The 56,008-nt window shown below is 54.3% G+C and carries 59 protein-coding genes and 3 tRNA genes (2 of these 62 only partly in view); 27 read left to right on the forward strand and 35 right to left on the reverse strand.

The features are described 5' to 3' along the window. Positions 1 to 102, reverse strand: partial view of a spore coat U domain-containing protein gene (locus V1572_RS16765; RefSeq protein WP_045908190.1) — the start only. 447 nt of this gene lie to the left of the window's left edge; 102 of the gene's 549 nt are visible here — the first part of the coding sequence; it begins with the start codon at positions 100 to 102; its stop codon lies beyond the left edge, outside the window. A 12-nt stretch (positions 103 to 114) separates the two neighbouring features. Further along, entirely contained in the window at positions 115 to 687 is a 573-nt protein-coding gene (locus tag V1572_RS16770) for a spore coat U domain-containing protein (RefSeq protein ID WP_008500422.1), read from the reverse strand. A 430-nt stretch (positions 688 to 1,117) separates the two neighbouring features. On the opposite strand from V1572_RS16770, the gene V1572_RS16775 reads away from it, so the two are divergent. Then, positions 1,118 to 2,383: a dicarboxylate/amino acid:cation symporter gene (locus V1572_RS16775; protein WP_039266615.1), complete on the forward strand. Its 1,266-nt coding sequence runs from the start codon at positions 1,118 to 1,120 to the stop codon at positions 2,381 to 2,383. Positions 2,384 to 2,853: 470 nt separating this feature from the next. Here the strand turns inward: V1572_RS16775 and cheW are convergent, their stop codons facing one another. The 6 genes from cheW to flhD all read right to left on the reverse strand — a co-directional run bounded on the left by cheW (position 2,854) and on the right by flhD (position 8,286). After that, positions 2,854 to 3,357 carry a chemotaxis protein CheW gene (gene cheW, locus V1572_RS16780; protein WP_008500420.1) on the reverse strand — a complete coding sequence of 168 codons (504 nt, stop codon included), beginning with the start codon at positions 3,355 to 3,357 and terminating at the stop codon, positions 2,854 to 2,856. A 19-nt stretch (positions 3,358 to 3,376) separates the two neighbouring features. Then, positions 3,377 to 5,413, reverse strand: coding sequence for a chemotaxis protein CheA (gene cheA / locus V1572_RS16785; protein ID WP_395299395.1), 2,037 nt, complete (start codon positions 5,411 to 5,413; stop codon positions 3,377 to 3,379). Between the two features lie 4 nt (positions 5,414 to 5,417). Next, positions 5,418 to 6,347 (reverse strand): flagellar motor protein MotB, encoded by a 930-nt coding sequence (motB, locus tag V1572_RS16790; RefSeq protein WP_032658606.1) that lies wholly within the window; start codon positions 6,345 to 6,347, stop codon positions 5,418 to 5,420. Next, a complete protein-coding gene (motA, locus tag V1572_RS16795) occupies positions 6,344 to 7,231 on the reverse strand; it encodes a flagellar motor stator protein MotA (protein ID WP_008500417.1) in 888 nt (295 codons plus the stop codon). The genes motB and motA overlap by 4 nt, the downstream gene beginning before the upstream one ends. A gap of 123 nt (positions 7,232 to 7,354) precedes the next feature. Then, positions 7,355 to 7,933, reverse strand: a complete 579-nt coding sequence (gene flhC / locus V1572_RS16800) for a flagellar transcriptional regulator FlhC (protein WP_008500416.1) — start codon at positions 7,931 to 7,933, stop codon at positions 7,355 to 7,357. Positions 7,934 to 7,935: 2 nt separating this feature from the next. Beyond that, positions 7,936 to 8,286, reverse strand: coding sequence for a flagellar transcriptional regulator FlhD (gene flhD / locus V1572_RS16805; RefSeq protein WP_008500415.1), 351 nt, complete (start codon positions 8,284 to 8,286; stop codon positions 7,936 to 7,938). Positions 8,287 to 9,081: 795 nt separating this feature from the next. On the opposite strand from flhD, the gene uspC reads away from it, so the two are divergent. After that, on the forward strand, positions 9,082 to 9,510 hold the full coding sequence (uspC, locus tag V1572_RS16810; protein ID WP_045908186.1) for a universal stress protein UspC: 429 nt from the start codon (positions 9,082 to 9,084) through the stop codon (positions 9,508 to 9,510). A 15-nt stretch (positions 9,511 to 9,525) separates the two neighbouring features. Here the strand turns inward: uspC and otsA are convergent, their stop codons facing one another. From otsA to araF, 5 genes are all read right to left on the reverse strand, one after another. Then, entirely contained in the window at positions 9,526 to 10,950 is a 1,425-nt protein-coding gene (gene otsA, locus V1572_RS16815; protein WP_045908185.1) for an alpha,alpha-trehalose-phosphate synthase, read from the reverse strand. Beyond that, entirely contained in the window at positions 10,925 to 11,728 is an 804-nt protein-coding gene (otsB, locus tag V1572_RS16820; protein ID WP_126533662.1) for a trehalose-phosphatase, read from the reverse strand. Before otsB ends, otsA begins: the two co-directional genes overlap by 26 nt. Positions 11,729 to 11,904: 176 nt before the next feature. After that, positions 11,905 to 12,894 carry an L-arabinose ABC transporter permease AraH gene (gene araH / locus V1572_RS16825; RefSeq protein WP_175430159.1) on the reverse strand — a complete coding sequence of 330 codons (990 nt, stop codon included), beginning with the start codon at positions 12,892 to 12,894 and terminating at the stop codon, positions 11,905 to 11,907. A gap of 11 nt (positions 12,895 to 12,905) precedes the next feature. Beyond that, positions 12,906 to 14,420, reverse strand: coding sequence for an L-arabinose ABC transporter ATP-binding protein AraG (gene araG, locus V1572_RS16830; protein ID WP_045908182.1), 1,515 nt, complete (start codon positions 14,418 to 14,420; stop codon positions 12,906 to 12,908). Positions 14,421 to 14,491: 71 nt separating this feature from the next. Then, positions 14,492 to 15,481: an arabinose ABC transporter substrate-binding protein AraF gene (gene araF, locus V1572_RS16835; RefSeq protein WP_008500409.1), complete on the reverse strand. Its 990-nt coding sequence runs from the start codon at positions 15,479 to 15,481 to the stop codon at positions 14,492 to 14,494. Positions 15,482 to 16,269: 788 nt separating this feature from the next. Between araF and V1572_RS16840 the strand changes: the two genes are divergently transcribed. Next, positions 16,270 to 16,773, forward strand: coding sequence for a non-heme ferritin-like protein (locus tag V1572_RS16840; RefSeq protein WP_045908180.1), 504 nt, complete (start codon positions 16,270 to 16,272; stop codon positions 16,771 to 16,773). 156 nt (positions 16,774 to 16,929) lie between these two features. Next, complete coding sequence (locus tag V1572_RS16845; RefSeq protein ID WP_262805081.1) at positions 16,930 to 18,273, forward strand: anaerobic C4-dicarboxylate transporter; 1,344 nt, start codon at positions 16,930 to 16,932, stop codon at positions 18,271 to 18,273. Positions 18,274 to 18,315: 42 nt separating this feature from the next. On the opposite strand, the gene V1572_RS16850 is transcribed toward V1572_RS16845, so the two are convergent. Continuing rightward, a complete protein-coding gene (locus tag V1572_RS16850) occupies positions 18,316 to 18,567 on the reverse strand; it encodes a DUF2766 family protein (RefSeq protein WP_008500405.1) in 252 nt (83 codons plus the stop codon). A gap of 109 nt (positions 18,568 to 18,676) precedes the next feature. Continuing rightward, the gene (azuC, locus tag V1572_RS16855) at positions 18,677 to 18,760 is read right to left on the reverse strand and encodes a stress response protein AzuC (protein WP_014884364.1); all 84 of its coding nucleotides are present in this window, start codon (positions 18,758 to 18,760) and stop codon (positions 18,677 to 18,679) included. 234 nt (positions 18,761 to 18,994) lie between these two features. Here azuC and yecR point away from each other — a divergent pair, with 234 nt between their 5' ends. Then, entirely contained in the window at positions 18,995 to 19,333 is a 339-nt protein-coding gene (yecR, locus tag V1572_RS16860; protein WP_045908178.1) for a YecR family lipoprotein, read from the forward strand. A 202-nt stretch (positions 19,334 to 19,535) separates the two neighbouring features. Then, a complete protein-coding gene (ftnA, locus tag V1572_RS16865) occupies positions 19,536 to 20,033 on the forward strand; it encodes a non-heme ferritin (RefSeq protein WP_395299396.1) in 498 nt (165 codons plus the stop codon). Between the two features lie 36 nt (positions 20,034 to 20,069). Here ftnA and V1572_RS16870 read toward each other — a convergent pair whose 3' ends face one another. Next, positions 20,070 to 20,411 (reverse strand): hypothetical protein, encoded by a 342-nt coding sequence (locus V1572_RS16870; protein WP_395299397.1) that lies wholly within the window; start codon positions 20,409 to 20,411, stop codon positions 20,070 to 20,072. Between the two features lie 228 nt (positions 20,412 to 20,639). Between V1572_RS16870 and tyrP the strand changes: the two genes are divergently transcribed. Continuing rightward, positions 20,640 to 21,851, forward strand: coding sequence for a tyrosine transporter TyrP (gene tyrP, locus V1572_RS16875; protein WP_024909783.1), 1,212 nt, complete (start codon positions 20,640 to 20,642; stop codon positions 21,849 to 21,851). A gap of 156 nt (positions 21,852 to 22,007) precedes the next feature. Here the strand turns inward: tyrP and V1572_RS16880 are convergent, their stop codons facing one another. Further along, entirely contained in the window at positions 22,008 to 22,676 is a 669-nt protein-coding gene (locus tag V1572_RS16880) for a YecA family protein (RefSeq protein WP_395299398.1), read from the reverse strand. 423 nt (positions 22,677 to 23,099) lie between these two features. Here V1572_RS16880 and V1572_RS16885 point away from each other — a divergent pair, with 423 nt between their 5' ends. The 5 genes from V1572_RS16885 to V1572_RS16905 all read left to right on the forward strand — a co-directional run bounded on the left by V1572_RS16885 (position 23,100) and on the right by V1572_RS16905 (position 28,106). After that, positions 23,100 to 24,221: a branched-chain amino acid ABC transporter substrate-binding protein gene (locus V1572_RS16885; RefSeq protein ID WP_023312277.1), complete on the forward strand. Its 1,122-nt coding sequence runs from the start codon at positions 23,100 to 23,102 to the stop codon at positions 24,219 to 24,221. A 99-nt stretch (positions 24,222 to 24,320) separates the two neighbouring features. Next, complete coding sequence (locus tag V1572_RS16890) at positions 24,321 to 25,235, forward strand: ABC transporter permease subunit (RefSeq protein WP_395299399.1); 915 nt, start codon at positions 24,321 to 24,323, stop codon at positions 25,233 to 25,235. A gap of 11 nt (positions 25,236 to 25,246) precedes the next feature. Beyond that, positions 25,247 to 26,521, forward strand: coding sequence for a high-affinity branched-chain amino acid ABC transporter permease LivM (gene livM, locus V1572_RS16895; RefSeq protein WP_063622006.1), 1,275 nt, complete (start codon positions 25,247 to 25,249; stop codon positions 26,519 to 26,521). Continuing rightward, entirely contained in the window at positions 26,518 to 27,393 is an 876-nt protein-coding gene (locus V1572_RS16900) for an ATP-binding cassette domain-containing protein (RefSeq protein WP_063622007.1), read from the forward strand. The genes livM and V1572_RS16900 overlap by 4 nt, the downstream gene beginning before the upstream one ends. After that, entirely contained in the window at positions 27,390 to 28,106 is a 717-nt protein-coding gene (locus tag V1572_RS16905) for an ABC transporter ATP-binding protein (RefSeq protein ID WP_048223773.1), read from the forward strand. The genes V1572_RS16900 and V1572_RS16905 overlap by 4 nt, the downstream gene beginning before the upstream one ends. 279 nt (positions 28,107 to 28,385) lie before the next feature. Here V1572_RS16905 and V1572_RS16910 read toward each other — a convergent pair whose 3' ends face one another. Further along, entirely contained in the window at positions 28,386 to 29,063 is a 678-nt protein-coding gene (locus V1572_RS16910) for a DUF2076 domain-containing protein (protein ID WP_395299400.1), read from the reverse strand. 180 nt (positions 29,064 to 29,243) lie between these two features. Here V1572_RS16910 and V1572_RS16915 point away from each other — a divergent pair, with 180 nt between their 5' ends. Further along, positions 29,244 to 29,615, forward strand: coding sequence for a hypothetical protein (locus V1572_RS16915; RefSeq protein ID WP_111966384.1), 372 nt, complete (start codon positions 29,244 to 29,246; stop codon positions 29,613 to 29,615). A gap of 497 nt (positions 29,616 to 30,112) precedes the next feature. Here V1572_RS16915 and V1572_RS16920 read toward each other — a convergent pair. The 6 genes from V1572_RS16920 to uvrY form a co-directional block, all read right to left on the reverse strand. Further along, positions 30,113 to 30,199: transfer RNA gene (locus V1572_RS16920), tRNA-Leu, on the reverse strand. 11 nt (positions 30,200 to 30,210) lie between these two features. Then, positions 30,211 to 30,284: transfer RNA gene (locus tag V1572_RS16925), tRNA-Cys, on the reverse strand. A gap of 46 nt (positions 30,285 to 30,330) precedes the next feature. Then, a tRNA-Gly gene (locus V1572_RS16930) sits at positions 30,331 to 30,406 on the reverse strand. 152 nt (positions 30,407 to 30,558) lie between these two features. Further along, on the reverse strand, positions 30,559 to 31,107 hold the full coding sequence (gene pgsA, locus V1572_RS16935; RefSeq protein ID WP_008500348.1) for a CDP-diacylglycerol--glycerol-3-phosphate 3-phosphatidyltransferase: 549 nt from the start codon (positions 31,105 to 31,107) through the stop codon (positions 30,559 to 30,561). A gap of 56 nt (positions 31,108 to 31,163) precedes the next feature. Beyond that, a complete protein-coding gene (uvrC, locus tag V1572_RS16940; protein ID WP_126533632.1) occupies positions 31,164 to 32,996 on the reverse strand; it encodes an excinuclease ABC subunit UvrC in 1,833 nt (610 codons plus the stop codon). Next, a complete protein-coding gene (uvrY, locus tag V1572_RS16945; protein ID WP_008500346.1) occupies positions 32,993 to 33,649 on the reverse strand; it encodes a UvrY/SirA/GacA family response regulator transcription factor in 657 nt (218 codons plus the stop codon). Before uvrY ends, uvrC begins: the two co-directional genes overlap by 4 nt. A gap of 466 nt (positions 33,650 to 34,115) precedes the next feature. Here uvrY and V1572_RS16950 point away from each other — a divergent pair, with 466 nt between their 5' ends. Continuing rightward, a complete protein-coding gene (locus tag V1572_RS16950; RefSeq protein WP_008500345.1) occupies positions 34,116 to 34,340 on the forward strand; it encodes a DUF2594 family protein in 225 nt (74 codons plus the stop codon). 66 nt (positions 34,341 to 34,406) lie between these two features. On the opposite strand, the gene sdiA is transcribed toward V1572_RS16950, so the two are convergent. From sdiA to V1572_RS16995, 9 genes are all read right to left on the reverse strand, one after another. Next, positions 34,407 to 35,129 (reverse strand): transcriptional regulator SdiA, encoded by a 723-nt coding sequence (gene sdiA, locus V1572_RS16955; RefSeq protein ID WP_045908171.1) that lies wholly within the window; start codon positions 35,127 to 35,129, stop codon positions 34,407 to 34,409. A gap of 221 nt (positions 35,130 to 35,350) precedes the next feature. After that, positions 35,351 to 36,103: an L-cystine ABC transporter ATP-binding protein TcyN gene (gene tcyN, locus V1572_RS16960; RefSeq protein WP_008500343.1), complete on the reverse strand. Its 753-nt coding sequence runs from the start codon at positions 36,101 to 36,103 to the stop codon at positions 35,351 to 35,353. Further along, a complete protein-coding gene (gene tcyL / locus V1572_RS16965; RefSeq protein WP_014884380.1) occupies positions 36,100 to 36,768 on the reverse strand; it encodes a cystine ABC transporter permease in 669 nt (222 codons plus the stop codon). The genes tcyN and tcyL overlap by 4 nt, the downstream gene beginning before the upstream one ends. A 21-nt stretch (positions 36,769 to 36,789) precedes the next feature. Next, positions 36,790 to 37,776 carry a D-cysteine desulfhydrase gene (gene dcyD, locus V1572_RS16970; RefSeq protein WP_395299401.1) on the reverse strand — a complete coding sequence of 329 codons (987 nt, stop codon included), beginning with the start codon at positions 37,774 to 37,776 and terminating at the stop codon, positions 36,790 to 36,792. Positions 37,777 to 37,882: 106 nt separating this feature from the next. Continuing rightward, positions 37,883 to 38,683 (reverse strand): cystine ABC transporter substrate-binding protein, encoded by an 801-nt coding sequence (gene tcyJ / locus V1572_RS16975; protein WP_045908169.1) that lies wholly within the window; start codon positions 38,681 to 38,683, stop codon positions 37,883 to 37,885. Between the two features lie 86 nt (positions 38,684 to 38,769). Then, entirely contained in the window at positions 38,770 to 39,321 is a 552-nt protein-coding gene (gene fliZ, locus V1572_RS16980; RefSeq protein WP_008500339.1) for a flagella biosynthesis regulatory protein FliZ, read from the reverse strand. Between the two features lie 54 nt (positions 39,322 to 39,375). Further along, positions 39,376 to 40,095, reverse strand: coding sequence for an RNA polymerase sigma factor FliA (locus tag V1572_RS16985; protein WP_008500338.1), 720 nt, complete (start codon positions 40,093 to 40,095; stop codon positions 39,376 to 39,378). Between the two features lie 129 nt (positions 40,096 to 40,224). Next, entirely contained in the window at positions 40,225 to 41,430 is a 1,206-nt protein-coding gene (gene fliB / locus V1572_RS16990; RefSeq protein WP_262796424.1) for a flagellin lysine-N-methylase, read from the reverse strand. 62 nt (positions 41,431 to 41,492) lie between these two features. Next, positions 41,493 to 42,317 (reverse strand): flagellin, encoded by an 825-nt coding sequence (locus V1572_RS16995; RefSeq protein WP_045908167.1) that lies wholly within the window; start codon positions 42,315 to 42,317, stop codon positions 41,493 to 41,495. 401 nt (positions 42,318 to 42,718) lie between these two features. Here V1572_RS16995 and fliD point away from each other — a divergent pair, with 401 nt between their 5' ends. Genes fliD through amyA form a run of 4 tightly spaced genes read left to right on the forward strand, consistent with a single transcriptional unit; the run spans position 42,719 to position 46,488 of the window. Beyond that, complete coding sequence (fliD, locus tag V1572_RS17000; RefSeq protein ID WP_045908166.1) at positions 42,719 to 44,143, forward strand: flagellar filament capping protein FliD; 1,425 nt, start codon at positions 42,719 to 42,721, stop codon at positions 44,141 to 44,143. A gap of 21 nt (positions 44,144 to 44,164) precedes the next feature. Continuing rightward, a complete protein-coding gene (fliS, locus tag V1572_RS17005) occupies positions 44,165 to 44,569 on the forward strand; it encodes a flagellar export chaperone FliS (protein ID WP_196351795.1) in 405 nt (134 codons plus the stop codon). Positions 44,570 to 44,574: 5 nt separating this feature from the next. Continuing rightward, positions 44,575 to 44,949, forward strand: coding sequence for a flagella biosynthesis regulatory protein FliT (gene fliT, locus V1572_RS17010; RefSeq protein WP_045908165.1), 375 nt, complete (start codon positions 44,575 to 44,577; stop codon positions 44,947 to 44,949). 51 nt (positions 44,950 to 45,000) lie between these two features. After that, entirely contained in the window at positions 45,001 to 46,488 is a 1,488-nt protein-coding gene (gene amyA, locus V1572_RS17015) for an alpha-amylase (protein WP_395299997.1), read from the forward strand. Between the two features lie 94 nt (positions 46,489 to 46,582). Here amyA and yedD read toward each other — a convergent pair whose 3' ends face one another. Both yedD and fliE read right to left on the reverse strand, forming a co-directional pair. Then, positions 46,583 to 46,996: a lipoprotein YedD gene (yedD, locus tag V1572_RS17020; protein ID WP_032652553.1), complete on the reverse strand. Its 414-nt coding sequence runs from the start codon at positions 46,994 to 46,996 to the stop codon at positions 46,583 to 46,585. Between the two features lie 74 nt (positions 46,997 to 47,070). After that, positions 47,071 to 47,385, reverse strand: coding sequence for a flagellar hook-basal body complex protein FliE (gene fliE, locus V1572_RS17025; protein ID WP_008500329.1), 315 nt, complete (start codon positions 47,383 to 47,385; stop codon positions 47,071 to 47,073). A 228-nt stretch (positions 47,386 to 47,613) separates the two neighbouring features. Between fliE and fliF the strand changes: the two genes are divergently transcribed. The 9 genes from fliF to fliN form a co-directional block, all read left to right on the forward strand. Further along, a complete protein-coding gene (fliF, locus tag V1572_RS17030; RefSeq protein WP_048029395.1) occupies positions 47,614 to 49,293 on the forward strand; it encodes a flagellar basal-body MS-ring/collar protein FliF in 1,680 nt (559 codons plus the stop codon). After that, complete coding sequence (gene fliG / locus V1572_RS17035; RefSeq protein ID WP_008500327.1) at positions 49,286 to 50,284, forward strand: flagellar motor switch protein FliG; 999 nt, start codon at positions 49,286 to 49,288, stop codon at positions 50,282 to 50,284. Before fliF ends, fliG begins: the two co-directional genes overlap by 8 nt. Beyond that, positions 50,277 to 50,984 carry a flagellar assembly protein FliH gene (gene fliH / locus V1572_RS17040; RefSeq protein WP_045908162.1) on the forward strand — a complete coding sequence of 236 codons (708 nt, stop codon included), beginning with the start codon at positions 50,277 to 50,279 and terminating at the stop codon, positions 50,982 to 50,984. The genes fliG and fliH overlap by 8 nt, the downstream gene beginning before the upstream one ends. Further along, positions 50,984 to 52,354 carry a flagellar protein export ATPase FliI gene (gene fliI, locus V1572_RS17045; RefSeq protein ID WP_045908161.1) on the forward strand — a complete coding sequence of 457 codons (1,371 nt, stop codon included), beginning with the start codon at positions 50,984 to 50,986 and terminating at the stop codon, positions 52,352 to 52,354. The genes fliH and fliI overlap by 1 nt, the downstream gene beginning before the upstream one ends. 21 nt (positions 52,355 to 52,375) lie before the next feature. After that, positions 52,376 to 52,819, forward strand: a complete 444-nt coding sequence (gene fliJ / locus V1572_RS17050; protein WP_021241386.1) for a flagellar export protein FliJ — start codon at positions 52,376 to 52,378, stop codon at positions 52,817 to 52,819. Further along, the gene (fliK, locus tag V1572_RS17055) at positions 52,816 to 54,048 is read left to right on the forward strand and encodes a flagellar hook length control protein FliK (RefSeq protein WP_395299402.1); all 1,233 of its coding nucleotides are present in this window, start codon (positions 52,816 to 52,818) and stop codon (positions 54,046 to 54,048) included. Before fliJ ends, fliK begins: the two co-directional genes overlap by 4 nt. A gap of 106 nt (positions 54,049 to 54,154) precedes the next feature. Then, on the forward strand, positions 54,155 to 54,625 hold the full coding sequence (gene fliL, locus V1572_RS17060; RefSeq protein ID WP_021241388.1) for a flagellar basal body-associated protein FliL: 471 nt from the start codon (positions 54,155 to 54,157) through the stop codon (positions 54,623 to 54,625). 4 nt (positions 54,626 to 54,629) lie between these two features. Then, complete coding sequence (gene fliM / locus V1572_RS17065; RefSeq protein WP_008500320.1) at positions 54,630 to 55,634, forward strand: flagellar motor switch protein FliM; 1,005 nt, start codon at positions 54,630 to 54,632, stop codon at positions 55,632 to 55,634. Continuing rightward, positions 55,631 to 56,008, forward strand: partial view of a flagellar motor switch protein FliN gene (gene fliN, locus V1572_RS17070; protein WP_008500318.1) — the 5' portion only. 36 nt of this gene lie beyond the right edge of the window; only the first 378 of its 414 coding nucleotides appear in the window; the start codon lies at positions 55,631 to 55,633; its stop codon lies off the right edge, out of view. Before fliM ends, fliN begins: the two co-directional genes overlap by 4 nt.

A 56,008-nucleotide genomic window follows, 5' to 3' on the forward strand; every position in this document is an offset into this window, starting at 1 on the left:
CGCATTCGCCGCGGGCGTCATCAGCAATCCGACGATCAGCGCGAAAAAAGGCTGCACGTGTCCCTCTGCGCATATGCGCAGACCTGTGAGAGTTGCCTTCATGGCGGTGCAGGACTAATAGGTGACGCTGACGTTAATCGTGTCTGTGTAGGTTCCGGGTACGACCGTCACGCTGTTACCGCCGCCGGTAATACGTCCGTAGAGGGTGTAACTGTCCACCCCTCCTGCCGTAGAGGCGATCGGCAACGCGGTGTTATTGGCAATCACGCTGTTAAACCCGCTATCACTGTACAGGCTGTACGCCACGCCCTGTGCCGCGTTGGCGGTGTTAACCAGATAGCGGGCAGGTGTTCCTGGGGTGCCAACAACGGTACCGGGAGCGGTGGAGTTGGTGTTGCCGGTGATCGCCACCGTATAGCTGGCGGTCGTACATTGAATGGTGAAGGTGTTTCCGCCGCTGGCGCCGGTGAGCTGGGTGGTCAGAGTGGAAAACGTTGCGGGATGGGTGCCGAAATCCAGTGTCCCGAAGTTAATGCCGTTTTGCGTGGGCGATCCATTTATCAGACAGCCGTTCGTGAGTGTCAGCGTCGCGCCGATGGTGCCGCTACTGGTCACGGCCAGCGCCTGATGGACCGTTGTCGCAGTCAGTAAGGTGCCTGCGCAGATCAAAAGGAGTTTTCTTTTCATTTACCACCCTCCAGAAGACGTCTCCGTTCCCTTGCCACATTTTATTTATTTCGTTCAAGATGTTAGCCCCGCTTAATCTTCCTCTGAGGGGGGTTATTGAGAATTTAGTTTACGGATATCGCTTCGACCACCTGCCCCTTAACGCATAAGCACTTTGTCTTATTGACTTCTTATTTCCTTAAATAACATGCAGTTAAAATCATTTTTTCCGCTTTTTTAATTTATTTTCTGAGAATATATCCATTAAAATGTGATGCAGATCACAATATATCGTCATGGCAATAACAACAAAATTAATAAAACTTAAAAAGGAGTTGTATCCCCCTACGCTTTGCGTCAATTTATGTGCCGAATAATTTCCCGCGTCGCAATAAAAAATTTATATGTATCGCCGCGGGCTACATCTGAAGCGCATAGAGGGTCTTTTTTCGTGGCAAGTGCAAACAAACTCACACTCTTCATCGTGATATTCATGCTGGCGGGTATTCTTTCAGGGGCAGCAATTCATGAATATGCATCTGCGGATGCCATCAAAGCCTGGTCGGATAATATTACCCTTCTGACCGATATTTTCCTCCGACTGATCAAAATGGTCATTGCCCCCCTGGTGTTCAGTACGCTCACCGTCGGCATTATGAAGCTGGGCGAAACCTCTACCATTGGCCGCGTGGGCGGCAAAGCGATGGTATGGTTTATCAGCTCATCCGTGCTCTCTATTCTGGTCGGCCTGTTTATCGTCACGCTGGAGCACCCGGGAAGCGGGCTGAACCTGACCGTCCCGACCGAGGCGGTGGATACCGGTCTGGCCGTTGGGGGCATGACGCTGAAAGCGTTCCTGTCACACACCATTCCAACCAGCATCGCGGGGGCGATGTCGAACAATGAGATCCTGCAGATTGTGGTGTTCTCCATGTTCTTCGGCATTGGCGGCGCGTCGCTGGGGCAGAAATTCAATGCCCCACTGGTGGCTGCGCTGGACGTGGTTTCCCATATCATGCTGAAGGTCACGGGTTATGTGATGTACGTTGCGCCGCTGGCCATTTTCGCGGCAATCTCCTCCGTTATCGCCACGCAGGGTCTGGGCATTCTGTTGAACTATGCCTCCTTTATTGGCGGCTACTATGTTGCCATTCTTCTCACCTGCATGGTGCTGCTGGCCGTGGGTTACATGGTGCTGAAAAAAGAGGTGTTCCGCCTGGTCAGCATGCTGAAAGATCCAGTTCTGGTGGCGTTTACCACCAGCAGTTCTGAAGCGGCCTACCCTAAAACGCTGGAGCAGCTGGAGCGTTTTGGCTGCTCGCGCAACATCGCCTCTTTCGTGCTGCCTATTGGCTACTCCTTCAACCTGGTGGGGTCGATGGTGTACTGCTCTTTCGCCTCAATGTTTATCGCTCAGGCTTACAACATTCACCTGAGCTTCTCTGAAGTGACGGTGCTGATGCTGACCCTGATGCTGGCCTCAAAAGGGATTGCGGGCGTACCGCGCTCCTCGCTGGTGGTGCTGGCCGCGACGATCCCAAGCTTCAACATTCCGGTCGCCGGTATTTTGCTGCTGATGGGGATCGACCACTTCCTGGACATGGGCCGTTCCGCGATTAACGTGTTGGGGAATGGTATTGCGACCGCGATGCTGTCGCAGAATGAAGGTGCGCGGGAAGCGGACGCTGAAGCTGAGCTGGTAAAGCAGGAAGCGTAATGGCATGAAAAAGCCGGGTGACGGCTTCGCCTTACCCGGCCTACAAATGGCTCGAACGCGTAGGCCGGGTAAGCGTCAGCGCCACCCGGCTTTGTTTTAGGCTACGTGACTCGCGGCGATATCCAGTGGCGAAGACGGCCCCGAGCATTAACGTATGGGTGGCCACGAAAGCTGAGCTGATGGAGCAGGATGTAAAAAAGCCGGGTGGCGGCTTCGCCTTACCCGGCCTACAAATGGCTCGAACACATAGGCCGGGTAAGCGTCAGCGCCACCCGGCTTTGTTTTAGGCTACATGGTTCGCCGCGATATCCAGCGGCGAAGACGGCCCCGAGCATTAACGTATGGGTGGCCACGAAAGCTGAGCTGGTGGAGCAGGATGTAAAAAAGCCGGGTGGCGGCTTCGCCTTACCCGGCCTACAAATGGCTCGAACACGTAGGCCGGGTAAGCGTCAGCGCCACCCGGCTTTGTTTTAGGCTACGTGACTCGCAGCGATATCCAGCAGCGCCATCTCATCGCTGTTCAGCAGCTTCTCAATGTTCACCAGAATCAGCATACGCTCGCCGAGCGCGCCCAGACCGGTCAGGTATTCGGTCGACAGCGTGACCGCAAACTCCGGCGCAGGACGAATCTGGTCAGAGGTCAGGGAAAGCACGTCAGACACGCCATCCACCACGATACCCACCACGCGCTGCCCCAGGTTCAGGACGATCACCACGGTGTTGTCGTTGTAATCAACGTCGCCCTGGCTGAACTTCACGCGCAGGTCCACGATGGGCACAATGACGCCACGCAGGTTGGTGACACCTTTAATAAACGCAGGCGTGTTAGCGATGCGGGTAACCTGGTCGTAACCACGGATTTCCTGCACTTTCAGGATATCGATGCCGTACTCTTCATCGCCTAAAGTGAATACCAGAAATTCCTGTCCTGATGGCTCGCCCGCCAGTTTCGTTACATTACTCATACCGGTCATGTTATTACCTTCTACTTAATCAGGCGGCTGTGTACGCCACACGTTGTTCACGATTTAATCCCTGAAGCGCCGACACATCGACGATCAGCGCCACGCTACCATCACCCAGAATGGTGGCGGCAGAAATACCCGGCACTTTGCGGTAGTTGCTTTCGAGGTTCTTCACCACCACCTGGTGCTGGCCAATCAGCTGATCGACCAGCAGCGCATAGCGGCGGCCCGCGCTTTGCAGGATCACCACGATACCCTGCGTGGCCTCGGTCTTCGCCCCGTCCACTTCGAACACTTTCCACAGTTCCACCAGCGGCAGGTACTCACCGCGAACCTCGAGCACGCGCTCGCCGCCCGCCAGCGGATGCAGATCTTCCTCACGCGGCTGCAGGGATTCCATCACCGCGTTCAGCGGCAGGATAAAGACTTCGTCCGCCACTTTGACGGACATGCCGTCGAGGATCGCCAGCGTCAGCGGAAGCAGGATGCGAATGGTGGTGCCGGAACCCTGTTTAGACTGGATTTCAACGTGGCCGCCCATCTCCTGGATGTTACGTTTCACCACGTCCATGCCCACGCCGCGCCCGGAGACGTCGGTCACCTGCTCTGCGGTAGAGAAGCCCGGCGCGAAGATCAGCATGCCCACTTCTTCGTCGGTCATGTTTTCATTGACCGCCATCCCCTGCGAAATCGCTTTTGCCAGGATGCGCTCGCGGTTCAGACCGGCGCCGTCATCGGTCACTTCGATACAAATGTTCCCGCCCTGGTGTTCCGCAGAGAGAATCAGGTTGCCGACCGGCGATTTCCCGGCGGCAATGCGGTTTTCCGGCAGTTCGATACCGTGGTCGAGGCTGTTACGCACCAGGTGCGTTAACGGGTCAATGATGCGCTCGATCAGGCTCTTATCCAGTTCGGTTGAGCTGCCCATCAGGGTCAGTTCAATCTGCTTGTTCAGCTTGCTGGCGAGATCGCGGACCAGACGCGGGAAGCGGCTGAAGACATATTCCATCGGCATCATACGGATGGACATGACCGATTCCTGCAGGTCGCGGGCGTTACGCTGCAGCTGGCCCATGCTGGTAATCAAATCCCCGTGGGTGACCGGGTCGAGTTCGTTTGAACGTTGCGCCAGCATCGACTGGGTGATCACCAGTTCGCCCACCAGGTTAATCAGCTGGTCAACCTTCTCAACGGCAACACGGATGCTGGTCGACTCGCTGGAGCGCGCGGCAGGTTTTTCACCACGGCCCGGTGCAGCAGCTTCTTTTGGCACCGCCTTCAGCGCCGGGGCCGCTGGGGCCACAGCCGGTGCGGCGGCCTGGGCGACAACAGCCACCTCTTCCGCAGCCACAGGGGCGTCAACTGCGACAGTTTCGGTTTCGAAGGCGATTTGATCGGCTTCAATCACAAAGCACAGCACCGCCACGATATCGTCCTGGCCAATACCGTCATCAAGCGTCGCGGCCAGGCTGTCTTTGCCTTTTACCACGTTGCTTAATTTCGCCAGGTTACCCAGCTCTTCTTCCAGCAGGTTAACTTCATTCTCTTTCAGGCGAGACAGCACAACGCGCAGTTTGCCTGCCGGTGCGTCGGCAGGGGCAGACTCCTGCGCGGCAACCGTATCCACAACGCTCAGTTTTGCGGCAGGAACCACGGCTGCGGCAACCTCACCTTTTGCTTCCAGCGCGAGCTGGCGCAGCGCATTGCAGATGTATTCAAAGCTGGCGGCATCAGGCTCTGCCGAACTTTTATAGGCGTCGAGCTGTTCCTGCATAATATCTTTGGTTTCCAAAAACAGGTTGATAATGTCGGTATTGAGCTGCATCTCACCGCGTCGTGCTTCATCAAGCAGGTTTTCCATTAAATGGGTCGTTTCCTGCAGGATGGTAAATCCAAACGTTCCGGCTCCGCCTTTAATGGAATGCGCCGCACGGAAGATGGCATTGAGCTGCTCGGAATCCGGTGCTTCGGGCACCAAATCGAGCAAGTGTTGCTCCATATCGGCCAACAATTCGTCGGCTTCATCAAAGAATGTCTGGTAAAAATCGCTAATATCCATGCTCACGCTATCACCTCGGATTGGCTGGTGGCGATGTTGGAACGGCAGCCGAAGGAACGGCCCCAGGCTGTTTTAAATCGTCCAGTGACTCATTCTGACTTTCGGCGTTTTCATGCAGGATGGCCTGCTCCGCCTGCTGGTTCAGCACTAAAAGACTGATACGACGGTTGATGGCATCATCCGGCCCGCGGTCGGAAACGCGCATGGTTGCGGCCATGCCGACTACGCGCAGTACCTTGCCATCATCAAGCCCACCTACCACCAGCTCGCGACGCGAGGCGTTGGCACGATCGGCAGAAAGTTCCCAGTTGCTGTATCCCTTCTCCCCACTGGCGTACGGGAAATCGTCCGTGTGTCCTGACAGGCTGATTCGGTTAGGAATGCCGTTCAGCACCGGTGCAATGGCGCGGAGAATATCGCGCATGTACGGTTCAACTTCCGCACTCCCGGTTTTAAACATCGGGCGGTTCTGGCTGTCGATGATCTGGATACGCAGCCCTTCCTGCACCAGATCAATCTTCAGATGCGGTCGCAGCGCGCGCAGCTTCGGATCCGCTTCAATCAGCTGGTCGAGATCGCCACGCAGTTTCTTCAGGCGTGCCTGTTCCATCTTTCTCTTCAGCTCGTCGATGTTCGGCTCTTTTTTCACCTCACCCTTCTGCTGGGTGTAATCATCGCCGCCGCCCGGGATCGGGCTTTCGCTGTTAGAGATACGCGGTCCGCCAGCCACCGCCGTTGCCAGCGGCGTGCGGAAATACTCGGCAATCTGGATCAGTTCTTTTGGGCTGGAGATGGAGATCAGCCACATCACCAGAAAGAACGCCATCATTGCGGTCATAAAATCGGCGTACGCGATTTTCCACGAGCCGTGCGCGCCATGCCCACCGCCCTTGTGCTTGCGTTTTTTTACGATGACGATCGGATGGGACTGGTTTTTCATGCGTCCTCAGTTGTCGTCTGTTGGTTTGGGTTTTTCACCGCACGCACGTGTTCTTCAAGCTCGATAAACGACGGACGCTCGCTGGAGTAAAGCGTTTTACGGCCAAACTCAACCGCGATCGGTGGCGCATAACCGTTGAGGTTAGAGAGCAGCGTGATCTTCACGCACTGCATCATTTTGGTGGTTTCCGCGCTCTTCTGGCGCAGTACGCTGGCCAGCGGAGAGATAAAACCATACGCCAGCAAAATACCGAGGAAGGTACCCACCATCGCATGGGCAATCAGCGCACCGAGCTCCGCTGCCGGACGGTCTGCTGAGGCCAGCGCGTGAACCACCCCCATGACCGCGGCAACGATACCGAATGCCGGAAGCGAGTCGCCGACCAGCGCCAGGCTGTTGGCCGGTACTTCAGATTCGCTTTCATGGGTTTCAATTTCTTCATCCATCAGCGCTTCGATTTCGAAGGTATTCATGTTGCCGCTGATGATCAGTCGCAGATAGTCGACGATGAAATCCAGCATCATGGCATCAGCAAGAATGCGCGGATAGCTGGCAAAAATTTCGCTCTCTTTCGGGTTTTCAATATCCCGCTCGAGCGAGAACATGCCCTGCTGACGCGACTTCGCCATCAGGCGATAGAGCAGTGCCAGCAGATCCATATACATGCTTTTGGTGTATTTCGAGCGACGGAACAGCAATGGAATTGCTTTCAGCGTGCCCTTGATCGATTTACCGTTGTTACCAACGATAAAAGCCCCTACCCCTGCGCCGCCGATGATAATAAGTTCAGCCGGTTGATAGAGTGCTCCAAGGTGCCCGCCGGTCATCATGTAACCGCCGAAAACTGTACCGAGAACTACCAGGTAACCTAATAAGATAAGCACGACATCATCCTTCCGCTAGTGACTATGGCAAGGACGTCCAGCTCGCAGCGTTGACCGTTTACGGGGTAAAAAAAAGCAGCGGTAATCGCTTACCGCTGCTGGAATCTTTCCCACACGTTCGGGTTAAACAGCTTGTTCGATCTGTTCATCCAGCAGTTGTGGAATAATATCGGCAGCATCCCGGGAAAGTTTACGTCTTTTTACTGCGCGGGATGGAGGCTGACATAAACTACAGGCGAAGCTGCCTGCAGGCTGATGAGCATGGGTAATAAAATTGCCGTTGCAGCAGTTGCAGCGCGACAGCTCAAGCATTCCGCTCTCAACAAAACGCACCAGCGTCCATGCGCGGGTCAGCGCCAGCAGAGGGCCTTCTTCCTGCTGTGGGCATTGTTCAAGGTAAAGTTTGTAGGCTTTGATCACGGCATCAACGCCGCTACACAAACCGGTTTTGAGAAGATACTGCCAGGCATTACAGAACATGGAAGCGTGAATATTCTGCTCCCACGTCATAAACCAGTCGGTAGAAAACGGCAGCATGCCTTTCGGCGGGGGACTACCACGTAACTCTTTGTACAGTTTGATCAGACGGCCACGGCTCAACTGCGTCTCGCTTTCCAGCATTTGTAAACGAGCACCCAGTGTAATCAGCTCCATGGCTAACTGTATGTCACGCGCTTCCTGAACAATGCTTTTCTCGCTCATTGCTAGGCCCTTTTCTTACGGGCTACGTCATCAGGCTGGCTGATTTCGTTAAGCAAGCGAGTGGAAAGAAGAATACCGGTATGGATCTGTTGAAGATCGTCTACACGGGACTCCTGCGTCAGACGCGTTATTGTCTGTGAATCATCGAAACGGAACTGGCAAACCAGTTGATTCGTTTCAGCCAGTTTAACCATCTGCGGGAGGGTTAAGCCGCCCAGCATGGTTGCCATTTCTTCGTTAATACCCAGACGAAACATCGCGGACGCCTTGTCCTGACTAATCAAACGCTGCGCGAGCAGTAAATACGACAAATTGATGTCATAGATATGTTTTAGCAACTCGGATGTATGCATTGTTCCCATCCCGAATAACCAACTATTATTTTTATGCGGAAAGACCGCACCCCGTGATGTCGCCGGGAAATCACCCGGTATAAAAAAGAAAAGGCTAAATGCATAGTTGAATTTAGGTTTGTATTCATCGAAACGCGTAAGAGAGGAAACGCGAATGCGTCTCTTACATGTTTTATCATTTCTTACAAATAACTAAGATTTTTCCTAATTCGACGCAAACTCTACTCGTCAGTTTTGACACATACAATCCAGCCATCCTCAAATTTAAAAAAAATGTGATCCACGTCACACAATTTAAGTGAATATGACCCATAAATCCATCAGTATGACTTGTAATTTGTTCACTTATTGACCAATCAGCACTGTTTTGTATTCTTAATTGACGAATACTCATGCAGAAGGGGGATCAGAACTGGCATGCAATGTGCTTTTCCATCGGGGAGCGTGGCGCGGAAACATTTACATCAAACACCCCTTCGGGAAACATTTTTCTTACCGTGAAAAAACATAGAGTTATGCAGGGAGCCTAAAAAAGATGTTTCAGTCCGTGATCATTCGAAATGATTTTGTAACGCGTAAGAACGATTCAACAGTCAAGGCATAAATTTGTGTGATTTACGTTAAGTTGTTAATTTTTTTCATTTAGGCCCATTTTTCAGTTATTCTTCTTATAAGAATAATTAATGAATAATTATGATAAGCTTCACACTAATGTCGTAATCAGCCCTTGCAGAACCCGGAAATTCGCGGTAAAGGTGATCAAACGCTGTCAGTCAGACACCCAAGGAGTGCGCCATGAGTTACTCCCATCTACTTGTTTCTGTTGCTGTTTCCCCAGAAAGCCATCAACTCGTCGCCCGGGCGGTGTCCATTGCCAGACCCCACAATGCCCGCATCAGCCTCATCACGCTTGCGGCCGAACCGGAGATGTATAACCAGCTGGCTGCCCCTATGCTGGAGGATATTCGTGAGGTACTTCAGGAGGAAACGCAGCAATTCCTGCGCGAGCTGGTAGAAAAGGCAGATTATCCCGTCTTTGAGACCGTTATTGCGACAGGAGAACTTAATGCCCATATTCTCGATATGTGTCGTAAACAGAATATTGATTTAGTGATATGCGGGAATCATAACCACAGCTTTTTATCGCGCGCAGCCTGCGCGGCGAAATCTATTGTCGCGTCAAGCCAGGTTGATGTGCTGTTAGTACCGCTTGGGGGGCGTTAACCCCCCAGGGAAATATCAGGCAAGTTTAGGGAAGGTTGCGATCTTTTTTTGTAAATCGCCTTCATGGCTTTGTGGGGCGATATCGCGGAGATCCTGAATAAAACGCGCCTGCCAGTGGTTAATATCGTTTTTCCGGATCGTCTCCATCATTTCAGCATGGCGGGAAATACGCTCCGTGAGCGGCATGGTCAGCGCGCGGTTCAGGGCGTTAGCCACGTCATCGCGATCGTAAGGGTTCACGATCAGCGCCGACGTGAGCTCATTTGCGGCCCCGGCAAACTGGGAGAGCACCAGCACACCCGGATCGGCGGGGTCCTGCGCCGCCACGTATTCTTTCGCAACCAGGTTCATCCCATCGCGCAGCGGCGTCACCAGGCCGACGTCCGCGTAGCGGAAGACCTTCATCAGGATCTTACGGTCAAAGTGCTGGTTCAGATAAAACAGCGGCGTCCAGCCCAGCTGCCCGTAGCGGCCATTAATCCGCCCTGCTTCTGTCTCCAGCTGATGGCGAATGTCCTGATAGGCCTGAACCTCACCGCGCGACGTCGGCGCAATCTGGGTATAACGGATTTTACCATGATGCTCCGGATATTTATCCAGCAGCGTTTCATATGCCAGGAAGCGCTCCGGCAGCCCTTTGGAATAATCAAGACGCTCGACTGAGAAGATATTTTTCACGTGCTTGAGTTCATTCTTAAGCTGCGCCAGCTTTGGCGGCAGCGGGCCAGCGGCCTGCTCCGCGATTTCGTCAGGTTCAATCCCTATTGGATACACTTCGGTGTGGAACGTTTTTCCCCACGCCGTATGGGTTTTCCCGCCTTTGGTCACCAGACGCGCTTTCCCTGACACGGAGTCAAGGAATGCCAGTCGGTCATTTTCCGTCTGGAAGCCCAGCAAATCGTAGTCACACAGCGCCTCCAGCAGCTCTTCATGCGGCGGCAGCGCGGTAAAAATTTCCGGCGTCGGGAACGGGATGTGCAGGAAGAAGCCAATCCGGTTATTCACTCCCCTCTTTCGCAGCTCTCTGGCGAACGGCAGCAGGTGATAATCGTGGATCCATAAAATATCGTCTTCTTCTATTAAAGGCAGCAGTTTATCCGCCAGCAGCGCATTCACGCGCGCGTAGCCTTCGAAGGATTCACGCTGGAATTTGACCAGGTCAAGACGATAGTGAAACGCCGGCCACAGGACGGCATTCGAGAACTGCGAGTAATACTCGTCGTAGTCTTTCTCTTTCAGTGCAAACGACGCCCACGTGATGTTCCCACGCGTCACTTTTTTGAGCGGTTTCTCTTCTTCACTGATTTCTCCGCTCCAGCCAAACCACAGCCCGCCAGCGGCTTTCAAGGCACCTAACACCCCTACCGCCAGGCCACCCGCACTGGCTTTTTTATCATCAGGCGGTGCGATTCGGTTAGAGACGACGACTAAGCGACCCATAATGGTTTCCCCCTTTGTTTTGCGCTATTTGTTGTTGTTGCTGGTTAGCGATATCAGATACCCACTGCCAGACGCTGGCGACATCCGCCAGCCGCCATTCGGCGACAGTGTCACCAGGCCCTACCTTAACGGCGATCCCTCCGGCCTGATTAACCACACGGAACCCGGCCTCGTCGGTCAGGTCATCCCCAAAGAAAACAGGCGTCCGGCCCTTAAAAGGTGCCTCCGCCATAAATGCGGCGATGGCTGCGCCTTTATTAATCCCCTTAGGCTTTACCTCCACCACGCATTTGCCCGGCTGCAGCGCCAGCTGTGGATGTTCATCCGCAACCGTCTGAGCAAGCGCAAGCACGGCAGCTTCATGCTGCGGCGCCTGGCGATAATGCAGGGCAAAGGCCATGCCTTTGGCTTCCAGCTCGGTGCCAGGCAGGTCTGCCAGCGCAGCAGAGAGCTGCTTCTGGAGCGTTTGCGTGAGTGCGTCGGGGAGTGAAACGATATGCGTTTGATCATGGATGTCGCGGCGCTCCGCTCCGTGTACACCGGCCAGCGGAAAGTGGTATGGACTGGCGAGCAGATCCAGCTCGGCCATTGAGCGCCCTGATATCAATGCCAGTGCTCCCTCATTCATGAGCGAGAGCTGATGCAAATCCTGTAACACCGCCTCCGGAATAGACACCTGATCGGGGTGCGGTTTTATCCCGGCGAGCGTGCCGTCGAGATCAAAAAAGAAAGCATAGTGTCCGGGCAGTACAGGCGGTGCGGTTAACAAGTCAGCCACCCTTTTCCTCCTTACGGTTGACCAGAGGCAAACGCCTTTACCTCTTTCATAGCCATGTAAGTATAGACAGTGTGACGTCGCTCGCCATTTGACAACCGCCCCGCCAGTAAAACTGGCGGGGCGGTTAAGGGGTCAACTATGGTTATAAGTTGAGCAATAAAAGAGGTGCAAAACGGTTACACGGTACGCTTCGCTTTTTGCTTGTAACGGTCGAAAATCACCGCTGCCAGCAGGATCAGACCACGCACCACGTACTGCGAGAACGGCGAAATATTCAGCAGGTTCATGGCGTTCTCTACCGTCCCTAAAATCAGGATACCGGCCACCACATATGAGATTTTTCCGATGCCGCCCTTGAGGGAAACGCCCCCTAACACGCAGGCTGAAATAACGATCAGCTCATAACCGATAGAGGTCATTGGCTGGCCGCTGGTCATACGCGACGCCAGAATAATCCCCGCCGCGGCAGAAACCAGTCCTGAAAGCACAAAGATAATAATCTTGGTGCGCACCACCGGCACCCCGGCCAGACGGGCGGCCTCTTCATTACCGCCAATCGCCAGCGTATTACGACCAAAGGTGGTCCGGTTAAGCAGGAAGCCGAACAGGATCAGGCAGGCCACCGTCAGCCAGATAGGCGCAGGCAGACCCAGCCAGTTAGCGTACCCCAGCGTGAAGAAACGTTCGTCTTCAATCCCCACCGCTTTACCGTCAGAGATGATATAGGCCAGCCCGCGGACAATTTGCATTGTCGCAAGCGTCGTGATCAGGGCGTTAATCTTCAGGCGCGCGATGACAAAACCGTTCACCAGACCGCTGATGACGCCGAGTAACAGACCGGCAAGGACGCCAATCCACAGGCTCTCCGTCATGTTGATCACCACGGCCGTCGTGACGCCTGCGCAGGCAATCACCGACGCCACCGACAGGTCAAAATCGCCGGAGGCCAGGCAGAACAGCATCCCGCAGGCCACCATCCCGGACATGGAGATGGCGAGACCCAGCCCCTTCATATTAATGAAGGTGGCAAAATTGGGAACAAAGATCGCGCAGGCGACGAACAGTGCGGCAAAGACCACCAGCATGCCGTACTGATCCCAGATACGCCCAACGCTCAACGCCGACTTCGACTTCGGCACTCCGGATGTAGTAACAGAGGACATCATTAACTCCTTACTCAGGCGACGGCCTGGCTAACTTTAGGCATGGCGAGGTTCAACGCCTGTTGTTCATTCGCCTGTTCATGAAGTAATTCGCCGGCAATTTCGCCTTCACGCATCACCACAATGCGGTCGGCCACGCCAAGCACCTCAGGCAGATCGCTGGAGGCGAAAAGCACCGCCACGCCGCGTTTTGCCAGCTCATAAATCACGTTATAAATCTCGTGTTTTGCCCCCACGTCGATACCGCGCGTCGGCTCATCCAGTAAGATGACCTTCATATCCTCTGACAGCCAGCGGCCCAGAATAGCCTTCTGCTGGTTTCCGCCTGACAGATTCATGATCAGCTGCTCCGGACCCGGCGTTTTGATATTCAGTGAACGAATATGGTGGTCGGCGTTACTCGACTCCCAGCTATCGTTTATCAGGCAACCGGCGCGAATAAACTTACGCCGGGCGGAAATATTGATGTTGTCGCGCACCGAGTGCACCGGAATAATGCCCTCCGCTTTCCGGTCTTCCGGACAGAGCATCATCCCCGCCCTGATCGCGTGGGCCGGTTTCTGAATATCTATCCGCTCGCCGTCAATGGAGACCTGCCCATCGGTAATACGGGTACCGCCGAACAGACCTTTCATCAACTCGCTACGCCCCGCGCCCACCAGACCAAACAGGCCGACGATTTCACCGCTGCGTACGGATAACGAAATCGGCGTTCTGACGCCCGGCGCTTTTACGCTATCCAGGCGCAGGCGTTCCGGGCCGTACTGGCGCGGCTGCCAGTGATAGATATCACCCAGATCGCGTCCGACCATCGCCTGGACCAGTTGGTCATGGTTCACCTGCGCCATGTCGGTAAAAGTGCGCACATAGCGTCCATCTTTAAACACGGTGATGGCATCGCTCAGGGCAAATATTTCTTCCATGCGGTGCGAAACGTACAGAATCGTCCGGCCTTCCTGACGCAATTCGCGGATCACGCGGAACAGATTTTCGATTTCCCGCTTTGAGAGCGAACTGGTGGGTTCATCGAAGGCAATAATTCTGGCGTTACGCGCCAGCGCCTTGGCAATTTCAACCATCTGCCACTGGCCGATGGAGAGATATTTCAGCGGCGTCTGGGGATCGACGTCCAGACCCAGGTGTTTAAGCTGCAGCCCCGCTTCATAATTAAGTAGCGAACGATTCACCACGCCGCCTTTGTGCGGGAGCTGTCCTAAATAGATATTTTCCGCCACGGTCATCTCAGGGATGAGGTGCAGCTCCTGATAGATAATGGCTACCCCGGCATTGAGCGCCGCCGTGGTATCGGCAAAAGCGACCTCTTCGCCGCGGATCGCCAGCGTGCCGGTCGTGGGCGAGTAGTTGCCGCTGAGGATTTTCAACAGCGTCGATTTTCCCGCACCGTTTTCCCCCATCAGGGCGTGAACCTGGCCGGCATAGCAGTCGAAGCTGATATCGGTCAGCGCGTTAACACCGGGGAAGGTTTTCCCGATGCCGCGAAAAGAGAGATACGGATCAGACTGTCGCATAACGTCTCCGTGATTCCTGTAGTGTGTACGTCAGGCCCCTCACGAAGGATGAGGGGCACAATCACCGCGTATTACTTCCCGCCCAGTCCTTTTTTCGCCAGCTCCTCTTTGAAGTTGTCGCGGGTGATCAGCACCACGTCGGTCACTTCGGTAAATTTCGGCGGTTCAGCCCCTTTGGTGACCCAGTTGTAGAGCATCTCGCTGGATTTGTAGCCGTGAACGTCCGGGCTTGGCAGCAGTGAACCGTAGAAGCCGGTTGCCTGCGCTTTGGACAGCTCGCTGACGGCGTCAACGCCGTTGATGCCAATCCCGATCACGTCAGGCGCTTTGAAGCCCTGACCTTCCGTCGCGCGCACCCCGCCCAGCACGGTGTTGTCGTTCATGCCGACCACCAGCCAGTGTTTGACTTCTGGATGCTGCACCAGCATGGAGTTCGCGGCGTCGAATGCGCCCGGGATATCGTTGGATTTGGTTGGGACTTTATAGATCTGTTTTTCCGGGAAGCCGGCTGCTTTCAGCGCGTCCATTGACCCGGTCGTACGACGACGTGCCGTGTCCAGCTCATCCGCAGTAATGGCCATCACCGCGGTCTCTTTGACATCCCAGCCGCGTTTTTGCATCTCTTTATAAAGTTCCTGGCCCTGACGCTCACCGATTTTGGTCGCCGCCATCATCACCAGCGGGACGCTGTCCATCGGTTTGCCTTTGGCGTTAACGAACTGATCGTCAACGGCGATAACCTTCATGTCATAGCCCCGGGCCTTGGCCGCGATGGCCGAGCCCAGCTTGGGATCCGGCGTGCAGATCACAAAACCTTTCGCGCCGCTGGCCGCCAGGCTGTCGATGGCGTTCAGGGTTTTCTCACCGTCAGGCACGGCGATTTTAATCACTTCAAAACCTAAGTCTTTCCCGGCCTTATCGGCGAATTTCCACTCCGTCTGGAACCAGGGCTCTTCAGGCTGTTTTACCAAAAAACCGAGTTTTAAATTCTCAGCAATAGCGGATTGTGACATAACGGCAGCCAGACCGATGGCCGCCAGCGCTTTAGTAAATTTGTGCATGGTAAACTCCAGCTTTAGCTTTCTTTTCTGTAGGGAATATTTGCGTGCTTCTTATTTAATCGGACTTAAAACAAGGCATTAGCGCTTACCTCGTCATAAGCGTTATTGCTGGTGATAGTTTTAGCGGGAAATTAATCCTCCATAAGAGAGCCCCATCACACCGCAGAATTACAGTAATTGCGTACATAAATTCAGCGAAAAATGACATAAAAAAGGCAGGATTTATCAGACAAATGAAACGAGGGTGAGCAGGATTATCCATAAGATTAGCTAAGATATCCCTGATGCCTTTTAACAGGCGTGAGGACCCAAGACGTCAGAACGCTGCAGCATGTTTTTCATCAAAAACGCAGCACGTCCGGAGCGTTATTTATTTCGTAGAATTTGATTTAGCGCAATTTTATTAATGCATCATATATTCGAAATAATTAATCCGTAATTCATTCTTTTACGGAGCATTATTCCGGCTTAATATCCCCAAAAGAGTAACAGTATATCTCTTCGGTAAAAGCCATTAATTATCAATGGATTAATGAGATAGAAATTGATGGCGAGCTAATTGTATTTCTGTACTATATTAAAGTTTGTAATGTATGGTAAACACAGCCTATTTAAGAGTTTTCTTAGACCACAGACAAGGGTATGCTTATTTATATCGAACACAGGAAGTGAATTTCGGTCGACTTCGTTTACTGCAGAAAACGTATTTCTGCTCTTTTTCTTCGTATTTGCCTGACGCTCAGGTTAAGCAACGGACATCACGTCCCACCGTCAATAAGGATATGAGTATGGCTACCCAAACGATGATGCAAAAACTTAACGCGCAGATGAACCTTGAGTTCTATGCCTCCAATCTGCACCTGCACTTAAGTGCGTGGTGCGCTGAGAACAGTCTCACGGGGTCTGCCACCTTCTTTCGCTCTCAGGCGCAAAGTAACGTCACCCATATGATGCGGGTCTTTAACTTCCTGAAGGCCTCAGGGGCGAATCCTGTCGTTAAAGCCCTTGATGGGATCAACGAGAGCTATTCTTGCCTGGAAGAACTGTTTCAGAAGACGCTTGAAGAGTATGAACAACGCTGCAGCACCCTCAACAAACTGGCTGATGAAGCCAAAGCGCAGCAGGATATTACGACGCTCAGATTCTTACGCGATATGGACAAAGAGCAGCAGCAGGATGGCCTGCTGCTGAAGACGCTGGCGGATGAGATCCATAATGCGCAGCAGGCAGGTTTATGTCCTGAGCAAACCGACCGTCACCTGCTCGACATTGTAGCGGTGCAGCATCACTGAGTTTTTGGCCTGCTTCCGTCCCGGGGAGCAGGTCCCCTTCCCCTCTCCAACCTTCTGCTTTTGCTGAAATTTAACAAATCAGATCTGGCTCCCAATGATTAACCACACAACGTGTGATGATTTATTTAATTACATAATCATTGACGAGGGAGCATCATGATCACCATTGAGTTTGTTGTCATTCTCCTCTGCCTGCTGACGGGTACGCGTTTCGGCGGGATGGGGCTTGGGTTAATCAGCGGTATTGGTCTTTTTATTTTATGTTTCGTCTTTGGTCTGCAGCCGGGTAAACCCCCGGTTGACGTCATGCTGACCATTCTCGCGGTGATTGGTTGTGCCGCTACCCTGCAAACGGCGGGGGGCCTCAACGTCATGATGCAGTTTGCGGAACGCCTGCTGCGCAAACACCCGCAGCACATCACCCTGCTCGCTCCGTTTACCACCTGGATGCTGACCTTTCTGTGCGGCACCGGCCATGTGGTCTACACCATGTTCCCCATCATTGCGGATATTGCGTTGAAAAAAGGGATCCGCCCGGAGCGCCCCATGGCCGTGGCATCGGTGGCATCGCAGATGGCGATTACGGCCTCCCCCGTTTCGGTTGCCGTCGTGTCGCTGGTCTCCATCCTGGCGGCCCAGCATGGGATCGGCCACGCGTGGGGAATTCTGGAAATTCTCGCCGTGTCGGTTCCCGCGTCACTTTTCGGGGTGGCCATTGCTGCGCTGTGGAGTTTACGCCGCGGGAAAGATTTGGCGGACGACATAGAGTTCCAGGAAAAGCTGAACGATCCTAAACAACGTGAATTTATCTATGGCGGAACGGAGACGTTAATGAATCAGCGTTTCCCAAAACAGGCCTACTGGTCCACGTGGATTTTCTTTGCCGGTATTGCCGTGGTCGTTCTGCTGGGGGCCTTCCCTGAGCTGCGCCCGGCCTTTGAACTGAAAGGCAAAATGACGGCCCTGTCGATGAACCTTGTCATTCAGATGATGATGTTAATTGCGGGTGCCGTGATGCTGATGGCCTGTAAGGTCAATGCCTCCGCGATTTCCAACGGCGCGGTCTTCAAGGCCGGTATGGTCGCGATCTTCTCGGTCTTTGGCGTGGCGTGGATGAGCGATACTTTTTTCCAGGCGCATCTCGACGAGTTAAAGCTGGCCCTGGAGGGCGTGGTGAAAAGCCACCCGTGGACATATGCGATTGTGCTGTTTCTGGTGTCAAAACTGGTCAACAGCCAGGCGGCGGCGCTGACGGCGGTTGCGCCGATGGGGCTGATGCTGGGCATCGATCCGAAAATGCTGATCGCCTTTTTCCCGGCGTCATACGGTTATTTTGTCCTGCCGACCTATCCCAGCGATTTGGCCTGCATCGGCTTTGACCGGTCAGGCACGACCCGCATCGGGAAATTTATCATCAACCACAGCTTCATTTTGCCGGGGCTGATTGGGGTGAGCTGCGCCTGTGCGGCGAGCTACCTGCTGGTTCAGACGTTCTTCTGATAGCATCAAAGGGCGACACATGCCGTCGCCCATTTCCCTGCTTTAGTGAGACTCACCCTGCGGCGTGAATCGCAGCTCGATCAGCGCGATGGCTTTCTGGATCGCACGCAGTGTAACCGGGTCAGCGGCAGCAGGATGGCTGGCGAAATCGATGTTTTTCAGCTGCGTAGACATCTTCTCGCGCACTTCAACCGGCGCAATCACGTCCAGAACATCAAGGATTTGTTTGATAACCAGCTGGCAGGCGACAACGTCAGAGACCAGTTCCTGATCGGCGCTCAGGTTTTGTGACATGGGGGCTTTCTCCTTATTTAAAGGCCGCCATAGTACCAAAACACGCCCCCTGACATCTTCCCTTCATCGGCTGCAGGTACAAAAAAACCCGCCGAAGCAGGTTTTTTTATCAGAACATGGCGCCCGGCGGCACGTCTTTGAAGGTGCGGCAGTAATTGGCCCACATACTTTTCAGGATTTTGCGCAGTTTCACGATGATGCTCCATTAACTTGTTATACAACTTTATCGTCAACCTGCTTATAATATGACCGCCATCACAAAAATCAATACTTTTGTGACAAACATCACAATTTAATCAGCCAGTGGCCTGATGGCGTTCACCTCTGACCCGTTGCGAAGAGTGAGGGCAGATTGTCCGGCTATTCCAGCCATTGCGGCGGGCATCTGCGGGTACGATAACGTATTTCCATCCACTCAGAGCGAACCATGAAAAGAGTCATTGTAGCCGGCACACTCCTGCTGCTCGCGGGGTGCAGTATTAACCGCCAGGCTGAAGTCAGCAGCCTCGACGCGCCAAACGGCATCGTCCGCCTCGATTACGGCCAGGCAGCCCTGCAAAATGCGTATTCCGATGAGTATGTGAACAACGGCACGGCGGTAAAAGCCTGTCAAAACATGGGGTATGCCACAGCCTCGGCCTATGGTCAGCCCATCAAAACCTGCACCCTCATTAGCGGTTCGTTGTGTCTGAACGAGAGCGTGACTATCCAGTATAAATGCCTGGGTTACGCCGTTAACCCTAAGTCAAATAATCCTTGGTATTAATCCAGACTGCCAGCCTGTGCTGGCAGTTTATTTCATTACGAACAAAAACAATTCTCATTAATAAATAATAAATCGGCAATGCGTTTTATTCCCATTCGTATTTTTAATAAATAAAATAAAGATTTTACGTTTTGCAAATAATTAAATAACAAATTATAGTGTCGCTCATTGTGAACCAGAAATAATAACCCGGAGCGTCACCATGCTGAAAACTGAAATGATCGACAAGCTCAACGCACAAATGAACCTTGAGCTGTTTTCGTCCCTGCTCTACCAGCAGATGAGCGCCTGGTGCAGCTACCACAGTTTCGAAGGCGCGGCCGCGTTTCTGCGTCGTCACGCTCAGGAAGAGATGACCCATATGCAGCGTCTGTTTGATTATCTGACGGATACCGGCAGCCTGCCGCGCATTGAAACCGTGGCTTCCCCTTTTGCTGAATATAAATCTCTCGATGAACTGTTCCGCGCCACCTACGAGCACGAGCAGCTGATCACGCAGAAAATTAACGAACTGGTTCATGCCGCGATGACCAGCCAGGATTATCCAACCTTTAATTTCCTGCAGTGGTATGTAGCCGAACAGCATGAAGAAGAGAAGCTGTTTAAATCCGTGCTGGATAAATTATCGCTGGTGGGTAAATCCGGTGAAGGTCTTTACTTTATTGATAAAGAACTTTCCACGCTTGATACGCAGAATTAATTTCAGCGCGGTGCCGGTTTCCGGTACCGCGTTAATTTACATACACCCGGCACAGCTGGTGCAGCGCCAGTCGTGGGGATTCACGGCCTGGTAAAAATGGCGGTAGCTGGACGTCTCCAGCGGAATCCCCCTCTCGTAGAACAAATCCGTCAACCAGTCGACATTCTCGATAATCCACTCATCTTCCTGTAAGCCTTGTGCAAAGGTCTCATCTTCAGGATCAATAACCGAATAGATCCCCCAGGTGCCCATATCCTTTTCGCGACGGGACTCGGGAAGATTCAGGGGCTGGTTCTGCCAGCTGATTATCCAGTGGCCATGGCACAACAGGTTGCCTCCCCGGCTCCATGCCGCGGTAAAAGGATTCTCCCCCGCCATAACACCCTCACTTTATTTGATAATTTATATTTATTGTTTACGTTACGCCGGAATGTCGTGCAGCAGTATTGCCCTTATGAGGTAGGCGCAGGCCTAAAAGGATCGGAGGGTCATTAATACGTAAACCATTTTTTACACCACTTGTAACGGTGATTTGACGAGTTACGGCTTTTCCCTTACTCTGCGCCGCAGATTTTGTCGCGGTTAAGAAGCGTTGTAGAGGAAAGCGTGAAAAACAGAACTCTGGGAAGTATTTTTATCGTCGCCGGAACGACAATTGGCGCAGGAATGCTGGCAATGCCTCTGGCGGCCGCGGGCGTGGGATTTGGCATGACCCTGCTGCTGCTGGGCACGCTCTGGGCGCTGATGTGTTACACCGCCCTGCTGCTGCTTGAGGTATACCAGCACGTACCCGCCGATACCGGTCTGGGTTCGCTTGCGGCGCGCTATCTGGGACGCTATGGCCAATGGATAACCGGCTTTAGCATGATGTTCCTGATGTACGCCCTGACCGCCGCCTATATCAGCGGCGCCGGGGAATTGATCGCCTCCAGCGTCAACGACTGGTTTGGCTCTGACATTACCCCTGCGACGGGTGCCATCTTCTTTGCGCTCATCGGCGGCGGCGTGGTCTGCGTCGGGACGTCGCTGGTCGATCTGTTTAACCGTTTTCTGTTCAGCGCCAAAATTCTTTTCCTGATTGTCATGCTGGTCCTGCTGGCGCCGCACGTGCATAAGGTCAACCTGCTGACGTTGCCGCTGGAAAAAGGGCTGGCGCTTTCCGCGATCCCGGTCATTTTCACCTCGTTTGGCTTCCACGGCAGCGTGCCGAGTATCGTCAGCTATATGAACGGCGATATTCGCAAGCTGCGCCGTGTCTTTGTGATTGGCAGCGCGATCCCGCTGATCGCCTATATTTTCTGGCAGCTGGTGACCCTGGGCAGCATCGACTCTTCAACCTTTATTGGGCTGATGGCGCAACACGCTGGACTGAACGGTTTTCTTCTGGCACTGCGTGAGGTTGTGACCTCGCCGCACGTGGAGCTGGCGGTACACCTGTTTGCCGACCTGGCGCTGGCAACCTCGTTCCTGGGCGTGGCGCTTGGCCTGTTTGATTATCTGGCCGACCTGTTCCAGCGTCGCAATACTGCCGCAGGACGGTTACAGACGGGGGCGATCACCTTCCTGCCGCCGCTGGCGTTCGCGCTGTTTTATCCGCGTGGGTTTGTGATGGCGCTGGGCTACGCGGGAGTGGCGCTCTCGATCCTTGCTCTGCTCCTCCCCTCCCTGCTGGCCTGGAAGAGCCGCCAGCAGCATCCGCAGCAGGGTTACCGCGTGGCGGGGGGAAAACCGCTGCTGTGCGTTGTGTTTGGCTGCGGGGTAGTGATTATTCTGGTGCAGGTGTTGATTGCAGCCGGGATGCTGCCGGAAGTGGGTTAAATAAAAAAGGGGCTGTCATCAGCCCCTTGAGATTGATGACAAACCCCATCATTTATATTGATACCGTCTTTCTTGCCGGGTGGCGCTGCGCTTACCCGGCCTACCTGCTGACTGGAGGTGAACGAAATAAATCCACCTAAGTTAATAAAAAATTGATCAGTGCAAACAACAGCTCTTAAACTTCTTCCCACTGCCGCAAGGACACGGATCGTTACGCCCGACCTTCGTGCCGTTCACAATCGGCTTCTTCGCTTCCGGCTGTTGCGGGTTGTTCGCCCAGTAGTTATACAGGCGCAGCGCCGCAGGCTGGATGCTCTCGATGCTGGCGATGTACTCCTCTTCGGACAGTTCATCCAGCTTTTCGCTGTTCTCTTCCGTCCCGTGCAGGGCAATCACCTCAAGATCGGCCTTCAGGGCTTCCGGCAAGGCTGACCAGTCCTTCAGCGCCACGCCGCGCATATAGCCGTAGCACCACTCTTCCACCACGGTATAACTCTCACCGTCCACGTCGTTATAGCCAAACATCGGTTCGAACTGATCCGGGTATTCGCTCAGGCGCTCGGCAATATCGTTCATGTGCTTAAAGCAGAGATCGATAAAACGGTTCATCTCACGATCGTTTTTCCAGCGCGGGATATATTTCTCGCCGCCCCACACCGCCACCAGCCAGGCATCTGGCTCAACGACAACAGGGCCGGAAAGCACTGCGGTAAGCATGCCGTCCAGTTCGGACACGTCAATCACGGACGCGTCATCATGACCGTAAGACATTAACGTCTCTTCAAGCCACGCCATCTCGCTTTCATTCAATGGGCCTTCAGTCATCGCTGACACTCCTGCAAAAAGGAAACGATCCTAACACATATCTCACGCCTCTCCGGGCTGAAGTTTAGGTCTTTATTGCTGCAAAAACGTGCAAACCGTGACCTTTGCACAACTTATGGGCTTTATTGTTAACGATATGTGATCTCCGCTGTAATTTCTTCTCCTCCCGCAAGGCGGCATAACGCGGCGCTCTATACTCAAACATGTCACAAGCCCGTCAATGGGTTAACCATTCTGGCAACGTTTTTGCTTAATGTTCTTCGCGCGACGCTGCGCAGGGATACCTCGCCGTATATGCAGGATGCCGTCTGTATCTTGTTCGTTTAGTGCATTTTGTTCTTGTTCGTGTTTCGGATTGGCTGCGCCGTCGGGCGTTCGGGTTTACGCCGTGGTGCAAAAACCTCTTTGCTAAGGAACATAATAATGTCGCTGAAATTTATCAGAACTCCTCTTTCTCTTGTGCTGGCCGGTTGTCTGGTGACGGCGTTTTCCGCCCGGGCAGATATTGTGATTGGCGTGGCCGGGCCGTTTACGGGTCCCAATGCGACCTATGGCGATCAATACTGGCACGGCGCAACGCAGGCTGCTGAAGACATTAATGCCGCCGGCGGCATTAATGGTGAGAAGATCAAACTGGTTCAGGGAGATGACGCCTGCGAGCCGAAGCAGGCCGTCGCCGTTGCCAACCGTTTAGTTGACCAGGATAAAGTCAACGCCGTGGTCGGCCATTTCTGCTCCTCTTCCACCATGCCCGCCTCCGAGGTGTATAGCGATGCGGGGATCATCGCCATTACCCCCGGTTCAACCAACCCGCTGATTACCGAACGCGGCATGAGCGATATGTTCCGCATGTGCGGCCGTGACGACCAGCAGGGTCAGGTTGCCAGCGACTTCATCATCGACAAGCTGAAAGCCAAACGCGTGGTGATCATTCACGACAAAGACACCTATGGTCAGGGTCTGGCTGACGCCACCAAAGCGGCGCTGGCGAAACGCGGGGTTCAGGATGTGATGTACGAGGGGTTATCCCGCGGTGAAAAAGACTTTAACGCGCTGGTCACCAAGATCGGTGCGCAAAAACCGGACGTCGTGTTCTTCGGTGGCTGTCACCCGGAAGCCGGTCCGCTGGTTCGCCAGATGCGTGAGCAGGGCGTACAGGCAAAATTCTTCTCCGGGGACTGCATCGTCAACGAGGAGATGGTGACCGCCGCGGGTGGCCCGCAATATACCAATGGCATTTACATGACCTTCGGTAAAGACCCGCGCCTGATCCCGGACGGCAAAGCGGTTATCGAGAAATTCCGCGCCGGTAAATTCGAGCCGGAAGGTTACACGCTTTACTCCTATGCCTCCGTACAGGCGATTGCCGCGGCCTTCAAGGCCACCGGCGGCAAGGATTCTGCCAAAGCCAGCGAGTGGCTGAAGGCCAATTCCGTCGACACGGTGATGGGCAAAAAAGCCTGGGACAGCAAAGGCGATCTGAAGGTCTCTGACTACGTGGTTTACCAGTGGGACGACAAAGGAAAGTATAAGGAAGTGCAGTAACGGGACGGAGTCACGCTCAACGCCGACGGGCTCTCCCGTCGGCGCGTAATAAACATCAGGCTGCGCGGCTCGCGCAGCCTATAAAACGAGCGCGCTAAGATGAATACATTCTTCCTGCAACAGTTAATCAATGGTTTAACGCTGGGTTCTGTCTACGGCCTGATCGCCATCGGCTACACCATGGTGTACGGCATTATCGGCATGATTAATTTCGCCCACGGCGAAGTGTATATGATTTCCGCTTATCTCTGCGCTATTGGCCTGGCGCTGCTCTCGTTCTTCGGCCTGCAGTCGTTCCCGCTGCTGATCCTCGGCACGCTGGTGTTCACCATTGTGGTTACCGGGGTGTACGGCTGGACTATCGAGCGTATCGCCTACAAACCGCTACGCAACTCCACGCGCCTGGCGCCGCTGATCTCCGCCATCGGGATGTCGCTTATCCTGCAAAACTACGCGCAGCTGAGCCAGGGCCCGCGCCAGCAAGGGGTACCGACCATGCTGGACGGCGTCATTCGCCTGCATCTGGGCGAAGGGTTCGTGCAGATAACCTACACCAAAGTGTTTATCCTGGTTGCCTCGTTTGCCGGCATGCTGGTGCTCACCTGGATAATCAACCGTACCCGGCTGGGGCGGATGTGCCGCGCGGTCCAGCAGGATCGCAAAATGGCCTCCATTCTGGGCATTAACACCGACCGAATTATTTCGCTGGTCTTTGTCATCGGCGCGGCGATGGCGGGCCTGGCGGGGGTGCTGATCACCATGAACTACGGCACCTTTGATTTCTACGTCGGGTTTGTGATCGGTATTAAAGCCTTCACGGCGGCGGTACTTGGCGGCATCGGCTCCCTTCCCGGCGCCATGCTCGGTGGCCTTATCCTGGGCGTGGCGGAAGCGCAGTTCTCGGGCATGGTGAACTCGGACTATAAAGATGTCTTCTCGTTCGGCCTGCTGGTCATGATCCTTATTTTCCGTCCCCAGGGACTGCTCGGGCGCCCAATAGTGGCCAAAGTGTGAGGGAGAGAATGATGACATCACACGGTTTTTCACTTAAACGCTGCATTCTGGACGCGATTTTTTCCGGGCTGATTGCGCTGATTATCTTCGGCCCCATCGCGGGCGTGGTGCTGGACGGGTATAGCTTTACCTTCGCCGGGCAGCGCCTGGCCTGGATGGTGGGCATCGTCATGTTCGGGCGTTTTCTGTTGAGCGCTTTTTTAGGTACCGCTGCCGGGGCCCGTTTTCAGGCGCGCTTCGAGGCCGACAGCGCGGGCGTTTATGTCCGACCTCCGGATTACAAAAGCCGCATGCGCTGGATCATTCCCCTGGTGATTGCTCTTGCAGTTTGCTTCCCGTTTGTCGCCACCAAGTATGTGCTGACCGTCGCCATCCTCGGGCTGATCTACGTGCTTCTTGGCCTGGGACTGAACATCGTCGTGGGCCTGGCCGGTCTGCTGGATCTGGGGTATGTCGCGTTCTATGCGATTGGTGCGTACGGCCTGGCGCTGGGATACCAGTATCTCGGCTTAGGGTTCTGGAGCATGCTGCCGCTCGCGGCAATCATGGCCGCCGCCGCAGGCGCCCTGCTCGGCTTCCCGGTGCTGCGCATGCACGGTGACTATCTGGCCATCGTCACCCTCGGATTCGGGGAGATCATTCGCCTGATACTGAACAACTGGCTGACCTTCACCGGCGGACCCAACGGCGTGTCTGCCCCTCCCCCGACCTTTTTCGGTCTGGAATTTGGACGACGCGCGAAAGAAGGCGGCGTGCCCTTCCACGAGTTTTTCCACCTGACCTACAACCCGAACATGAAGTTTATCTTTATCTATGCGGTGCTCTTTCTGGTGGTGATGCTGGTGCTCTACATCAAGCACCGCCTGACGCGCATGCCGATTGGCCGGGCGTGGGAAGCTCTGCGTGAAGACGAAATTGCCTGCCGCTCAATGGGGTTGAACCATGTTCTGGTGAAGCTTTCCGCCTTTACGCTGGGTGCGTCGACCGCGGGCATTGCCGGGGTGTTCTTCGCCACCTATCAGGGGTTCGTGAATCCAACCTCCTTTACCTTCTTTGAATCGGCACTGATCCTCGCCATTGTGGTGCTGGGCGGTATGGGCTCGACGCTGGGCGTGGTGCTGGCCGCCTTCGTGCTCACGGTCACGCCGGAACTGCTGCGCAGTTTTGCCGAGTACCGCGTCCTGCTGTTTGGCATGTTGATGGTGGTCATGATGATCTGGCGTCCACGCGGTTTGATCCGCATTAACCGCAGCGGGTTTGCCGTGCGTAAGGGCGTCGCGCCATGAACGAAACAATATTACGCGTTGAGCATCTGATGATGCATTTTGGCGGGATTAAGGCCCTGAATGACGTCAACCTGGACGTGCAGCGCGGCTCCATTACCGCCCTGATTGGGCCAAACGGGGCGGGAAAAACCACCGTCTTTAACTGCCTGACAGGCTTCTACAGAGCCTCCGGCGGCAACATTTTATTTAATACCCGCCATAAAACGACCAACGTCATTCAGGTACTCGGGCAAAAATTCCAGCCCGGCGACTGGATTAACCCCGCGCAGCTCGGGCAGCGTCTGTTCTACAAAATGTTCGGCGGAACACACTTGGTCAACCGAGCCGGGCTGGCGCGCACGTTTCAAAATATCCGTCTTTTTCGCGAGATGTCGGTCGTGGAAAATCTGCTGGTGGCGCAGCATATGCGGGTGAACCGCAATCTGCTCGCCGGGATCCTGAATACGCCGTCCTACCGGCGGGCGGAAAGCGACGCCCTGGACAGAGCCTTTTACTGGCTTGAAGTGGTGGATCTGGTGGAGTGCGCCAATCGACTGGCGGGAGAAATGTCCTACGGCCAGCAGCGGCGACTGGAAATCGCCCGGGCAATGTGTACCGGGCCGGAAATGATCTGTCTGGATGAACCCGCCGCGGGGCTGAACCCGGTTGAAACGCACAAGCTGAGCGGGATTATTCGCTTTCTGCGGGATCATCATGACATCACGGTATTGCTGATTGAGCATGATATGGGGATGGTGATGGAAATTTCGGACGACATTATCGTGCTCGACCACGGCGATGTGATTGCCAGGGGGAAACCCGAGCAGATCCAGCATGATGAAAAGGTCATTGCCGCCTACCTGGGCACGGATGAAAGCGAGGTCTCCCTATGAGCGAACCGCTGCTGGCTTTTCGCGAAGTGGATGTGTTTTACGGCGTCATTCAGGCGCTGAAGCAGGTCTCTCTTGAGGTGAATAAGGGGGAAACCGTGGCGCTGATTGGCGCAAACGGCGCGGGTAAATCGACATTGCTGATGTCCATCTTTGGTCAACCCCGTATCCGCAGCGGGCAGATCCTGTTCTGTGGTGAAGACATCAGCCATCAATCCACCCACTACGTCGCGTCCGGCGGCATTGCGCAGGCACCGGAAGGCAGACGAATCTTCCCGGATATGACCGTTGAAGAGAATCTGCTGATGGGGACCATTCCCATCGGCAATCAGTTTGCAGCTGAAGATATGCAAACCATGTTTGACCTTTTCCCTCGCCTTAAAGAGCGACGTAAACAGCGCGCGATGACCATGTCCGGCGGAGAACAGCAGATGCTGGCGATCGCCAGGGCGCTGATGAGCCGTCCGAAGTTGCTGCTGCTGGATGAGCCCAGCCTGGGCTTAGCCCCGATTGTGGTGAAGCAGATCTTCCAGACGCTACGAGAGCTGGCCCGCAGCGGTATGACCATTTTTCTGGTGGAGCAGAATGCGCACCATGCGTTGAAGCTGTCTGACCGCGGGTATGTGATGGTGAACGGACAGATCCGGCTGAGCGGCAGCGGTGAGGAATTGCTGGGCAATCAGGACGTGAGGAAGGCGTATTTGGGCGGGGTGTGATTTGATATCTGACGAATGGGCTTATGCCGTGATGGATCATTTCGGCACATACGGGATAGCAGAACTGGAGGATACGTTAGTCGATATCGCCTCTATATTTGGATTGCTTCCGGCAATACTTACAGGTTTGTTAGTAAGAAAAGCAGTAAAAAGAAGGTGATTTATGAGCCTTCTGGTTTAGCCTCAAAGGCTTTTTTGACCCGGAAAAGCAAAGCCCCTAATCGCTGGATACCCAACTTTCGGGGTTATCTTCATTTCGGTGGTTACACGATAACGTCGTTAAATAAAACTGTCGTCGTCATTGCTGTAGTCGTCATCTACATCGTCGTTCAGCCAGGCGTCGTTATTACTGCCGAACGGATCGTTCTGGTTGAGGAAACGGGTGTCAGAGACGTTATTAACGTCGCCGTATTGATTACCGACAAACGGTTCACCACCGACGGGCATTGTCGGTTCTTCGATGATGTTCACGATCTCTTCCGGCCGCGACTGATGGAACATGCTGGTAAGCATCTCGGCAAGCGCGATGCCACCGGCCACGCCAGCGGCTGTCTGGAGCGCGCCAGCCATAAAACCACCGCCGCGAGTAGCCGGCGCTGGCGCCCGAGAGTAATCCTGCGCCGGCGGCTGTTGCGGCTGGGCATTCCAGCTGTTGTCAGGCTGCGGGTTACTTTTTCCGCCACCAAACAGGCCGCCGAGGAAACTGCCGCCCGTCGAAGGTTTGCTTTTTTGCGCGGCTAATTCGCTTTCAAGCTCCTGAACTCGGGCCTGCAGACGTTTCAGCGCCGCTTCCTGAATCAAAATCGACTGCGCCATATAGTAGGGGGCTGCAGGCTGCTGTCTGACAAATTCAGCGATCTGACGCTCCGCATCTGCATCCCGTTGGCTGTTTTGTTGTCCGGCCTGTTTAAGACGCTCGAAAAGGCCGTTGATAAGCTGCTGTTCTTCATATTGCATGACAATAACCTTCCGCTCTCCAGGGGGGATACCAACCAGTTTATCAGCGGCGGCAACCTGTGTCTGGCGAGTGAAATGTTTGTTTAAGATTGGTTGCAGGTTAGCTGAAAATCGCCCTGCTTTCCGGGCTTGATATTAGAGAGTTAGGCTTAACATTCTGGTATGGCAGCGAATATTAACATGGACAGTATTCAGGGTATTGCACAAAATTTTACCGGCGTAATGGCTGGTAAATTCATATTCGCTGAACTAACCGGAATAAAACTGGGTGCAGCCGTGTCGTCACGCATTATGACCTCGTTCGCCGCTGGCGTGGTCATCGGAAGCGCCCTCACGATTGGCGCAGAAACATCGAGAGCTATCTATACGGCCCGAAAGCTTGAAAACCAGAACCCTGCACTCTACTACCGACTTAAGGGTATGGGTGATTTGGATCTTCTGTATTTTCTAGTTGAAGAGAAATTGAAACCTTTTCTTGACGCCTGTAGCGTGGCAGATGTAAACAAGCACGAATTTAACGAAGTGTGTAAATACTTTTTTGGTGGATTATGAACACTCAGGACATTATCAAATTAATAGCATCTCGAATTTTGCGCGGGTTGGGGATGGGAATGGCTTCTGCGGGCCTATTGTTCTGTATTTATTTCTTTTCATTTTCAAAAGACGAATCCCGTTTTATCTGGGGTGCAGCGTCTGGTGCTCTCATTGTCCTTGGTTACTTTATATACCGAATCGCGATACTCAAGGTTTTTGACGAACGTTGAAGACCTCAATTGCTCATACTCCATCAAAAAGCCCACCGATTGGTGGGCTTGATGTTAAAGACTTAGTCTTAACGTCTTCCTGTCATAATAGAATGACGGAATGGCATCAAATAGGATGAAATCAACCGCAACTTTTCACGTGGTCTACATTTGAGTGGTGGTCGCTGGGCAGTAGTGCCCTCTTCTTGTGGCGAAGTTGAATGGCGAAAAACAGGCAATAAAAAAACCACCTTTCGGTGGTTTATACGACACTGCTTATTGCTTTGATTATTCTTTGTTTTCCCATGGTAGCCGGAGTGGGACTTGAACCCACACAGCGCGAACGCCGAGGGATTTTAAATCCCTTGTGTCTACCGATTCCACCATCCGGCCAGGGAAGAAAGTGGAGGCGCGTTCCGGAGTCGAACCGGACTAGACGGATTTGCAATCCGCTACATAACCGCTTTGCTAACGCGCCGTAAAACTTTTCAAACTGACACCCGCTACTGCGCATGTCTTTAATCTGGAGCGGGAAACGAGACTCGAACTCGCGACCCCGACCTTGGCAAGGTCGTGCTCTACCAACTGAGCTATTCCCGCATGTCATCAAGTAAATGTCTAACCACTTGATTTCATTATCGTCCGGCTGACTGTGCCGCCGTTCGATGCGTTGCATTCTACTGATATGACGTTATGAGTCAACGTTATTTTTTGCATCCCCGGATCGTTTGCTGAAAATTACGGCGAAACGATCACTGATCAAGCAAATCCCCGCGCGCAGCGTTCAAATATTGCAGCATTGACCACAATGTCAGCACTGCCGCCACCCACAGGAGGCCAATCCCCGCCCACTCAACCCAGGCGTTCGGACGCCAGAGCATCCAGACCAGCGCCGCCATCTGCGCCGTCGTTTTTACTTTCCCAATCCAGGAGACCGCCACGCTGCTGCGTTTCCCCAGTTCCGCCATCCATTCGCGCAGCGCAGAGATAATAATCTCACGGCCGATCATGGTTGCCGCAGGCAGCGTCACCCACCAGGTATGATAGTGCTCAGCCACCAGCACCATCGCAATCGCGACCATCACCTTATCCGCCACCGGATCGAGGAAGGCGCCGAAACGGGTGCTTTGATTCCAGCGGCGCGCCAGGTAGCCATCAAACCAGTCTGTGACCGCTGCAATAAGGAAGATCAATGCGCAGGCAAAGGGTGCCCAGACAACCGGCAGGTAAAACGCCAGCACGAAGAACGGAATGAGTACGACACGAAAAAGAGTGAGCAACGTAGGGATATTATATTGCATAGTGACGGTAACTATTTGTTGTCAGTAAAATTTAGCTCTATGTTGCTACAGAGCCCTCAATGTTTCAACGAGTAGTAGATCTTTTCTGCCAGCCCTTGCGAAATACCCGGCACTTTTGCAATTTCCTCCATGCTGGCGTTGAGTAATCCTTGCAATCCGCCCATATACTTCAGCAGCATCTGGCGACGTTTTGGCCCCACGCCTTCGATCGTCTCGAGTGAGCTGGTGTTTTTCACCTTCGCCCGTTTTTTGCGGTGACCGCTGATGGCGTGATCGTGCGATTCATCGCGAATATGCTGAATGACGTGCAGCGCCGGAGAGTCCGGCGGCAGGCTGAAGCCCTCACCTTCCGGCTCGAAGAACAGTGTCTCCAGACCGGCCTTACGATCGGCCCCTTTTGCGACGCCCAGCAGCAGCGGATGGTGTTTATCCCAGCTGACATCAAGCGATTCAAATACCGCTTTCGCCTGACCGAGCTGCCCTTTCCCGCCGTCAATCAGGATCACATCCGGGATCTTGCTCTCTTCTATGGCTTTACCATAGCGACGACGCAGCACCTGATTCATCGCCGCATAGTCATCGCCCGGCGTGATGCCGGTGATGTTATAGCGGCGATACTCGGCGCGCAGCGGACCGTTAGCATCAAACACCACGCAGGACGCGACCGTCTGTTCCCCCATCGTATGACTGATGTCGAAACACTCCATCCGTTTCACTTCCGGAAGCTTCAGCAGCGCCGCCAGGGCCGTTAAACGCTGGTGCACCGTCGACTGCTGCGACAGCTTCGTGCTCAGCGCCGTTGCCGCGTTGGTCCGCGCCAGCTTCAGATAGCGCGCACGATCGCCGCGCGGTTTGGTTTGTACATTGACCCGGCGCCCCGCCAGTTCAGAGAGCGAATCGGCCAGCAGGGTTTTATCATCAAGATTAAAATCGAGCAGGATCTCAGAAGGCAGCGTTCGCATCTGGCTCCCCTGGAGATAGAACTGGCCGACAAAGGTTTCCACCACTTCGCCCAGTTCGGTACCGCCAGGCACTTTCGGGAAATAGCTGCGGCTGCCGAGCACTTTGCCCTGGCGTATGAACAGCACATGCACGCAGGCCATCCCGGCGTCAAAGGCCACGCCGATCACGTCGAGATCGTCACCGGTATTTGAGACAAACTGTTTCTCCGTGACTCTGCGCACCGCCTGGATTTGATCGCGGATACGCGCGGCCTCTTCGAACTCGAGTGCGGCGCTGGCTTTTTCCATCCGCGCGATCAGTTGCGTTAACACCTGATCGTCTTTACCGGCCAGGAACAGGCGCACGTACTCCACCTGCTGGGCATACTCGTCTTCACTCACCAGCCCGGCCACGCACGGCCCCAGGCAGCGTCCTATCTGGTACTGCAGGCACGGGCGCGAGCGGTTACGGTAAACGCTGTTTTCGCACTGGCGGATCGGGAAGATTTTTTGCAGCAGCGCCAGCGTTTCACGTACGGCATAGCCATTGGGGAACGGCCCGAAATATTCTCCCTTCGCATGTTTTGCACCACGGTGCATGGCGAGGCGCGGATGGGTGTCACCGCTCAGAAAGATAAACGGATAGGATTTATCATCGCGCAACAGGACGTTATAGCGCGGCTGGTACAGCTTAATATAGTTGTGCTCAAGCAGCAGCGCTTCTGTCTCCGTGTGCGTGACGGTGACATCAATATTCTGGATGAGTGAGACAAGCGCTTCGGTCTTACGGGAGGCCAGGTTGCTGCGAAAATAGCTGGAAAGGCGTTTTTTAAGATCTTTTGCCTTCCCCACATAGATAACCGTACCGCCAGCGTCATACATGCGATAGACGCCAGGCTGGCTGGTTACGGTTTTCAGAAATGCTTTTGAATCGAACACATCACTCACTGACTTAACAACGTCTCCGCATTACACAAACCATGTCGGATGGCCAGATGCGTCAGTTCGACGTCACCATGAATGTTCAGTTTACTGAACATCCGATAACGATAGCTGTTTACCGTTTTCGGGCTGAGATTCAGCTGTTCCGAGATCTCATTCACCTTCTGACCTTTGGTGATCATCAGCATAATCTGCAATTCCCGCTCGGACAAACTGGCAAACGGTGATTCGGTTTTCTCGGGCTCGATCTGACTCAGCGCCATCTGCTGAGCGATGTCGGACGCAATGTAACGCTGTCCGGCAAACACGGAACGGATAGCATTGACGACTTCCTGCGGTGCAGCACCTTTACTCAGGTAACCCGCGGCCCCCGCCTGCATCACTTTCGCGGGCAGTGGATTTTCGGTATGCACGGTCAGCATGATGACTTTGGTGTCTACAAAGGTACGCGCGATTTTGCGTGTTGCCTCAAGACCACCGATACCGGGCATGTTCATATCCATCAGCACCACATCGGCGGAGTGAGTACGGCACCATTTTACCGCATCTTCACCACAGCATGCCTCACCGGCAACTTTAATACCTTTAATATCTTCAAGAATGCGTCGTATCCCTGCGCGCACCAGTTCGTGGTCATCAACAAGAAGGACGTTGATCAAAGGAAATGTCTCCAGAATAGGGATAACGCTACTGAGTGATAATTTGGTTTATATTAACGGTTTTCATGACAAGATTAAAACGTTAAAAAACCGGCTATTCGATTTTGCTCTCGTTTTTGGAAATTAGCCTGTACAGGCGGTGGAAAGAGAGCCCGTGTTTTTAGGGCTCTTGCGGCTTTTTTTAATCATCTGTATTCAAAAAGTTACAAAAAAACGTGCTGCCTTAACCTGCACAAAAACAGGGAACAACTTTTTGTAACAATAATTAACGGCAAGCGGACCCGACCTAAACAATTAATAGTCATTAACCTCGTTGAGTTTACCGGTACGTTCTGTTTACGCAATTAAACACCCGCGTAAAAGTACGAAAAACAACCGCTGCATTTTTTGCGTTAGCTTGTGGTATACTCCGCCGCCTTGACTTTCGTCGTCGCGCTCTAGCGCCGTTTAATAATGAGGAAAATAAATGAGCACACCTGAATTTGCCACTGCGGAGAATAACCAGGAACTGGCACAGGAAGTAAACTGCCTGAAGGCACTGCTGACGCTGATGCTGCAGGCGATGGGCCAGGCTGATGCCGGCCGTGTGATCATTAAAATGGAAAAACAAATCGCGGAGATGGAAGACCAGGCTGAATCAGCGGTATTTGCTAACACCGTTAAGCAAATCAAGCAAGCCTACCGCCAGTAACAAAAAACGGCTGGATGCAGTGCATTCAGCCGTTCGCTCGTCTGTCACGCAGAACGTTTTACGGAGTCAGATCAGTCCCGTTGCCGCCGCGTAGCACGCGATCTGAGTCTTATTGGGCGCGTTAAATTTCTTCTGCATATTCTTCTGATGGAAGTTAACGGTATTCTCTGAGATCGAGAGAATGATCGCTATTTCCGCTGACGTCTTCCCTTCCGCAGTCCATTTCAGAATTTCACGCTCGCGCTTGCTGAACTTCATTTCGGGCGGCATGACCATCTCATGGTCAAAACGCATCAGAGAGGTTAAGGCCATTTGCACCAGCATTTGCAACCGCAGCTCTATTTCCTCATGGGCTAATGGCCCTTCCTGTACGCGACTACGAGAAACAGACAGGAAGCCGAGCGCATGATTCGGCAGCATCAGGCACTGCGTTATTCCGGCGCGTAAACCGTGGTCCTGGGCGCTATGCCATAATTCCTGCGCCTCAGCGAATAATGCGTCTGTCCAGGGGAGATGCCCCTGAATGAAATTCTCCGGTTTTAAAACCGGATCGATCGCGAAATAGTTCGCGGATTGATATTGCGCCATCCACAGTTTTGGGTAAGTGGTATGCAGGGAGATCTTAGGGCGCGTAAATGGCACGGGATGGCGCACACAGAGCGCATAATAATCGAATTCCAGCGCCTGAGTTTGACGCTCCAGCTCCTGATATACCTCGGCGGCACAGGTCAATTCCTGAAACCGGAGGGAGCATTCCCGTCGCCAGGTGAAAAAGTCTAAATCCTTCATACTTACTAAATGAAGCCTCTGAACAGATAATCATTATTATGGTGAATATAAGCTAACACAGAAAACTTTTTTCTAACCACAAAATATCGGCAATAGCACAATTAACTTTACTATCGATAAGGTTTATCCGAGCCGGATAGAATAAAAAAACAGGGGACCTCATGCAGAGGGAGAATAATTTGCTCCAGAGTAAATTTCTGGAGCAAATGCGTGCAAAAATGCTACTGCATAAGGAATTTTTCAAGGAATTGACGGGTTCGCGGCTGTTGAGGGTTAGCGAACAGGCTTTTCGCTGGCCCCTGCTCCACAATCCGCCCCTGATCCATGAAGATGGCTCTGTCAGCGACATCGCGCGCAAAGCTCATTTCATGGGTCACGATCACCATCGTACGTTTCTCCTGTGCCAGCTGGCGAATCGTGTTCAGCACCTCGCCCACCAGTTCCGGATCGAGCGCAGAGGTCGGTTCATCAAACAGGATCACGTCCGGGCGCATCGCCAGCGCACGCGCTATCGCCACGCGCTGCTGTTGGCCGCCAGACAGGCGACGCGGATAGCTGGTCTCTTTTCCCGCCAGCCCAACTTTGGCGAGCAGTTCGCGAGCCCGCGCCGTCGCTTCCTCTTTGGGCTCACCTTTAACGATAACCGGCCCCTCAATGATGTTCTCCAGTACCGTACGATGTGGGAAAAGATTGAAGTTCTGGAAAACAAAGCCGACATGCTGGCGCAGGCGGCGAATCAACCCTTTCTGCTGACTGATGGATTTCCCGGTATCAATCGTTATCTCCCCGACCCGGATGGTGCCGCCTTCCGGCTGTTCAAGCAGGTTAATGCTGCGCAGCAGCGTCGTCTTTCCCGAACCGCTCGGTCCGATAATCGCCACCACTTCGCCCTGCTCGACCTCCAGATCGATCCCGTGGAGCACCGTTTGACCGTGGAATTTTTTCACCAGGTTTTTGACGTCAATTGCACTCATTTTGGATCACGCTCCTGGCGGTTAAGCTGGTTTTCGAAATAGTTTTGCAGAGCAGAGAGCACTGTCGCCATAACCCAGTAAATCAGCGAGGCGGCCAGATACATGGTAAAGACCTCGAGCGTACGGGAGGTGATGAGCTGTGCCTGACGGAAAAGCTCCGGAACCTGAATCGTTGCCGCCAGGGAGGTATCTTTCACCAGGCTGATAAAGCTGTTGCTGAGCGGCGGAAGCGCCACGCGCGCCGCCTGCGGCAGGATGGCGCGGCGCAGCGTCTGCCAGGGCGTCATCCCGATACTGGCCGCCGCTTCCCACTGTCCTTTGTCAATGGAGGAGATGGCCGCACGCAGGGTTTCGGAGGTGTACGCCGCGGTATTGAGCGATAGGCCAATCATCGCCGCCGGGATCGGATCCAGCTCGATACCAAACTGCGGTAAGCCGTAGTAAATCATAAAGAGCTGGGCGATAAGTGGCGTACCGCGAAACACGGAGATATAAAAGCGCGCCAGCCAGCGCACCGGCAGGATGGGCGACATGCGCATCAAGGCCAGCACAAATCCCAGAACCAGCCCAAAGAACATCCCGCCGATACTAAGCTGTAACGTAAATACCGCACCTTTCAGCAGATACGGCAGCGAATCAATAACCAGTTGAATACTTTCTTGCATTATTATTTTTCGACCTGATTTTTAGACATGAGGATGGTAGGCAAACAGCGCAGGCGCTCCGCCGGTATGGACAAATAAAATCGGCCCTTCATCCTTAAAGCGTTTTTGCGCAATGCCGTCGATCAGTCCGGCCATCGCTTTGCCGGTATAGACCGGATCGAGCAGTATGCCCTCGAGGCGCGCCAGCAGTTTCACCGCTTCCATTCCCTCTTCATTCGGCGTGCCGTAACCCGGCGCAAAATAGTCATCCCAGAGCAGAATATCGGCCTTTGCCTTAAGCTCCAGCTGCTCTGCAACCGCCTGCTGTAACGTAACCACTTTTGGCTTCTGATCCGCGACGCTGCGGGACACCGTCACGCCAATCAGTTCGACGTCCGGCAGCAGTTGCTCCAGCCCCACCGCCAGCCCGGCATGGGTGCCCGCACTGCCGGACGCGACCACCACGGAGGAAAGACTCACCGCGCCCTCGCACTGCTGCGCGATTTCCAGCGCGCTTTCCACATACCCCAGCGCACCCAGCGCATTCGACCCGCCGACGGGGATAACGTAGGGGCGGAACCCCTGCGCTTCCAGACGCGTCGCCAGCTCATCGAGCTGGGCGGTCGGATCGGTCAGCGCGTCAACCATCTCAACCTGCACGTTAAACAGATCCAGCAGCAGGCGGTTACCGTTGGTGAGATAGTTTTCAGCCCGCGTGCCAATCGGGTTTTCCATCAACGCCACGCAGTGAAGCCCAAGTTTCGCCGCTACGGCCGCCGTCTGGCGAACGTGGTTGGACTGGATGGCCCCGGCAGTAATGAGCGTATCCGCGCCTTCACGCAGGGCGTCCGCCGCCAGAAACTCCAGCTTGCGCAGCTTGTTGCCCCCCATCGCCATGGGCGTCACGTCATCACGCTTAATAAAAATATCGCGCCCTAAATAATCAGAAAATCGCGGCAGATACTCCAGCGGCGTCGGCGCGCCGATAAACTCCAGGCGAGGAAAGCGCGTTAAATTCTGTAGTGACATGGATGCTCCGGTAACTCTGACAAAATGTGATATTTTTCATTATGCACGCAGACGCGTAAGAAATAAAAAAGGCGCTTTTAAAAGCGCCTTTTTTTACGTCCGAAACTTATTTCGTGACGTCTGCCCCGAACCACTTCTCGGAAAGCGCTTTCAGGCTGCCGTCTTTTTGCATATCCGCAATCGCCGCGTCAATCGCTTTCACCAGGTCTTCGTTACCTTTACGAACAGCCACACCGGATTCCTGACGAGAGAACGCATCACCTGCGACCGCCAGGGTGTTGTTGGTTTTCTTCACCAGATCCAGCGCCGCCAGGCGGTCAACCAGAATGGCGTCGATACGGCCCACGCGCAGATCCTGGTACTTCGTCGGGTCATCATCATAGGTACGGATATCTACGCCCTGCACGTTCTGGCGCAACCACTCTTCGTAGTTGGTTCCCAGACCGACACCGACTTTCTTCCCTTTCAGGTCCGCGGCAGTTTTAATCCCACCTTCGTTGCCTTTCTTCACCAGCGCCTGAATACCGGATACGGTATACGGGGTGGAGAAGTCATACTTCTTCTTACGCTCGTCAGAAATGGTGACCTGGTTGATGACCACATCAATACGTTTCGAATCCAGCGACGCCAGCATACCGTCCCATTTGGTCGGTTTCAGGGACGCTTTCACGCCGAGGTGTTTCGCCAGCTCTTCAGCAAACTCCACTTCAAAACCGGTCAGCTTACCGTCATCGCCCTGGAAGCTGAACGGAGGATAGGTTCCTTCCAGCCCGACCAGCAGCGTACCGCGCTCTTTCACTTTATTCAGCAGGTTTTCTGCGGCGAACGTTTTCACGCTCATGCCTGCAACCAGCGCAACGGCCATAACACCCATCAGCGCCTGACGACCCAGAAGTGCAAATTTCATAAATACCCCGATATAGTGGAATTTTTACGTAGTGTAGAGAAATCGCCTGCAACGTCAAAGGCGACTGCGCTACATCTTATTCTTTTTTAATATATATCAGAAGTTGTTCCGGCGTGGGCTTTCTGCTTTATGGCACCCGGCATTTGTACCTTATATTGTGCATACTTGCGCAGCGCAATTCGGTAGTTGTTGGTGCTGGTCGCAGGCAGCCACGGCTCCAGGTTCTCGTCCAGATAACCGGTTTTCAGCAGATCGCGGGAAATGTTGTTCACGGTCAGATGCTGCCCGAGGCGGCGCAGGCGAACCACGTATTCGCGCACGGTGCCGTGGCTCATCTCCGTTTGTTCAAACAGGAATTGCTTGAAGCCGATAATGTCGAAGAAGTCGCTTTGCTCTTTGCAGTGGAGATCGCCACAGAAACGGCAAAGCGCCACCCACTCTTTTTGCTCTTCGAGCCATGCTGCTTCGTCCATCAACGTGTCGAGGCGCGAAATCGCGATCTTATTGACGATTTCGCCACGGCGAACCAGCGTGATACGATCGAGTAACTTGTTACAGTGGGCGCAATGCGTCTGGCTGTGTTTAAAGTCTTTCAGGTAGCGGCTTAAAGGCCGTCTTTTAGATTGCTGCACCGTCATGATAACTCCTGGTTGTCAATACGTTGTGCGGCATTTTTAAGGTGAATCAATCACCTATAACTTACCCAGCTTGGTTCGTAAGCGTTTAATGGCCTGGCTGTGCAGCTGGCTCACCCGCGACTCTCCCACCTCCAGAACAGCGCCAATCTCTTTGAGGTTAAGCTCTTCCTGGTAATAAAGGGTCAATACCAGCTGTTCGCGTTCAGGCAGAGCTTCAATAGCTTCCATGACGCGCTGGCGTAAATTCCCTTCCATTAAATGGTGTAACGGGTTTTCTTGCTGATGCTCATCCGTCACCAGCTCGATGCTATCGCCATGCTCTTCTCGCCACTCGTCATAAGAGAAGAGTTGGCTATTATTGGTATCGAGCAACATCTGACGATACTCTTCAACAGCAATGCCAAGACGATCCGCCACTTCAGTTTCCGTTGCGTTGCGTCCCAGTTCCTGTTCCAGCTGCCCCATCGCATGCGCCACTTCGCGTGCGTTGCGGCGAACACTGCGCGGTACCCAGTCACGGCTGCGCAGCTCGTCCAGCATCGCACCACGAATACGCTGAACTGCGTAAGTCGTAAATGCCGTTCCTTGCAGAGCGTCGTATCGGTCAACTGCATTCAATAACCCGATACCGCCCGCCTGTAGCAGATCGTCGAGTTCCACGCTCGCCGGCAAGCGCACCTGGAGGCGCAATGCTTCGTGACGCACCAGCGGGACATAACGCTGCCACAGCGAGTGTTTATCCATTACACCTTCAGCGGTATAGAGTGAATTCACGATAAACAGCCCTGCGTTAGTTGAGTTATCGGCATGATTATCCGATTCTGCAGGGCGTTCAATTGGATGAAAAAGGGGGATAAAGTGAGGTTATTCTGAGGTTGCCCTCAACCGGGGCAACTTTTCTGCCTAAATTAACAGTTGCAACAATGAAAGATCGTCGCCCAGTTTGACGCTATCTATATGTTGATGAAAGAGCTTTCCCGCTTCCTGATTATGCTGGCTAAGGGAGTGGAAGCTATAAATAACATCAATGATATTATCTTGTTCAATTTTCCCCGCCACGAGTGCCTGACCGGCAAGTAACGTTTTCAGGAAATAGTACTCGGCAACGATTAAATAAAGATTATTCAACATGCTGCGACCGTTGCTCTGCGGGAAGCCCTGCTCCCAGAGTTTGTATTTAAAAAAGTTCTTAAATAAGTGGTCATTGGTCGCCAGGTAACTACCCGCCACATCGCGCCAGACGGACTCGATGTTCTCCATGACCTTCTCTGCCGGTTCGGCATCACCGACAGATTCGAACTGTTGATAAAGCTGGGCAAAATAGTGGTTTAACACCGCACCGCCGCGGGCCGTCGCTTTCTTCGTAAAGTAACTCTGGATGAGCGAAATTAACGCGAATTTCAGGCTGTAGTTCTGATTAAATCCGCCCAGCTCCGTCTTGATTTTACCGCTCACCAGTTCGTTAACCAGCGAGAAATAAACCGTTTCGAGCGTGCCGATATTTTCTTCCAGGTTTTCGAGTTTTTCAGCCACCATGAGGAACTTCACCACGGCGTAAACCTGTTCTTCAACGCTAACGTCCTCAACGCTGAATATATTCTGGCAGAAGAGATTGATGACTTTTGCCTTTAAATCAATCATCGGCGCAGTATTGACGTCCTGCTGGACAATGACCGATTCCATCATCGACATAGACTCCCGATCGTTCAACAGAAGTCGGGTGACTTCCGGACACGAGAGATTCAATGATTTTTCGATTTCATTTTTATAGACCCGGTTTGTCCGTGGAAACGACGAACAGGTTGGGCTTAAGGCCTGCGCGCCCATGGCGCTGTGAATAGAACAGAGTTTTTCCGTATCCATAAACGGACAGTTTTTACTTTCCGTATGGAAAATCACTTCGCCCCAGTTGCCATACTGTTTTTTGGTAACTTTTATCGCCGTTTTCGCCGTGTGACGAATGGCGGCATTTTTACTGTTCAGATAGCGATTAACGGAGGATTTATCAAATGCGATGGTCCAGCCCTGACAACAATGTTCACGGCATTCCCCACCGACACATGAAAAATCTGCGACCAGCTTTGGTTGAGTGACACTGATTTGTTTCACAGGCGGATTCTCAAATAGCAGAGATAAAAAAACCCCGCCGAAGCGGGGTTTCGTGCGTAAAATTAACGCAGCAGAGACAGAACAGTCTGTGGAACCTGGTTTGCCTGAGACAGAACAGAAGTACCAGCCTGCTGCAGGATCTGCGCGCGAGACATGTTGGAAACTTCAGTTGCGTAGTCAGCGTCCTGGATACGGGACTGAGCAGCAGACAGGTTGTTAGAGGTGTTGTTCAGGTTGTTGATTGCAGAAGTGAAGCGGTTCTGCACAGCACCCAGGCCTGAACGTGCTTTATCAACGGTAGCGATAGCTTTGTCGATGGTGTCCAGATCGGTAGCACCCATAGCTTTCAGGTCGATAGCGTTCACGCCCAGAGTCGTGGTGTCAGCTTTAGCGCCGCTCAGGTCCAGATCGATGGTGTCGCCGTCGTTCACGCCAACCTGAATTTTAACTACGCCCGCAGTACCTGCAGTGCCGTCCAGCAGTTTGATGCCGTTGAAGTCAGTTTTGCCCGCAACACGGTTGATTTCAGCCAGACGAGCGGTAACTTCATCCTGCAGAGAAGCCAGGTCAGATGCGCTGTTGGTGCCGTTGCTTGCCTGAACAGCCAGTTCACGTACACGCTGCAGGTTGTTGTTGATTTCGTTCAGAGAACCTTCAGCAGTCTGCGCCATGGAGATACCGTCGTTGGCGTTACGTGCTGCCTGGGTCATCCCTTTGATCTGAGCGGTCATGCGGTTTGCAATCGCCTGGCCAGCAGCATCGTCTTTCGCGCTGTTAATACGCAGACCGGAAGACAGACGCTCGATAGCAGTGCCCAGAGAAGACTGAGATTTGTTCAGGTTGTTCTGAGTGGTCAGGGACAACAGGTTAGTATTGATAACTGCCATAATTTTCTTTCCTTCAAAAATTGGGTTTTAGGTCCGGTGCCTAACACTCACAGCGTCTCTCACCGTCAACAAGGTTATCGACGGGTCCCCAAAAGACTTTAGAATCAATTTTGAAAAAATTACAACCAACTGATTATTAACAGATTTATTTTTAAAAAATCAATTAAGGTCCGTCAACGCGTTATTATTTACGCTTTTTTAACGCGCAAAGAGATGACAAAAAAGGCACACACTTATTCGTGTTTTCAATGCGCGGATAATGATCCTAAAGTGCAATCCTTTCATTTACCCCGCCAGGACGTGCCTATTCTTTGGATTATTTTTTTCTCACCATCGTAAACTTTTACGTTAAGAGGCCGATAAGAGTCCTGAACTACTTTCGTATTTTAAGGAAAATATGCATGGCTACTATCAGTAACCTCGGGATAGGTTCTGCAGGACTCGGGGATTTATATAATCAGTTGGAAGCGGCAGAGAAAACCAAGCTGACGACGATTACTTCCCAGCAATCAACGTATAACGCACAGTTAAGCGCTTACGGCAAGCTGCAGAGCGCCATGACATCGCTGCAGACTGCCACCGCTGCACTGGGTAAAGCCACCACCTGGAACTCAACGTCCGTGAGCAGCACCAACACGGCCTTTACCGCCACGACGACAGCTGATGCGTCCGTGGGTTCCTTTGTGGTTAACGTCAACCAGGTTGCAAAAGCACAGGCGCTCACTACCGGCTCCTATGCAAACAACACGGATCTGCTCGGCGATACGACAGGGACGACGCGTAAAATCACCATCACCCAGCCGGGCACGAAAACGCCTTTAGAGGTCACGCTGGCCGATGGCGATACGTCTCTGGCCGGGATCGCGAGCGCCATTAATAAAGCGAACGGCAACGTTACCGCCAGCGTCATTAAAGCGAAAGACGGTGATTACCGCCTGATGCTGTCATCAAAAACCACCGGTACCGATGGTGCGATGACCGTCAGCGTCACTGGCGACGCCAAGCTGCAAAGCGCCATTGGCTACGACTCAACCACTAAAACGGGCGCGCTGACGGTGAACACCGACGCGCAGAACGCGATTGTGGTGGTGAACAACATCTCTATCGAGCGCCAGTCGAATACCATTACCGATGCGCTGCCTGGCGTCACCTTCTCGGTGAAGGCCGAAAGCAAAGCCGATGAAACCCTTGAGGTTTCGCGCGCAACGGATGCAAACCAGAAGGCGATTACGGACTGGGTCACGGCGTACAACTCGCTGCAGTCCACCATTAACAGCCTGACGAAATATGTGCCAGTCGATGCAGGCTCCGGCAGCCAGTCTACCAGCAATGGCGCGCTGGTCGGTGATGCGAACGTGCGCGGAGTTCAGTCTCAGCTGCGCGGTCTGCTGACCGAAGTGCAGGCCGGCTCGGTTCAGATCATGGCCCAACTGGGGATTACCCAGGACCCGGTTAAAGGCTCAGACGGCACCGTCGGTAACCTGAAGGTCGATACCGACAAGCTGAAAAAAGCGCTGACCGACAACCCGAACGCCGTGCAGCAGTACTTTGTCGGTGACGGAAAGAAAACCGGTATGGCCACGCAGATGAACAACACGCTGACCGCCATGCTCAGCACCAGTACCGGCAGCGCCGGGGTGATCCAGAACGCGAAAGATGGGATCAACAAAACGCTGAAAACCCTGGGCGAACGCTACGATGCCATGGATGCCCAAATTGAAGCCACCATGGCACGTTACAAAACCCAGTTCACCAGCCTGGACGTATTAGTCACCAAAATGACCAGTACAGCCAACTACCTGACCCAACAGTTCTCACAAAAATAGTCGTCGCATTGAGGAGTGGAAATGTATAAGACCTCTGGTGTTCAATCCTATCAGCAGATAGGAGTCGAAAGCGCAGTGATGAATGCCAGTCCACACCAGCTGATTGTCATGTTGTTCGACGGGGCGCATAGCGCCCTTGTTCGCGCGCGTTTGTTCCTGGAAGCCGGACAAATTCGTGAGAAAGGCGAAGCGTTATCCAAAGCCATCAACATCATCGATAACGGTTTAAAAGCAGGACTGAACATGGAGGTTGAGAGCGAGTTGTCCGGTAACCTTGCCTCCTTGTACGAATATATGGTTCGACGTTTGTTACTGGCAAATGTCAGTAATGACGTAGACGCAATTGTTGAAGTCGAGGGTTTATTAAACAACATTGCGGATGCGTGGAAGCAAATCGGCCCCAATGCGTCCTCTATTTCAGGATAATTTTGATGAATAATCCCAGCGCAGCGCTTAGCCACTGGCAGGCGTTACATGCTCAGAGCATTGCTATGCTAAATCTCGCACATTCTGGTCAATGGGATGCGCTTATCGAGCAGGAAATGCATTACGTACAACTGGTGGAAAGGATTTCTCAAACGCCCATCATGTCATGCCCTCCGGCTCAGGTTGAGCAAGCGCGTGCGCTGCTGGAAATGATCCTTGAAAATGAAAATGCGCTTAAGGCGCTGCTGAAAGTCCGCATGGACGAACTGCGCAGTCTGATCGATCAAACCGGCAAACAGCAATCCATCACGTCTACCTATGGAAAGCTGTCAGGGAATATTCTTTATCCAGAAAGTTTTACCCGCGACACACAACTATGATTTCTTCATCCATACTCCAGAAGTCTGCCAATGGCTTCTGGAGCAAGGATGATGAAAAACCCCACCCTGTTACAATGTTTTCACTGGTACTACCCTGCTGGCGGTGAATTGTGGCGAGAGGTCACGGCGTTAGCACCCAATCTTAACGAAATCGGCATTAACATGATCTGGCTACCGCCCGCCTATAAAGGCGCGTCAGGCGGGTATTCTGTCGGCTATGACTCCTATGACCTGTTCGATCTGGGCGAGTTTGACCAGAAAGGCAGTATCGCCACCAAATACGGTGACAAAGCGCAACTACTGGAGGCCATCGACGCCCTCAAGCGCAACGACATTGCCGTGCTGCTGGACGTGGTGGTAAACCACAAAATGGGCGCCGATGAAAAAGAGCCTGTGCGCGTTCAGCGCGTGAACGAGCAGGATCGCACGCAAATCGATGATGAGGTCATCGAGTGTGAAGCCTGGACCCGCTATACCTTCCCTGCCCGCGCCGGGCAATATTCCCAGTTCATCTGGGATTACAAATGCTTCAGCGGCGTCGACCACATTGAAAACCCCGATGAAGACGGCATCTTTAAAATCGTCAACGACTACACCGGCGAAGGCTGGAACGATCAGGTTGATGATGAGATGGGTAACTTCGACTATCTGATGGGCGAAAATATCGACTTTCGCAATCACGCCGTCACCGAGGAGATCAAATACTGGGCCCGCTGGGTCATGGAACAAACGGGCTGCGACGGTTTTCGTCTGGACGCCGTCAAGCATATACCCGCCTGGTTCTACAAAGAGTGGATTGAGCACGTCCAGGAAGTCACCGACCAGCCGCTGTTTATCGTGGCGGAATACTGGTCCCACGAGGTGGATAAGCTTCAGGCCTATATTAACCAGGTCGAAGGCAAAACTATGCTGTTTGATGCCCCCCTGCAGATGAAATTCCACGAGGCGTCACGTCAGGGTCGGGATTACGACATGAGCCAAATCTTCACCGGCACGCTGGTGGAAGCCGATCCGTTTCATGCGGTGACCCTCGTCGCGAACCATGACACCCAGCCTTTGCAGGCGCTGGAAGCTCCGGTCGAAGCCTGGTTTAAACCGCTGGCCTACGCGCTGATCCTGCTGCGGGAAAATGGCGTGCCGAGCGTCTTTTATCCGGACCTCTTTGGCGCCAGCTATGACGATACGGGTGGAGACGGAGAGACGTACCATATTGATATGCCGATCATTGAGCAGCTCCACGAGCTGATCCTCGCGCGCCAGCGTTTTGCCCACGGCGTGCAGACGCTGTTTTTTGACCATCCTAACTGCATCGCCTTCAGCCGCAGCGGTACGGAAGACGATCCCGGCTGCGTGGTGGTGATGTCAAACGGCGACGACGGGGAGAAGGTGATTTGCCTGGGGGAAAACTACGGCAACAAAACGTGGCGTGATTTTCTCGGCAATCGCGAAGAAACGGTCACCACGGCGGCAGATGGCGAAGGAACGTTTACCTGCAAAGGCGGAAGCGTCAGCGTGTGGGTGATTGAGGATGCGTTGTAGAAACAAAGCCGGGTGGCGCTGACGCTTACCCGGCCTACGGGACGGTACTTTTGTAGGCCGGGTCAGGCGAAGCCGCCACCCGGCAAAAAAACGGCTACGGTAGTTTACTCGCCAGCGGATTCTTGCTCAGGTAATCGGCACACTCAACCGTTGGGCGATCGACCTTCTGCAGCTCCAGCCCGTCGTACTCAAGCGTCGAGCCATCGCGCTCCAGCGGATAGATATCCAGCTTACGCGTCACGTTGTAATAACTGTCTGAACGCAGCATGATTTTACCCGGCACGGCAATCACGCGCTGCCACTGACGGCAGTCCAGCGTATCGCCCTCTTCCGTCACCACCAGCGTGGCAATCGCATTCGGGCTGACCATGTTGCTCTGCGGCCCTTTCGACTGCCAGTATCCCGCCAGATGCGCCGGGACAGGATGCTTGATCACGTCGTTATAATTATCGACCTGAACGCACCCGGTCAGTGCCAGCAGCGCGCCAGCAATTGCTATTTTTTTCATCATCTTTCCTGCATTCGAAGAAAAAAATATTGTGGCATTAAAGCGCTGCGGCTGCCAGCGAAGATCGACAGGTCTTAGACCTGCATCCCCATGACCTCTTGATAGGCCGACACCAGCTTGTTACGCACCTGGATCCCCATCTGCAGAGAAACCGAGGCTTTTTGCAAATCGGTCATCACATCATTCAGCGCCACGCCCGGCTCGCCGAGGGTGAACTTCTCAGCCTGAGTGCGCGCTGCGGTCTGGGTATCACTGATACGGTCAAGAGCGGCATGCAGTTGCCCTGCAAAGCTGATGCTCGGCTGCTGATCTGCCACATTCTGGTTACGGGCCGTCATCGCCGTTGCCTGCAACTGACTGATTACCCCTTCAATGCCCTGTATAGCCATGACTCTCCCCTGGATGGTTTTTTACGCGGTCAAGACTAACAGCTTGTCAATAAGATAATGGCGGTAAATAGCATGAAAAAACCAGGTTATTTGACGCATAGAAAATCACGAATCATCAAATAATGGCAGGGCCATCAATATGGAACTTTTGTCGTGTTTGCCGACCCGGGAGTCAGTTTTGTTTCTCTACACGAATAACGTAAACCACCAGGATTTAAGAGGTGCGCAATGAGTGCAACAGCATCGACAGCGCCGCAGAATAAATCACTCGAGTGGATGAACCGCCTTCGCGCGAATCCTAAAATCCCGTTGATCGTGGCAGGCGCTGCCGCAATTGCGATCCTTGTAGCGATGGTCCTGTGGGCGAAAAGCCCTGATTACCGGACGCTCTACAGTAACCTTTCCGATCAGGATGGCGGCGCCATCGTCACCCAGCTGACCCAGATGAACATCCCTTATCGCTTTGCCGATAATGGCGGTGCGCTGGAGGTCCCGGCAGATAAGGTGCACGAACTGCGTCTGCGCCTGGCCCAGCAGGGGCTGCCGAAAGGCGGCGCGGTGGGCTTTGAGCTGCTGGATCAGGAAAAATTCGGTATCAGCCAGTTCAGCGAGCAGGTGAACTACCAGCGTGCGCTGGAAGGTGAACTGGCCCGCACCATTGAAACATTAGGCCCGGTGAAGAGCGCCCGCGTGCACCTGGCGATGCCTAAACCTTCCTTATTTGTCCGCGAACAGAAATCACCTTCGGCTTCCGTGACCGTGAACCTTGAGCCTGGCCGCGCGCTGGACGAAGGGCAAATCAGCGCGGTGACGCATCTCGTCTCCAGCGCCGTCGCCGGTCTGCCGCCGGGTAACGTGACGCTGGTTGACCAGAGCGGTCACCTGCTGACGCAATCCAACACCGCCGGTCGCGATCTGAATGACGCGCAGCTGAAATATGCCGCCGATGTCGAAAGCCGTCTCCAGCGTCGTATCGAAGCGATCCTCGGCCCGGTAGTGGGCAACAGCAACGTGCACGCGCAGGTCACCGCGCAGATCGACTTCTCGAATAAAGAACAAACCGAAGAGCAGTACAGCCCGAACGGCGATGCGGCTCAGGCGGTCATGCGTTCGCGTCAAATCAACTCCAGCGAGCAGGTTGGCGGTGCCTACCCGGGCGGCGTGCCGGGCGCGCTGTCTAACCAGCCTGCCCCGGCAAACGCGGCGCCGATCTCTACGCCGCCGGCCAATCAGCAGAACGGTCAGCAAAATAATCAGCAGACCACCTCTACGGCGAATAACAGCGGCCCACGAAACACCAGCCGTAACGAAACCACGAACTACGAAGTGGATAGAACGATTCGTCACACTAAACTGAACGTGGGCGATATTCAGCGTCTCTCCGTTGCGGTAGTGGTGAACTACAAAACGCTGGCGGATGGTAAACCGTTGCCGTTGACCGCCGAGCAGATGAAGCAGATTGAAAACCTGACCCGCGAAGCGATGGGTTACTCCGAGAAGCGCGGCGATACCCTCAACGTGGTGAACTCACCGTTCAACTCGGTTGAAGAGACCGGCGGTGAACTGCCGTTCTGGCAACAGCAGGCGTTTATCGACCAGCTGATGTCCGCAGGGCGCTGGCTGCTGGTGCTGATTGTCGCGTGGCTGCTGTGGCGTAAGGGCGTTCGTCCACAGCTCCAGCGCCGTGCTGAAGCTGAAAAAGCGGCTCGCGAGCAGATGAATGCGCGTCAGGAAACGGAAGAAGCGGTTGAAGTTCGCCTCAGTAAAGATGAACAGATGCAGCAGCGCCGTGCTAACCAGCGCATGGGTGCCGAGGTGATGAGCCAGCGCATTCGCGAAATGTCAGATAACGATCCGCGCGTCGTGGCGCTGGTCATCCGCCAGTGGATGGGTAACGAACATGAGTAATACGCTTACGGGCACCGATAAAAGCGTCATCCTGCTGATGACCATTGGCGAAGATCGCGCGGCAGAGGTGTTTAAACACCTCTCCCAGCGAGAGGTACAGATTCTCAGTGCGGCCATGGCCAACGTGCGTCAAATCTCCAATAAACAGCTGACCGAAGTGCTGTCGGAGTTTGAGCAGGAAGCCGAACAGTTTGCCGCGCTGAACGTCAACGCCAACGACTACCTGCGTTCCGTGCTGGTCAAGGCGCTGGGCGAAGAGCGTGCCGCCAGCCTGCTGGAAGATATTCTGGAAACGCGCGATACCGCCAGCGGTATCGAAACGCTCAACTTTATGGAGCCGCAGAGTGCCGCCGACCTTATTCGCGACGAGCACCCGCAGATTATCGCCACCATCCTTGTCCACCTCAAACGTGGTCAGGCGGCCGATATTCTGGCGCTGTTCGAAGAGCGCCTGCGTCACGATGTGATGCTGCGTATCGCCACCTTCGGCGGCGTCCAGCCTGCCGCGCTGGCGGAGCTGACCGAGGTGCTGAACAACCTGCTCGACGGCCAGAACCTCAAGCGCAGCAAAATGGGCGGCGTGAGAACGGCGGCGGAAATCATCAACCTGATGAAAACGCAGCAGGAAGAGGCCGTCATTACGGCGGTTCGCGAATTCGACGGCGAGCTGGCACAGAAAATCATCGACGAGATGTTCCTGTTCGAAAACCTCGTCGAAGTGGACGACCGCAGCATCCAGCGCCTGCTCCAGGAAGTGGATTCCGAGTCGCTGCTTATCGCCCTCAAAGGCGCCGAGCAGCCGCTGCGCGAGAAGTTCCTGCGCAACATGTCTCAGCGTGCGGCCGATATCCTGCGCGACGACCTTGCCAACCGCGGCCCGGTTCGTCTGTCTCAGGTGGAAAACGAACAGAAAGCCATTCTGCTTATTGTTCGTCGTCTGGCGGAAACCGGCGAGATGGTGATTGGCAGCGGAGACGACACCTATGTCTAATGAGCTGCCGTGGAAGCGCTGGACGCCGGACGATCTGGCCCCTCCCCTCTCCGAGTTCACGCCAGCCGTGATCCCGACCGAGGAGCTTGACCCGGACGTCGAACAGCCTGAGCTAAGCGAAGAAGAGCAGCAAGCACAGATGCTGGCTCAGCTGCAAATGCAGGCGCACGAGCAGGGCTACAATGCCGGTCTGAACGAAGGCCGGCAGAAAGGCCACGAGCTGGGGTATCAGGAAGGCCTGTCAAAAGGGTTAGAGCACGGTATCGATCAGGCGCGCCAGCAGCAGGCGCCGATCCATGCCCGCATGCAGCAGCTGGTCAGCGAGTTTCAGCACACGCTGGACGCGCTGGACAGCGTGATTGCCTCGCGACTGATGCAGATGGCGCTGGAAGCCGCGCGTCAGGTGATCGGCCAGACGCCCGTCGTGGATAACACAGCGCTGATCAAACAAATTCAGGGCCTGCTGCAGCAGGAGCCGCTGTTCAGCGGTAAGCCGCAGCTGCGCGTCCATCCGGACGACCTGCAGCGCGTGGAAGAGAGCCTGGGCGCGACGCTAAACCTGCACGGCTGGCGTCTGCGCGGCGATCCGTCGTTACATCACGGCGGCTGTAAAGTCTCAGCCGATGAAGGCGATCTGGATGCCAGCGTCGCCACCCGCTGGCAGGAACTGTGCCGTCTGGCGGCACCGGGAGTCGTCTGATGACCGCACGCCTCACCCGCTGGCTCACCACGCTCGACAATTTTGAGACGAAGATGGCGCAACTGCCCTCTGTTCGTCGTTATGGGCGACTGACGCGCGCCACCGGTCTGGTACTGGAGGCCACCGGCCTGCAGCTACCGCTGGGCGCGACCTGCGTGATCGAGCGTCAGGACGGTCTGGAAACGCGTGAAGTGGAAAGCGAAGTGGTCGGGTTCAACGGCCAGCGCCTGTTCCTGATGCCGCTTGAAGAGGTGGAAGGCATTCTGCCCGGCGCGCGCGTGTATGCCAAAAACACCTCTGGCGATGGGCTGCAAAGCGGGAAACAGCTGCCACTTGGTCCTGCCCTGCTGGGGCGCGTGCTGGACGGCAGCGGGAAGCCGCTCGACGGGCTGCCCTCGCCGGACACCACCGAAACCGGCGCATTAATCACCCAGCCGTTTAACCCCCTGCAGCGAACCCCTATCGAGCATGTGCTCGATACCGGCGTACGCCCGATTAACGCCCTGCTGACCGTGGGACGTGGGCAACGTATGGGCCTGTTCGCCGGGTCAGGCGTGGGTAAATCCGTTCTGCTCGGCATGATGGCGCGCTATACCCAGGCGGACGTTATCGTAGTGGGCCTGATCGGCGAACGTGGTCGCGAAGTTAAAGATTTCATTGAAAACATTCTGGGTGCGGAAGGCCGTGCCCGCTCAGTGGTCATCGCCGCACCGGCGGACGTGTCGCCGTTACTGCGTATGCAGGGGGCAGCGTATGCCACCCGCATCGCCGAAGATTTTCGTGACCGCGGCAAGCACGTGCTGCTGATCATGGATTCGCTGACCCGCTACGCGATGGCGCAGCGTGAAATCGCGCTGGCTATCGGTGAGCCACCGGCGACCAAAGGCTACCCGCCTTCGGTCTTCGCCAAACTCCCTGCTCTGGTGGAACGTGCGGGGAACGGTATCAGCGGCGGCGGCTCCATCACCGCGTTCTATACGGTGCTGACCGAAGGCGATGACCAGCAGGATCCAATAGCCGACTCCGCGCGTGCGATCCTTGACGGCCATATTGTGCTGTCGCGTCGTCTCGCCGAAGCCGGACACTATCCGGCAATTGATATTGAAGCCTCTATCAGCCGCGCAATGACGGCGCTGATAACCGAGAAGCACTACGCCCGCGTGCGTAACTTTAAACAACTCCTCTCCAGCTTCCAGCGCAACCGCGATCTGGTCAGCGTGGGGGCGTATGCCAAAGGCAGCGACCCGATGCTCGACAAAGCGATTACCCTGTGGCCGCAGCTGGAGGCATTTTTACAACAAGGCATTTTTGAACGTGCCAACTGGGAAGATTCAATTCAGGCACTGGAGCTGATTTTCCCGCAGGTGTAACACAGGTGGAGGGCGAAGGTCATGGCGCAAAACAGCGCGTTATCAACGCTGAAAGATCTGGCTGAAAAAGAAGTTGATGATGCCGCATTGCAGCTTGGCGCAATGCGACGCGGGTGCCAGCAGGCTGAAGAACAGTTGAAGATGTTAATCGACTATCAGCATGAATATCGCACCAACCTCAATACCGATATGACACAGGGCATTGGAAGCCAGCGCTGGATTAACTATCAGCAGTTTATCCAGACGCTGGAGAAGGCGATAGATCAGCATCGCCAGCAGCTTCACCAGTGGACCCAGAAAGTCGATACCGCGCTGAATTTCTGGCGCGAGAAGAAGCAGCGACTGCAGGCCTGGCAGACCTTACAGGACCGACAGATTGCGGCAACGACCCTGGCGGAAAACCGTCTGGATCAGAAAAAAATGGATGAGTTTGCCCAGCGCGCATCAATGAGGAAACCGGAATGATCACACTGCAACAACTGCTGATGAGCGACAGCGACCTGTCAGGCGGTACGCAGACGGGGAAAGGCACCGACGGTGCACAGGACTTTCTCGCGCTGCTCGCGGGCGCCCTGTCGGACGCGACGGGCAAGGGCAAAGATGCGCCACTGACCCTGGCTGACCTGAAAGCCGCCGGCAGCAAGCTGTCCCACGTTGCTCAGGACGCCAAAGGGGATACCACCCTGCAGGCCAAAATTGCCGACCTGCTCTCGCGCCAAACCGCGCTGAATGGCGATGAAACGGCGCCCGTCACCTCGCTTGATACTCTGGTTTCCGCACTGGTGCCGCTGTCTAAAGGTGACGCACTGAAGACGATCAATGCCGCGAACAGCAAAGATGACGGTAAAAGCGAGCTGAGCGAAGAGGAGCTGGCCGGATTGAGCGCCCTGATGGCGATGCTGCCGCACCAGCAAACTACCGCCTCTCGTGTAGCTGGCAGTGACGGCGTTTCCGCCACCGCAACGCTGAGTACAGCGGCGCTTGCGCAAAACGGCGCGGGCCAACCGTCCCTGAACGCGCTTCCGGGAAGCCATGATAAAGCGCTGAGTGCTGCGCCTTATCAGAGCCAGGCGAAAAACAGCGACCCGGCCCTGTCGGGCAACGCGCCGGCCACGCCGGTCGTGGCTGCAACCGCAGAGAAGCAGGAGCTCGCCAGCGCCTCCTCTTCATCATCGCCGACAGCTACCCTGGCACCAATTATGTCCAGCCATGCAACCAGTCAGACGGCCGCCACCGTTGCTCCCGCGCCGGTGTTAAGCCAGCCTTTGGGCACGCATGAATGGCAGCAGTCCCTGAGCCAGCACATCACCCTGTTCACCAAACAGGGCCAGCAGACGGCCGAGCTGCGTCTGCACCCGGAAGATCTGGGTCAGGTACAAATTTCGCTTAAGCTGGATGATAACCAGGCGCAGTTGCAGATGATCTCTGCGCACAGCCATGTCCGTGCGGCGCTGGAAGCCGCGCTGCCGGTACTGCGAACCTCGCTGGCAGAAAACGGCATTCAGCTTGCGCAGAGCAGCGTCAGCAGCGAGAACTTTGCCGGGCAGCAGCAGTCCTCATCCCAGCAGCAGCACCAGGCTTCGCGTTCCGGCAACACCGGCGGTTTTAATGAAGAGAGCGATGAACTACTGCCCGTTCCTGCCGCCCTGCAATCCGCCGCGCGCGGTAACAGTGCCGTAGACATCTTCGCCTAAACGCCAGAGGTAGCGTGATTATCCCCGTCTTTTCCACGCTTTGACGACAGCAGGACACGGGATAATCACCTTATTAAGCTGTACCGAAACAGGAAGCTCGTATCAGATGACTGACTCCGCTATCACCAAAAAAAGTAAGCGTTCCATCTGGATCCCGCTGCTGGTGTTGATCACGCTCGCCGCCTGCGCTACCGCGGGCTATAGTTACTGGCGTATGCAGCAGGAACCTTCGACCGCTGCGGCCAAAGCCGAACCTGCACCGCCACCGGCGCCGGTATTTTTCCCTCTGGACACCTTCACCGTGAATCTCGGTGACGCGGATCGTGTGCTGTACGTCGGTATTACGCTGCGCCTGAAGGATGAAGCCACGCGCGCGCGTCTGAATGATTATCTTCCGGAGGTGCGTAGCCGCCTTCTGCTGCTGTTCTCTCGTCAGGACGCTTCGGCGCTGGCCACCGATGTGGGTAAGCAAAAACTGGTCGACGCCATTAAACAAACGCTGGCGACCCCGCTGGTAAACGGCCAACCTAAGCAGGAAGTCACTGACGTTCTGTATACAGCCTTCATTCTGCGGTAACGACATGGGCGACAGTATTCTTTCTCAGGCAGAAATCGATGCGCTGCTCAACGGCGACAGCGATAAAAGTGATGATCCGCAACCGGGTATCGGCGGCGATAGCGATATTCGTCCCTATGACCCGAATACCCAGCGTCGCGTGGTACGTGAACGTCTGCAGGCGCTGGAGATCATTAACGAACGTTTTGCACGTCAGTTCCGTATGGGGCTGTTTAACCTGCTGCGTCGCAGCCCGGATATCACGGTCGGTGCGATCCGCATTCAGCCGTATCATGAGTTTGCCCGCAACCTGCCGGTGCCAACCAACCTTAACCTGATTCATCTGAAGCCGCTGCGCGGCACCGGTCTGGTGGTGTTTTCCCCAAGCCTGGTGTTCATTGCGGTGGATAACCTGTTCGGCGGCGACGGGCGCTTCCCGACCAAAGTAGAAGGTCGTGAATTCACCCACACCGAACAGCGCGTCATTAACCGCATGCTGAAGCTGGCGCTGGAGTCTTACAGCGACGCGTGGAAAGCGATTAACCCGCTGGAAGTGGAGTACGTCCGTTCTGAGATGCAGGTGAAATTTACCAATATCACCACCTCCCCGAACGATATCGTTGTGAACACCCCGTTCCACGTGGAGATCGGTAACCTGACCGGCGAGTTCAACATCTGCCTGCCGTTCAGCATGATCGAACCGCTGCGCGAGCTGCTGGTTAACCCGCCGCTGGAGAACTCCCGCAACGAAGACCAGAACTGGCGTGAAAACCTGGTCCGCCAGGTCCAGCATTCGCAGCTTGAGCTGGTGGCGAGCTTCGCCGATATCCCGCTGCGGTTATCTCAGATCCTGAAATTACAACCCGGTGATGTTTTGCCGATAGAAAAACCCGACCGCATTATTGCCCATGTGGATGGTGTCCCCGTGCTGACAAGCCAGTACGGCACGATTAACGGTCAGTATGCGTTACGCGTTGAGCACTTGATCAACCCGATTTTGAATTCGCTGAATGAGGAACAGCCCAAATGAGTGACATGAACAATCCGTCCGATGAAAACAGCGGAGCACTGGACGATCTGTGGGCTGACGCGTTAAACGAGCAAAAAGCGACCCCGGCCAAAAGCGCAGCGGATGCCGTATTCCAGCAGCTCGGCGGCGGTGACGTCAGCGGCACGCTGCAGGACATCGACCTGATTATGGATATCCCGGTTAAGCTGACCGTTGAACTGGGACGCACCCGTATGACCATTAAAGAGCTGCTGCGCCTGACGCAGGGTTCCGTGGTGGCCCTTGACGGCCTGGCCGGCGAGCCGCTGGATATTCTGATCAACGGCTATCTGATTGCTCAGGGTGAAGTGGTGGTGGTAGCCGATAAATACGGCGTACGTATCACCGACATCATT

The sequence above is a fragment of the Enterobacter quasiroggenkampii genome, assembly GCF_043972695.1.
Lineage (GTDB): Bacteria > Pseudomonadota > Gammaproteobacteria > Enterobacterales > Enterobacteriaceae > Enterobacter > Enterobacter quasiroggenkampii.

Excerpts from the sequence above, each read along its gene's own strand:
- V1572_RS16770 (WP_008500422.1), bottom strand. The coding sequence starts at position 687 with ATGAAAAGAAAACTCCTTTTGATCTGCGCAGGCACCTTACTGACTGCG.
- cheW (WP_008500420.1), bottom strand. The coding sequence starts at position 3,357 with ATGACCGGTATGAGTAATGTAACGAAACTGGCGGGCGAGCCATCAGGA.
- motB (WP_032658606.1), bottom strand. The coding sequence starts at position 6,347 with ATGAAAAACCAGTCCCATCCGATCGTCATCGTAAAAAAACGCAAGCAC.
- flhC (WP_008500416.1), bottom strand. The coding sequence starts at position 7,933 with ATGAGCGAGAAAAGCATTGTTCAGGAAGCGCGTGACATACAGTTAGCC.
- flhD (WP_008500415.1), bottom strand. The coding sequence starts at position 8,286 with ATGCATACATCCGAGTTGCTAAAACATATCTATGACATCAATTTGTCG.
- uspC (WP_045908186.1), top strand. The coding sequence starts at position 9,082 with ATGAGTTACTCCCATCTACTTGTTTCTGTTGCTGTTTCCCCAGAAAGC.
- otsA (WP_045908185.1), bottom strand. The coding sequence starts at position 10,950 with ATGGGTCGCTTAGTCGTCGTCTCTAACCGAATCGCACCGCCTGATGAT.
- araH (WP_175430159.1), bottom strand. The coding sequence starts at position 12,894 with ATGATGTCCTCTGTTACTACATCCGGAGTGCCGAAGTCGAAGTCGGCG.
- araG (WP_045908182.1), bottom strand. The coding sequence starts at position 14,420 with ATGCGACAGTCTGATCCGTATCTCTCTTTTCGCGGCATCGGGAAAACC.
- araF (WP_008500409.1), bottom strand. The coding sequence starts at position 15,481 with ATGCACAAATTTACTAAAGCGCTGGCGGCCATCGGTCTGGCTGCCGTT.
- V1572_RS16840 (WP_045908180.1), top strand. The coding sequence starts at position 16,270 with ATGGCTACCCAAACGATGATGCAAAAACTTAACGCGCAGATGAACCTT.
- V1572_RS16845 (WP_262805081.1), top strand. The coding sequence starts at position 16,930 with ATGATCACCATTGAGTTTGTTGTCATTCTCCTCTGCCTGCTGACGGGT.
- V1572_RS16850 (WP_008500405.1), bottom strand. The coding sequence starts at position 18,567 with ATGTCACAAAACCTGAGCGCCGATCAGGAACTGGTCTCTGACGTTGTC.
- yecR (WP_045908178.1), top strand. The coding sequence starts at position 18,995 with ATGAAAAGAGTCATTGTAGCCGGCACACTCCTGCTGCTCGCGGGGTGC.
- ftnA (WP_395299396.1), top strand. The coding sequence starts at position 19,536 with ATGCTGAAAACTGAAATGATCGACAAGCTCAACGCACAAATGAACCTT.
- V1572_RS16870 (WP_395299397.1), bottom strand. The coding sequence starts at position 20,411 with ATGGCGGGGGAGAATCCTTTTACCGCGGCATGGAGCCGGGGAGGCAAC.
- V1572_RS16880 (WP_395299398.1), bottom strand. The coding sequence starts at position 22,676 with ATGACTGAAGGCCCATTGAATGAAAGCGAGATGGCGTGGCTTGAAGAG.
- V1572_RS16885 (WP_023312277.1), top strand. The coding sequence starts at position 23,100 with ATGTCGCTGAAATTTATCAGAACTCCTCTTTCTCTTGTGCTGGCCGGT.
- V1572_RS16890 (WP_395299399.1), top strand. The coding sequence starts at position 24,321 with ATGAATACATTCTTCCTGCAACAGTTAATCAATGGTTTAACGCTGGGT.
- livM (WP_063622006.1), top strand. The coding sequence starts at position 25,247 with ATGACATCACACGGTTTTTCACTTAAACGCTGCATTCTGGACGCGATT.
- V1572_RS16900 (WP_063622007.1), top strand. The coding sequence starts at position 26,518 with ATGAACGAAACAATATTACGCGTTGAGCATCTGATGATGCATTTTGGC.
- V1572_RS16905 (WP_048223773.1), top strand. The coding sequence starts at position 27,390 with ATGAGCGAACCGCTGCTGGCTTTTCGCGAAGTGGATGTGTTTTACGGC.
- V1572_RS16910 (WP_395299400.1), bottom strand. The coding sequence starts at position 29,063 with ATGCAATATGAAGAACAGCAGCTTATCAACGGCCTTTTCGAGCGTCTT.
- V1572_RS16915 (WP_111966384.1), top strand. The coding sequence starts at position 29,244 with ATGGACAGTATTCAGGGTATTGCACAAAATTTTACCGGCGTAATGGCT.
- pgsA (WP_008500348.1), bottom strand. The coding sequence starts at position 31,107 with ATGCAATATAATATCCCTACGTTGCTCACTCTTTTTCGTGTCGTACTC.
- V1572_RS16950 (WP_008500345.1), top strand. The coding sequence starts at position 34,116 with ATGAGCACACCTGAATTTGCCACTGCGGAGAATAACCAGGAACTGGCA.
- sdiA (WP_045908171.1), bottom strand. The coding sequence starts at position 35,129 with ATGAAGGATTTAGACTTTTTCACCTGGCGACGGGAATGCTCCCTCCGG.
- tcyN (WP_008500343.1), bottom strand. The coding sequence starts at position 36,103 with ATGAGTGCAATTGACGTCAAAAACCTGGTGAAAAAATTCCACGGTCAA.
- tcyL (WP_014884380.1), bottom strand. The coding sequence starts at position 36,768 with ATGCAAGAAAGTATTCAACTGGTTATTGATTCGCTGCCGTATCTGCTG.
- dcyD (WP_395299401.1), bottom strand. The coding sequence starts at position 37,776 with ATGTCACTACAGAATTTAACGCGCTTTCCTCGCCTGGAGTTTATCGGC.
- tcyJ (WP_045908169.1), bottom strand. The coding sequence starts at position 38,683 with ATGAAATTTGCACTTCTGGGTCGTCAGGCGCTGATGGGTGTTATGGCC.
- fliZ (WP_008500339.1), bottom strand. The coding sequence starts at position 39,321 with ATGACGGTGCAGCAATCTAAAAGACGGCCTTTAAGCCGCTACCTGAAA.
- V1572_RS16995 (WP_045908167.1), bottom strand. The coding sequence starts at position 42,317 with ATGGCAGTTATCAATACTAACCTGTTGTCCCTGACCACTCAGAACAAC.
- fliD (WP_045908166.1), top strand. The coding sequence starts at position 42,719 with ATGGCTACTATCAGTAACCTCGGGATAGGTTCTGCAGGACTCGGGGAT.
- fliS (WP_196351795.1), top strand. The coding sequence starts at position 44,165 with ATGTATAAGACCTCTGGTGTTCAATCCTATCAGCAGATAGGAGTCGAA.
- fliT (WP_045908165.1), top strand. The coding sequence starts at position 44,575 with ATGAATAATCCCAGCGCAGCGCTTAGCCACTGGCAGGCGTTACATGCT.
- amyA (WP_395299997.1), top strand. The coding sequence starts at position 45,001 with ATGAAAAACCCCACCCTGTTACAATGTTTTCACTGGTACTACCCTGCT.
- yedD (WP_032652553.1), bottom strand. The coding sequence starts at position 46,996 with ATGAAAAAAATAGCAATTGCTGGCGCGCTGCTGGCACTGACCGGGTGC.
- fliE (WP_008500329.1), bottom strand. The coding sequence starts at position 47,385 with ATGGCTATACAGGGCATTGAAGGGGTAATCAGTCAGTTGCAGGCAACG.
- fliF (WP_048029395.1), top strand. The coding sequence starts at position 47,614 with ATGAGTGCAACAGCATCGACAGCGCCGCAGAATAAATCACTCGAGTGG.
- fliG (WP_008500327.1), top strand. The coding sequence starts at position 49,286 with ATGAGTAATACGCTTACGGGCACCGATAAAAGCGTCATCCTGCTGATG.
- fliH (WP_045908162.1), top strand. The coding sequence starts at position 50,277 with ATGTCTAATGAGCTGCCGTGGAAGCGCTGGACGCCGGACGATCTGGCC.
- fliI (WP_045908161.1), top strand. The coding sequence starts at position 50,984 with ATGACCGCACGCCTCACCCGCTGGCTCACCACGCTCGACAATTTTGAG.
- fliJ (WP_021241386.1), top strand. The coding sequence starts at position 52,376 with ATGGCGCAAAACAGCGCGTTATCAACGCTGAAAGATCTGGCTGAAAAA.
- fliK (WP_395299402.1), top strand. The coding sequence starts at position 52,816 with ATGATCACACTGCAACAACTGCTGATGAGCGACAGCGACCTGTCAGGC.
- fliL (WP_021241388.1), top strand. The coding sequence starts at position 54,155 with ATGACTGACTCCGCTATCACCAAAAAAAGTAAGCGTTCCATCTGGATC.
- fliM (WP_008500320.1), top strand. The coding sequence starts at position 54,630 with ATGGGCGACAGTATTCTTTCTCAGGCAGAAATCGATGCGCTGCTCAAC.